Annotated in this window: 50 protein-coding genes and 1 pseudogene (1 of these 51 cut by a window edge); 14 read left to right on the top strand and 37 right to left on the bottom strand. The window is 64.4% G+C overall.

The features are described 5' to 3' along the window. The 5 genes from CHB88_RS21365 to CHB88_RS21345 all read right to left on the bottom strand — a co-directional run. Positions 1-1,165, bottom strand: partial view of an FAD-binding oxidoreductase gene (locus CHB88_RS21365; protein ID WP_245845140.1) — the 5' portion only. The gene continues 284 nt to the left of window position 1, outside the view; the window shows 1,165 of its 1,449 coding nt (coding positions 1-1,165); the start codon lies at positions 1,163-1,165; the stop codon falls past the left edge of the window. Then, positions 1,150-2,136: a tripartite tricarboxylate transporter substrate binding protein gene (locus tag CHB88_RS21360; RefSeq protein WP_425436146.1), complete on the bottom strand. Its 987-nt coding sequence runs from the start codon at positions 2,134-2,136 to the stop codon at positions 1,150-1,152. The genes CHB88_RS21365 and CHB88_RS21360 overlap by 16 nt, the downstream gene beginning before the upstream one ends. A 110-nt stretch (positions 2,137-2,246) precedes the next feature. Continuing rightward, positions 2,247-3,287: a hydroxyacid dehydrogenase gene (locus CHB88_RS21355; protein WP_089401383.1), complete on the bottom strand. Its 1,041-nt coding sequence runs from the start codon at positions 3,285-3,287 to the stop codon at positions 2,247-2,249. A gap of 31 nt (positions 3,288-3,318) precedes the next feature. Beyond that, entirely contained in the window at positions 3,319-4,572 is a 1,254-nt protein-coding gene (locus CHB88_RS21350) for an alpha-hydroxy acid oxidase (RefSeq protein WP_425436144.1), read from the bottom strand. A gap of 9 nt (positions 4,573-4,581) precedes the next feature. Further along, entirely contained in the window at positions 4,582-5,259 is a 678-nt protein-coding gene (locus tag CHB88_RS21345) for an RraA family protein (protein WP_089401372.1), read from the bottom strand. A gap of 111 nt (positions 5,260-5,370) precedes the next feature. On the opposite strand from CHB88_RS21345, the gene CHB88_RS21340 reads away from it, so the two are divergent. Continuing rightward, entirely contained in the window at positions 5,371-6,276 is a 906-nt protein-coding gene (locus tag CHB88_RS21340; RefSeq protein ID WP_089401371.1) for a LysR substrate-binding domain-containing protein, read from the top strand. Positions 6,277-6,278: 2 nt separating this feature from the next. On the opposite strand, the gene CHB88_RS21335 is transcribed toward CHB88_RS21340, so the two are convergent. The 3 genes from CHB88_RS21335 to CHB88_RS25920 form a co-directional block, all read right to left on the bottom strand. Then, positions 6,279-7,592: a CitMHS family transporter gene (locus CHB88_RS21335; protein WP_089401370.1), complete on the bottom strand. Its 1,314-nt coding sequence runs from the start codon at positions 7,590-7,592 to the stop codon at positions 6,279-6,281. A 254-nt stretch (positions 7,593-7,846) separates the two neighbouring features. Beyond that, positions 7,847-9,133, bottom strand: a complete 1,287-nt coding sequence (locus CHB88_RS21330) for an amidohydrolase family protein (protein ID WP_089401369.1) — start codon at positions 9,131-9,133, stop codon at positions 7,847-7,849. 118 nt (positions 9,134-9,251) lie between these two features. Further along, positions 9,252-10,769 (bottom strand): methyl-accepting chemotaxis protein, encoded by a 1,518-nt coding sequence (locus CHB88_RS25920; protein ID WP_281255037.1) that lies wholly within the window; start codon positions 10,767-10,769, stop codon positions 9,252-9,254. Between the two features lie 215 nt (positions 10,770-10,984). On the opposite strand from CHB88_RS25920, the gene CHB88_RS21320 reads away from it, so the two are divergent. Continuing rightward, on the top strand, positions 10,985-11,809 hold the full coding sequence (locus tag CHB88_RS21320) for a helix-turn-helix transcriptional regulator (protein ID WP_176442594.1): 825 nt from the start codon (positions 10,985-10,987) through the stop codon (positions 11,807-11,809). A 30-nt stretch (positions 11,810-11,839) separates the two neighbouring features. Here CHB88_RS21320 and CHB88_RS21315 read toward each other — a convergent pair whose 3' ends face one another. Further along, entirely contained in the window at positions 11,840-14,230 is a 2,391-nt protein-coding gene (locus CHB88_RS21315) for a penicillin-binding protein 1A (protein ID WP_425436143.1), read from the bottom strand. 594 nt (positions 14,231-14,824) lie between these two features. Here CHB88_RS21315 and CHB88_RS24850 point away from each other — a divergent pair. Then, positions 14,825-15,481, top strand: coding sequence for a hypothetical protein (locus CHB88_RS24850; protein ID WP_143131403.1), 657 nt, complete (start codon positions 14,825-14,827; stop codon positions 15,479-15,481). 319 nt (positions 15,482-15,800) lie between these two features. Next, positions 15,801-16,463: a hypothetical protein gene (locus tag CHB88_RS24845; protein WP_176442593.1), complete on the top strand. Its 663-nt coding sequence runs from the start codon at positions 15,801-15,803 to the stop codon at positions 16,461-16,463. 125 nt (positions 16,464-16,588) lie between these two features. On the opposite strand, the gene CHB88_RS21310 is transcribed toward CHB88_RS24845, so the two are convergent. The 7 genes from CHB88_RS21310 to CHB88_RS21280 form a co-directional block, all read right to left on the bottom strand. Continuing rightward, complete coding sequence (locus CHB88_RS21310) at positions 16,589-17,965, bottom strand: hypothetical protein (RefSeq protein WP_143131401.1); 1,377 nt, start codon at positions 17,963-17,965, stop codon at positions 16,589-16,591. 360 nt (positions 17,966-18,325) lie between these two features. Beyond that, positions 18,326-18,508 (bottom strand): diguanylate cyclase domain-containing protein, encoded by a 183-nt coding sequence (locus tag CHB88_RS25720; RefSeq protein ID WP_281255038.1) that lies wholly within the window; start codon positions 18,506-18,508, stop codon positions 18,326-18,328. Between the two features lie 74 nt (positions 18,509-18,582). Continuing rightward, the gene (locus CHB88_RS21300; RefSeq protein ID WP_176442592.1) at positions 18,583-21,075 is read right to left on the bottom strand and encodes a PAS domain S-box protein; all 2,493 of its coding nucleotides are present in this window, start codon (positions 21,073-21,075) and stop codon (positions 18,583-18,585) included. Between the two features lie 145 nt (positions 21,076-21,220). Then, a complete protein-coding gene (locus CHB88_RS21295) occupies positions 21,221-22,237 on the bottom strand; it encodes a GGDEF domain-containing protein (RefSeq protein ID WP_176442591.1) in 1,017 nt (338 codons plus the stop codon). Further along, positions 22,230-22,733: a TetR family transcriptional regulator gene (locus tag CHB88_RS21290; RefSeq protein ID WP_176442590.1), complete on the bottom strand. Its 504-nt coding sequence runs from the start codon at positions 22,731-22,733 to the stop codon at positions 22,230-22,232. Before CHB88_RS21290 ends, CHB88_RS21295 begins: the two co-directional genes overlap by 8 nt. A gap of 211 nt (positions 22,734-22,944) precedes the next feature. Then, the gene (locus tag CHB88_RS21285; RefSeq protein WP_089401363.1) at positions 22,945-23,391 is read right to left on the bottom strand and encodes a SixA phosphatase family protein; all 447 of its coding nucleotides are present in this window, start codon (positions 23,389-23,391) and stop codon (positions 22,945-22,947) included. 66 nt (positions 23,392-23,457) lie between these two features. Then, complete coding sequence (locus CHB88_RS21280; RefSeq protein ID WP_089401362.1) at positions 23,458-24,981, bottom strand: CYTH and CHAD domain-containing protein; 1,524 nt, start codon at positions 24,979-24,981, stop codon at positions 23,458-23,460. A 164-nt stretch (positions 24,982-25,145) separates the two neighbouring features. Here CHB88_RS21280 and ppk1 point away from each other — a divergent pair, with 164 nt between their 5' ends. From ppk1 to CHB88_RS25280, 3 genes are all read left to right on the top strand, one after another. Further along, positions 25,146-27,254: a polyphosphate kinase 1 gene (ppk1, locus tag CHB88_RS21275; protein ID WP_089401361.1), complete on the top strand. Its 2,109-nt coding sequence runs from the start codon at positions 25,146-25,148 to the stop codon at positions 27,252-27,254. 248 nt (positions 27,255-27,502) lie between these two features. Then, positions 27,503-28,957: a Ppx/GppA phosphatase family protein gene (locus CHB88_RS21270; RefSeq protein WP_089401360.1), complete on the top strand. Its 1,455-nt coding sequence runs from the start codon at positions 27,503-27,505 to the stop codon at positions 28,955-28,957. Between the two features lie 63 nt (positions 28,958-29,020). Further along, on the top strand, positions 29,021-29,479 hold the full coding sequence (locus tag CHB88_RS25280) for a hypothetical protein (RefSeq protein WP_176442589.1): 459 nt from the start codon (positions 29,021-29,023) through the stop codon (positions 29,477-29,479). Between the two features lie 81 nt (positions 29,480-29,560). Here CHB88_RS25280 and CHB88_RS21260 read toward each other — a convergent pair whose 3' ends face one another. The 8 genes from CHB88_RS21260 to CHB88_RS21225 all read right to left on the bottom strand — a co-directional run bounded on the left by CHB88_RS21260 (position 29,561) and on the right by CHB88_RS21225 (position 37,101). Continuing rightward, positions 29,561-30,328, bottom strand: coding sequence for a GntR family transcriptional regulator (locus CHB88_RS21260; protein ID WP_089401359.1), 768 nt, complete (start codon positions 30,326-30,328; stop codon positions 29,561-29,563). Further along, positions 30,325-31,026 (bottom strand): GntR family transcriptional regulator, encoded by a 702-nt coding sequence (locus tag CHB88_RS21255; RefSeq protein WP_089401358.1) that lies wholly within the window; start codon positions 31,024-31,026, stop codon positions 30,325-30,327. The genes CHB88_RS21260 and CHB88_RS21255 overlap by 4 nt, the downstream gene beginning before the upstream one ends. A gap of 14 nt (positions 31,027-31,040) precedes the next feature. Beyond that, positions 31,041-31,763, bottom strand: coding sequence for an ABC transporter ATP-binding protein (locus CHB88_RS21250; RefSeq protein WP_089401378.1), 723 nt, complete (start codon positions 31,761-31,763; stop codon positions 31,041-31,043). Then, positions 31,756-32,508 carry an ABC transporter ATP-binding protein gene (locus CHB88_RS21245; RefSeq protein ID WP_089401357.1) on the bottom strand — a complete coding sequence of 251 codons (753 nt, stop codon included), beginning with the start codon at positions 32,506-32,508 and terminating at the stop codon, positions 31,756-31,758. Before CHB88_RS21245 ends, CHB88_RS21250 begins: the two co-directional genes overlap by 8 nt. After that, entirely contained in the window at positions 32,505-33,509 is a 1,005-nt protein-coding gene (locus CHB88_RS21240; protein WP_089401356.1) for a branched-chain amino acid ABC transporter permease, read from the bottom strand. Before CHB88_RS21240 ends, CHB88_RS21245 begins: the two co-directional genes overlap by 4 nt. Then, positions 33,506-34,372 (bottom strand): branched-chain amino acid ABC transporter permease, encoded by an 867-nt coding sequence (locus CHB88_RS21235; RefSeq protein ID WP_217900211.1) that lies wholly within the window; start codon positions 34,370-34,372, stop codon positions 33,506-33,508. The genes CHB88_RS21240 and CHB88_RS21235 overlap by 4 nt, the downstream gene beginning before the upstream one ends. A gap of 169 nt (positions 34,373-34,541) precedes the next feature. Continuing rightward, positions 34,542-35,774: a gallate dioxygenase gene (locus CHB88_RS21230; protein ID WP_089401354.1), complete on the bottom strand. Its 1,233-nt coding sequence runs from the start codon at positions 35,772-35,774 to the stop codon at positions 34,542-34,544. A gap of 145 nt (positions 35,775-35,919) precedes the next feature. Continuing rightward, positions 35,920-37,101 (bottom strand): ABC transporter substrate-binding protein, encoded by a 1,182-nt coding sequence (locus tag CHB88_RS21225; RefSeq protein ID WP_089401353.1) that lies wholly within the window; start codon positions 37,099-37,101, stop codon positions 35,920-35,922. A gap of 414 nt (positions 37,102-37,515) precedes the next feature. Between CHB88_RS21225 and CHB88_RS21220 the strand changes: the two genes are divergently transcribed. Next, positions 37,516-38,736 carry a LysR family transcriptional regulator gene (locus tag CHB88_RS21220; RefSeq protein ID WP_245845136.1) on the top strand — a complete coding sequence of 407 codons (1,221 nt, stop codon included), beginning with the start codon at positions 37,516-37,518 and terminating at the stop codon, positions 38,734-38,736. A 354-nt stretch (positions 38,737-39,090) separates the two neighbouring features. Then, positions 39,091-40,530, top strand: a complete 1,440-nt coding sequence (locus CHB88_RS21215) for a right-handed parallel beta-helix repeat-containing protein (RefSeq protein ID WP_176442588.1) — start codon at positions 39,091-39,093, stop codon at positions 40,528-40,530. 213 nt (positions 40,531-40,743) lie between these two features. Here CHB88_RS21215 and CHB88_RS21210 read toward each other — a convergent pair whose 3' ends face one another. From CHB88_RS21210 to CHB88_RS21190, 5 genes are read right to left on the bottom strand one after another with little or no spacing between them, the layout of a single operon-like run. Further along, on the bottom strand, positions 40,744-41,118 hold the full coding sequence (locus CHB88_RS21210) for a hypothetical protein (protein ID WP_089401350.1): 375 nt from the start codon (positions 41,116-41,118) through the stop codon (positions 40,744-40,746). A gap of 32 nt (positions 41,119-41,150) precedes the next feature. Further along, entirely contained in the window at positions 41,151-41,855 is a 705-nt protein-coding gene (locus tag CHB88_RS21205) for an alpha/beta fold hydrolase (protein WP_089401349.1), read from the bottom strand. A 49-nt stretch (positions 41,856-41,904) separates the two neighbouring features. Continuing rightward, positions 41,905-42,588, bottom strand: coding sequence for a 4-carboxy-4-hydroxy-2-oxoadipate aldolase/oxaloacetate decarboxylase (gene ligK, locus CHB88_RS21200; protein ID WP_089401377.1), 684 nt, complete (start codon positions 42,586-42,588; stop codon positions 41,905-41,907). Positions 42,589-42,605: 17 nt separating this feature from the next. After that, entirely contained in the window at positions 42,606-43,634 is a 1,029-nt protein-coding gene (locus tag CHB88_RS21195) for an amidohydrolase family protein (protein ID WP_089401376.1), read from the bottom strand. 35 nt (positions 43,635-43,669) lie between these two features. After that, positions 43,670-44,800: a 4-oxalomesaconate tautomerase gene (locus CHB88_RS21190; protein WP_425436142.1), complete on the bottom strand. Its 1,131-nt coding sequence runs from the start codon at positions 44,798-44,800 to the stop codon at positions 43,670-43,672. Positions 44,801-45,009: 209 nt separating this feature from the next. On the opposite strand from CHB88_RS21190, the gene CHB88_RS21185 reads away from it, so the two are divergent. Continuing rightward, complete coding sequence (locus tag CHB88_RS21185) at positions 45,010-45,972, top strand: Gfo/Idh/MocA family oxidoreductase (RefSeq protein ID WP_089401348.1); 963 nt, start codon at positions 45,010-45,012, stop codon at positions 45,970-45,972. Between the two features lie 54 nt (positions 45,973-46,026). On the opposite strand, the gene CHB88_RS21180 is transcribed toward CHB88_RS21185, so the two are convergent. After that, a complete protein-coding gene (locus CHB88_RS21180; RefSeq protein WP_089401347.1) occupies positions 46,027-47,004 on the bottom strand; it encodes a Bug family tripartite tricarboxylate transporter substrate binding protein in 978 nt (325 codons plus the stop codon). Positions 47,005-47,258: 254 nt separating this feature from the next. Between CHB88_RS21180 and CHB88_RS25715 the strand changes: the two genes are divergently transcribed. The 4 genes and pseudogenes from CHB88_RS25715 to CHB88_RS21165 all read left to right on the top strand — a co-directional run bounded on the left by CHB88_RS25715 (position 47,259) and on the right by CHB88_RS21165 (position 48,098). Further along, positions 47,259-47,402: a hypothetical protein gene (locus CHB88_RS25715; protein WP_245845133.1), complete on the top strand. Its 144-nt coding sequence runs from the start codon at positions 47,259-47,261 to the stop codon at positions 47,400-47,402. Beyond that, positions 47,366-47,485, top strand: a pseudogene (locus CHB88_RS25960) (2Fe-2S iron-sulfur cluster-binding protein); the annotation flags it as partial. The gene CHB88_RS25715 and the pseudogene CHB88_RS25960, both read left to right, overlap by 37 nt. Continuing rightward, on the top strand, positions 47,475-47,780 hold the full coding sequence (locus tag CHB88_RS21170; RefSeq protein ID WP_245845132.1) for an SRPBCC family protein: 306 nt from the start codon (positions 47,475-47,477) through the stop codon (positions 47,778-47,780). The pseudogene CHB88_RS25960 and the gene CHB88_RS21170, both read left to right, overlap by 11 nt. Before the next feature lie 81 nt (positions 47,781-47,861). Beyond that, positions 47,862-48,098 (top strand): hypothetical protein, encoded by a 237-nt coding sequence (locus CHB88_RS21165; protein ID WP_089401345.1) that lies wholly within the window; start codon positions 47,862-47,864, stop codon positions 48,096-48,098. 211 nt (positions 48,099-48,309) lie between these two features. Here CHB88_RS21165 and CHB88_RS21160 read toward each other — a convergent pair whose 3' ends face one another. The 7 genes from CHB88_RS21160 to CHB88_RS21130 all read right to left on the bottom strand — a co-directional run bounded on the left by CHB88_RS21160 (position 48,310) and on the right by CHB88_RS21130 (position 56,736). Further along, complete coding sequence (locus CHB88_RS21160) at positions 48,310-49,956, bottom strand: carboxylesterase/lipase family protein (RefSeq protein ID WP_089401344.1); 1,647 nt, start codon at positions 49,954-49,956, stop codon at positions 48,310-48,312. 56 nt (positions 49,957-50,012) lie between these two features. Beyond that, on the bottom strand, positions 50,013-51,251 hold the full coding sequence (locus tag CHB88_RS21155) for an MFS transporter (protein ID WP_089401343.1): 1,239 nt from the start codon (positions 51,249-51,251) through the stop codon (positions 50,013-50,015). Between the two features lie 487 nt (positions 51,252-51,738). After that, on the bottom strand, positions 51,739-52,746 hold the full coding sequence (locus CHB88_RS21150; protein ID WP_176442587.1) for a TRAP transporter substrate-binding protein: 1,008 nt from the start codon (positions 52,744-52,746) through the stop codon (positions 51,739-51,741). Between the two features lie 86 nt (positions 52,747-52,832). Then, a complete protein-coding gene (locus CHB88_RS21145) occupies positions 52,833-54,107 on the bottom strand; it encodes a TRAP transporter large permease (RefSeq protein ID WP_089401341.1) in 1,275 nt (424 codons plus the stop codon). Positions 54,108-54,116: 9 nt separating this feature from the next. Then, positions 54,117-54,620 carry a TRAP transporter small permease gene (locus CHB88_RS21140; RefSeq protein ID WP_089401340.1) on the bottom strand — a complete coding sequence of 168 codons (504 nt, stop codon included), beginning with the start codon at positions 54,618-54,620 and terminating at the stop codon, positions 54,117-54,119. Positions 54,621-54,717: 97 nt separating this feature from the next. Continuing rightward, positions 54,718-55,884 carry an acetyl-CoA C-acyltransferase gene (locus CHB88_RS21135; RefSeq protein ID WP_089401374.1) on the bottom strand — a complete coding sequence of 389 codons (1,167 nt, stop codon included), beginning with the start codon at positions 55,882-55,884 and terminating at the stop codon, positions 54,718-54,720. A 9-nt stretch (positions 55,885-55,893) separates the two neighbouring features. After that, complete coding sequence (locus tag CHB88_RS21130; RefSeq protein ID WP_089401339.1) at positions 55,894-56,736, bottom strand: amidohydrolase family protein; 843 nt, start codon at positions 56,734-56,736, stop codon at positions 55,894-55,896. Positions 56,737-57,127 lie beyond the last annotated feature (391 nt).

The following is a 57,127-nucleotide window of genomic DNA, read 5'->3' as shown; positions in this document are numbered from 1 at the left end:
GGCGTATCCCCGGAAACGCTTCCTGCAACAGCGCGTCGGTCTCGCGGATGAATTCGGCGATCCGGGAAATCGGCACCGAGACGTCATGCTTGACATGCTTCCCCTCGATGGCCTGCGCCAGGGTGATGTGCTCGCGCAGGCTCCACAGCGCCTTCGATTGCGCGATGGAGGAGGCAACGATGGCATCGCCGAGCAGCTCGCGCTCCATCGCCTCGGACACCAGCGCCTCCAGCAGCCCGGTGGCATGCGCCTCCGACTCGCTGTCGGATATTTCCAGCAAGACGTACTGGGGAAATTCTTCGGAAAGCCCGATGCGCATCTGCGGAAAATGCCGGGTGACCAGATCCAGGCTGAAACGCGACATCAATTCGAACCCGGTCAGTCCCGCGGCACAGGTTTCCTGCGCAAGGCTGAGCAGTTCCAGGGCAGCCTGCGGCGACTGCAGCCCGACCAGGGCGGTCACCTGCGCCTTGGGGAGGGGATACAGCTTCAGCACGGCGGCGGTAATGATGCCGAGCGTGCCCTCCGCGCCGATGAACAGATCCCGCAGGTCATAGCCGGTATTGTCCTTGCGCAGGCCGCGCAGGCCATCCCAGATGTCGCCCTGCGCGTTGACGACTTCAACGCCGAGGCAGAGGTCGCGCGCATTCCCGTAGCGGAGCACGGCGGTGCCGCCGGCATTGGTTGCCAGGTTGCCGCCGATGGTGCAGCTCCCCTCCGCTGCCAGCGATAGCGGGAACAGGCGGCCGGCATCGCTCGCCGCGTTCTGGATCTCTTCGAGGATACAGCCGGCTTCGACCGTGATCGTGTTGTTCACCAGATCGACGCCGCGAATGCGGTTCAGGCGCTTGAGGGACACCACGACGGCTTGTCCACTCTGGTCAGGCACGCTGTTGGCCACCAGGCCGGTGTTTCCTCCCTGAGGGACGACCGGCACCCTTGCCTGCGCGCACAGCGCAACGAGGGCGGCGGTTTCCTGTGTCGTGGCGGGACGCACCACGGCCACTGCATTGCCGGTATAGCGGCCCCGCCAGTCGGTGAGATAAGGGGCCATGTCATCCTGGCCGGTGATCACATTACCCGGGCCGACGATCCCACGGCACCGCTGGAGGAAATCTTCGCCAGCCATCGGCCCGGCTTCAGACTGCTTCATTTTTCCACCCATGGGGATTCTTTCCAAAGCTGTCGGAACTGGACCTCTGCATCACGAAGTTCGGCCTCGTACTTCGCAGGGGGCAGGTAGCGCAGCGGCGCGAACATCTGGGCAGCCTTGCTCTGGAACTCCGGATTGGCGATCGCGCGTTCCGTTGCCTTGACCAGGCGTTCGCGGATTTCCACGGGGAGACCCTTGGGCGCGGCCATGCCGCGCAGGGAGTTGAGATTGATGTCGTAGCCCTGTTCCTTGAAAGTGGGCAGTTCCGGCGCAAGCTTGGAGCGCGCCTCGCTCATGACCCCCAGGTTGCGCAGATTGGTGCCGCCCTTCTGGAACTGCAAGGCCTCGCCGATGTTCACCGCCGCGACGTCGATCTGTTTGCCGGCCAGCGCGGTGCGCACCTCCGCGGCCCCTTTGTACGGAACATGGTTCAGCTTGATGTTCGCCGCTTTTTCGAGGGACAGCATCGCCAGGTGGTCGTCCGACCCGGTACCCGTGGTGCCGACGCTGACCGCGCCGGGATGGGCCTTGGCATGCTTGACCAGATCCTGCAGCGTTTTGATCGGGTTATCGGCATGGACGGCAAAGTTGTCCGGATCGTCCACGATGTTGCCGAGCAGGTCGAAGCTCTGCCAGGTGAAGCTGGTTTGCCGCTCGATCGGAATCGTCAGCACGTTAGGCGTATTGATGAGGCCGATGGTGTAGCCGTCCGGCGCCGACCGCGCCAGTTCGGTGAAGCCGATGGCCCCGCCCGCGCCGGGCTTGTTCGACACGACGATCTTGGCGTTGGGCCCGAGTTCCTTCTGCATATAGATCGCGAGCAAGCGCACGATCAGGTCGGAGCCGCCGCCCGGCGCGTAGGCGACGATCAGGTTGATCGGCTTGTTCGGATAGTCATTGGCGTCGGCTGCCGCTGCAACGCCATGAGCGGCGGAAGCCGCCAGCGCCGTCCCGACGACAAGGGATTTGAGAATGGTCTGCATCGTGGATCGACGTGCCGGATTGAACATGATCTGTCTCCTGTTTATTGGATGGTGCTTCTCTTCATGCGGGATGCGGCGCAAGCGGGATGCGGCGCCGTACCGAGCGTTAATCAGGCGTTTGCTGCCGATTGCAGTGCGTGCGCGAACCGCTTCGCATAGACCGGCCACACTTCGGGGTTGATCAGCCGCGCCGGCCTTTCGCCGTCGAGGACCTCGAGGATCTGTTCCGCCGCGACCTTGGCGATGTTGTACCGCGCTTCATGGGAAACGCCCGCGGTATGGTGGCTGGCGACCACGTTCGGCAGGCTCAGCAGCGGATGATCGGCGGGCGGGGGCTCGAAATCCCACACGTCCAGGCCGGCGCCCGCGAGATGGCCGGACTTGAGCGCATCGAACAGCGCCGCCTCGTCATGGATGCCGCCCCGCGCGGTGGTGATGAACAGGGCGCCTGGGCGCATGCCGGCAAACGCCTGCGCGTCGAACATCCGGGTCGTTTCCTTCGTCCGGGGGCAATGCAGGGAAACGATGTCCGACCGGGACAGCAATTCTTCAAAGGTCGCGGCGGCGGCGCCGCGTCGCGCGATCTCTTCGGCGTTCAGGTAGGGGTCATATGCCAGCACGGTCATGTTGAAGGCGCGCGCCAGCCTCGCTACCGCTGTGCCGATATGGCCCATGCCCACCAGTCCGATGGTGCGGCCGCCGATGTCGTGTCCCATCACGTCTTCCCGACTGAACTTCCGCCCTTCGCGCAAGCCGCGATCCTGCTCCATCAGGCGCCGGGAAACGCCGATGAGCAGGCCGATGGTTTGCTCGGCAACCGACATCGCATTGCCCCCCGCCTGGTTCACCACCGCCACGCCGGCCGCCGTGCAGGCGTCGACGTCGATCGTGTCATAGCCTGCGCCGGACGAGGACACGAGAAGCAGGTTCGGGCACCGGCGCAGCAAGTCTGCGGTCACGTGCCAGTGGCGCGGCAATTCATCTTTGGCCGCGAACACGTGATACACATGGGCCTGCGCCAGCTTTGCCCACGCCTCCTCATCGGCGCCCGCGATCTTGAACACGTCCAGATCGATGCCGGGCTGCTCGCCGAGCATCTTGTCGAAGATAGGGTTGGTCCAGGTGCCCGAGCGGACCACCTTCTTTTGCACTGCCATGGCTAATCCTTCCTTGTTGTTGGCTTCAGATGATGGGCGGCCGAAAGTCGTCGGCAAGCACCAGCCTGTCGGCGGTCATGTCGGCCAGGCGGCGGATGCCGAGCATCGCCATGTTGCGGGACACTTCTTCGCTCAGGAGCCGGATGCCGTGGCCGACGCCATCCTTGCCGGCAACCGCGGCGGCATAGGCAAACGGCCGGCCGACGAAGACCATGCGTGCGCCCAGGGCCATCGCTTTCAGGACATCGGAGCCGCGCCTGACGCCGCTGTCCAGCATGACCGGGATGTTCCCCGCTGCCTCGACGATGTCCGGCAGCATGCGCAGGGGCGCGACGCTGCCATCGAGCTGGCGGCCGCCGTGATTCGAGACGATGATGCCGTCGACGCCCGCCCGGCAGGCGCTGATGGCGTCGTTCCGGTTGAGCACGCCCTTGATCACCAGCGGTCCCTGCCATTGCGCACGGATGCGCTTCAGGTGTTCCCAGGTGAAGTGGCCGCGGTCCGAGAAGTCCCTCACCACGGTGGGCGACAGGATGGGCGCGCCGCGGATCGCATAATTGTTTTCGAAATGCGGCATGCCATGCTTGAGCAGCGTGCGCAGGAAGGTGCCGAACAGCCAGGAAGGCCGGGTGAGGCCATCCCAGGCCAGGCGCGGCGTCGGGCGCAGGGGCGTGGAAAAGCCGGCGCGCACGTTGTTCTCCCGGTTCGCCGCCGCCGGCGTGTCCACCGTGATGACCAGCGTGGAAAAGCCGGCGCGCCCGACCCGTTCGATCAGCGCCGTGATCTGGTCGGCGTGGCCTGGCAGATACGCCTGGAACCAGGTGCTCCTCGATGCCTGCGCCACTTCTTCCAGGCGGATCAGGGACGATCCGCTCATGATCATCGGGACGCCGGCCTGGTCCGCCGCCTGCGCCATCACGATGTCGCCGCGATAGGCCGACAGCGCGCTCAAGCCCATGGGGGCGATGCCGAAGGGGGAGGCGTAGGTGCGCCCGAACAGTTCCACCGCCTGCGAGCGCGTCGAGACATCGACCATGACGCTCGGCACGAACGCATATCGCTGGAAGCTGTCCTGGTTGAAGCGCAGCGACGCATTGGTCTCCGCCGCGCCGGCGATGTAGCCGAAGATGGGGTGGGGAAGATGCGACCGTGCCAGCACCTCGAAATCGTCCAGGCACAATACCTTGCGCAGTCGTCGGGCCGGCTTGGCCGGCGCCGGGATCGCGGGCGCCTTCCCGGCGCGATCAGTGGCGTCCATGGGTTCGGCATGCGTCGGCATGGCGGCGCCTTATCGAATCCCGCCGCAGCCTTTTTCTTTCAGCGCCGCGTCGACCCACGTCCTGTCCCAGCTGCCGTTCTCGATGTCGATGAGCGTCTGCTGCTCGGCTTGCGACTTGGCCCTGGCCTTTTCGAGCACCGCCTTGGCGTCCTGGGGCTGGATGACGACGATGCCGTCCGCATCGCCCACCACGATATCGCCGGGGTTCACCACGACGCCGCCGCACACCACCGGATGATTGATTTCACCCGGTCCGTCCTTGTAGGGACCGGCGGGCGTGACGCCGGCCGCATAGACGGGAATGCCGACGGAACGCAGGCGGGTGACATCGCGGATCGCGCCATCGATGACAAAGCCGCCGATGCCGAGCTTGATGGCCCACAGCACCATCAGCTCGCCGATGAGCGCGTTCGCGGTTTCGCCCTGCCCGTCGACCACGATGATGTCGCCGGGCTTGGCCATGTCGAGCGCCTTGTGCAGCAGGAGATTGTCGCCGGGCCGCACTTTCACGGTCAGCGCCGGACCGAGCAGGGGATTGTCGTTGAACGGCCGGATGGCGGCGTTCAGGCAGAACGTGCGGTTGATGCTGTCGCCGATGTTCGCGACGGGCAGGCCCCGGAATTGTTCGATCAGGCTTTTCTCGGGACGGACGATGCTTTCATTGATGCGCAGGCCCACGTTTGACATGGCGGTCTCCTTTGATTGTAGGCAGGGTCAGTGGGCCTATCATAGGGTTGCGCAACCTATCCGTCTAATATATCTTTTATCGTAATTCCATATTTTAAAAAGATAGGTCTCATGGAGCTGCGCCACCTGCGATATTTCGTTGCCGTTGCGGAAGAGCTGTCGTTCACGCGGGCCGCGGAGCGGCTGCACATCGGCCAGCCGCCGCTGAGCCAGCAGATCCAGGCGCTGGAAGAAGAAATCGGCGCGATCCTGTTCGATCGCTCCAAGCGATCCATCAGGCTCACTGAGGCGGGAAGGACCTTCCTGCAGGACGCGCAGAAGATTCTCGCCTTGTCGGCGAGCGCCGCCGATGCCGCCCGACGGGTGGAACGGGGCGAAATGGGCGAGCTGAAGATCGGCTTCATAAAATCGGCCGCGTTCACCCCGATTTTTCCCAAGATCATCAACGCCTATCGGCGCAAGTTTCCGAAGGTGAACCTGGTGTTGCGGGAGATACCGACATTGCTGCAGGTCGAGGCGCTTCACGACTACGCGCTCGATATCGGTTTCATACGCCCGCTGGAACTCGATGTTCCGCCCAACCTGGCGCTGATGAAGCTGCAGAACCACCAGCTCGCCGTTTTCCTGCCCGAGAAACATCGCCTGGCAACGGCCGCCCGGATCGACATCGGCGATCTCAGGAACGAGGAGTTCATCATGATTCCGCGCGACGAGGGAACCACCCTGAACCCTTATATCTTTCGCCTGTGCACCGAGGCGGGATTCGAGCCCAAGGTGGTGATGGAAGCGCGCGAAGCGGCCACCATCATCGGGCTGGTCGCGGCAGGATGCGGCATTTCGATACTGCCCGAGGTATTCGGCAGCATCGACATAAAGGGGACCCGGTTACGATTGATCGAGTCCGCTCAGGCCCTCACTCACTTTGCCCTGGTCCGCCGGGCGAACGAGCCGAGCGCACTCACCCGGGCATTCTTCGATATTGCGGAGGAAGTGCGCGGGGCAATGAAGCGAGAATGAAGTCAGCGCATCACGAACGGAATCACGCCGCACAGCATCGCGCCGAGGAACATCACCACCGATGCCGACAGCGACCACATCAGGGTGTAGCGCTGGTGGTCGCCGAACTCGACCTTGGCCATGCCCACCAGCAGGTAGGTTGAGGCCACCAGCGGGCTCAGCAGGTGCACCGGCTGGCCGACGATGGAGGCGCGGCCGATCTCGGCGGCGCTGATGCCGTACACCGCGGCGGCCTTGGCCAGGATGGGCACGACGCCGAAATAGAAGGCATCGTTGGAGATGAAGAAGGTGAACGGTATGCTGAGGATGCCGGTCACGGTCGCCATGTAGGGCCCGAGCGAGGGCGGAATCGCTTCGATCACGCTGTGGGCGATGGCATCCACCATCTTGGTGCCGGACAGGATGCCGACGAACACGCCGGCGGCGAAGATCAGCGCCACCACCGGCAAGGCATTGGCGGCATGGGTGGCGATGCGCTCCTTCTGCTCGTCCAGCTGCGGGTAGTTGATCACGATGGCGATGGCGAAGGCGACCATGAACAGGACCGGCAGCGGGAAGGCGCCCCAGATCAGCAGGCCGAGCAGGGCGACGGTAAGGCCGGCATTCACCCACAGCAGGTGCGGACGCGCGGTCGCGGGGTCGCTCAGCCTCACCAGGCTTGCCGAGGGCTGTTCGCCGGAACCGGCGCCGGGCATGGCGATGGTGCCGAGGCGGGCGCGTTCCTTCTTGCCCAGCATCCAGGCGACGAACAGCACCCAGGCGGCGCTGAAGATCATGGCCGGAATCATCGGCACGAAGATGGCGCCGACATCGACGCCGAGGGCGCTGGCGGCGCGCGCCGTCGGGCCGCCCCAGGGCAGGATGTTGAACACGCCGCCGGCCAGCATGATGACGCAGGCCAGCACCATGCGGTTGATGCCGAGGCGCTGGTAGAGCGGCAGCATGGCCGACACGGTGATCATGTAGGTGGTGGAGCCGTCGCCGTCGAGGGAGACGATCATGGCCAGCACGGCGGTGCCGACCACGATCTTCATCGGGTCGCCATGCACCAGCTTCAGGATCTTGCGCACCACCGGATCGAACAGGCCGGCATCGATCATGATGCCGAAGTAGAGGATGGCGAACATCAGCATGATGCCGGTCGGCGCCAGGTTCTTGATGCCGGACAGCATCATCGGACCCAGGTCCTTGCCGAAGCCGCCCATCAGGGCGAAGGCGATGGGCACGAGGATGAGGGCCGTCAGGGCCGGCAGCCGCTTGGTCATGATGAGGAACATGAAGACCACGACCATCGAATAGGCGAGCAGAGTGAGCATGTGAACGTCTCGTGAGGCAGCATTGTGGCGGGCTCCGCGCCGCGCCGAAAAGGCGGAAAGCCGAAAGCCGGTCGGCCGCAACGAAGCCGCCACAACCGGTCGGGTCGGCGCGCACTATAGCGATTCCAGCCTTTCAAAAGGCTTTCAGCGGAAAAAACGGATTTCAGCGTGGATGCGGGCGGGCGCCGCTTGGACGCGGCGTTTCATGATCGGAGGAAAGTTCCGTGCAGGACGAGGACGATGGGCGAACCGCCTCAGGTCCCGGTCTGGAAGGTGGTGCGCTGCGGCCGCCCCGGCAGGTGCAGCGTCGCTTCCTGCGGCGGATTTTCCGCCACCAGCCTGCCGCGCGAATACACCTGCAGGCAGGGCGCGCGCAGCCGGATCGCCTCGATCGGATCGCGCGCCTGCAGCAGCACGAAGCTGGCCGCCCTGCCCGCTTCCAGGCCGACATGATCCAGGCCGAGGATGCGCGCCGGGTTGACGGTGACCGCGTCGAAGCATTGCCGCATCGCCTGCTGGCCGGTCATCTGCGCCACATGCAAGCCCATGTGAGCCACTTCCAGCATGCTGGCGCTGCCGAGGCCGTACCAGGGATCCATCACGCAGTCATGGCCGAAGGCCACCGTCAGGCCGGCCGCCATCAGCTCCGGCACGCGGGTCATGCCGCGCCGCTTCGGGTAGGTATCGTGCCGGCCCTGCAGGGTGATGTTGATGAGCGGATTGGCAATCGCATTCAGCCCCGCTTCCGCCATCAGCGGGATCAGCTTGCTGACGTAGTAGTTGTCCATGCTGTGCATGGAGGTCAGGTGCGAGCCGGTGACCCGACCCTGCAGGCCGAGCCGCTGGGTTTCATAGGCGAGCGTCTCGACATGGCGCGACAGCGGATCGTCGCTCTCGTCGCAATGCATGTCCACCATCCTGCCCTGCTCCGCCGCCAGCTCGCACAGCAGCTTCACGCTGAGCGCGCCATCGGCCATGGTGCGCTCGAAATGCGGAATCCCGCCGACGACGTCCACGCCCATGGCCAGCGCGCGCTTCAGGTTCTCGAATGCGTTCGGCGCGCGCAGCACGCCATCCTGCGGAAAGGCCACCAGCTGCAGATCGAGATAGGGCGCCACCCGGCGCCTGACTTCCAGCAGCGCCTCCACCGCCAGCAGGCTCGGATCGCAGATGTCGACATGGGTGCGGATGGCGAGCAGGCCGCGCGCCACCGCCCAGTCGCAGTAGGTCATCGCCCGCTCGATCAGCGCTTCCTGCGCCAGCAGCGGCTTGAGTTCGCCCCACAGCGCAATGCCCTCCAGCAGGGTGCCGCTCTGGTTCACGCGCGGCAGGCCGTAGCTGAGCGTGGCGTCCATGTGGAAATGGGCATCGACGAAAGGCGTGCTCAGCAGCTGGCCCCGAGCATCCACAATCCGCCGCGCCGTCGCGTCCGATGGCGACAATCCTTCCCGCACGTCGACGATGCGGCCCTCGCGCACCGCCACGCCCATGCGGGTGCGGCCGTCGGGGAAGGTGGCGTCGTGTATCAGCAGATCGAGCATGGCGGGTCCGGGAGGGGGAATGCGTTGGCGGCAAGCGCCCGCCATCCGGCGGGCGCATCAGGAGGGATAGATTAGCATCCGCGGCGCCTGCGCGGCAGCCGCCGATATTGCCCCGCCTTCAAGCCATGCCGATGCGAACGCGCGGCGCAGCCCTGGCAAGCGCCGCGGGCAACGCAGGAGCCGCGGGCCTGGCCGGCATGCGAACCTGCGCGCCCTCGGCAGCGAGCCGGAACACCTGCACGACCTGCACCAGGCGCTGCGCCTGCTCGCTCAGGCCCTGCGCGGCATGCGACGCCTGTTCCACCAGGGCGGCGTTTTCCTGGGCCACGCCATCCATGTCGCGCAGCGCCGCATTAACCTGCTCGATGCCGCGGCTCTGCGCCTCGCTCGACGCCAGGATATCGCCCATGATGCCGGTGACGCGGCCGATCCCGGCCACGATGTCTTCCATCGTCGTGCCGGCATCGGCCACCAGCCGGGTACCGGTCTGCACCTTGTCGACCGAATCCTCGATCAGGCGCTTGATGTCCTTGGCGGCGGCGGCCGAGCGCTGGGCCAGGCTGCGCACTTCGGCCGCCACCACGGCAAACCCCCTGCCCTGCTCGCCGGCGCGGGCCGCCTCCACCGCCGCGTTCAGCGCCAGAATATTCGTCTGGAAGGCAATTCCGTCGATCACGCCGATGATGTCGGTGATCTTGCGCGCCGAGGCGTCGATCGAATCCATGGTCTGCACCACGCGCGACACCACCTCGCCGCCGCGCAGCGCCACGTCGGATGCCGACTGCGCCAGCGCATTGGCCTGGCGCGCGCTGTTGGCGTTGCCGCGCACCGCCTCCGTCATCTGCTGCATCGAGCCGGCGGTGGCGATCAGCGCCTCCGACTGCCGCTGCGTGCGGGCCGACAAGTCGGCATTGCCCTCGGCGATGTCGCGCGCCGCATCGGAGATGGCGAAGGACCCCTGCTGCACGGCTGCGATGGCGCCGTGCAGCACGCCGACCAGGTCTTCCAGCGCCCGGCCGGCATCGCTGCGGGTGGATTGCGGCGCCGGCCGCAGGTCGATCAAGCCGTCTCCGGCGGCGAGCTGGCCCACGCGCCGGTTCAACTCCGCCGATCGCAGCGCTTCGCGATGAAGCAGCAGCGACACATAGCAAAGCACGCCCGCTTCCACCACCACGTACGCCGCATGCAGGACGACCTCCGCCAGGCCGGGACGGGTGAAGCAGATGACGCCATAGCCCCATTCCTGCAGATAGCTGAACGACAAATGATGGACGGCGATGACCCCCGACGCCACCAGCACCACCCGCCAGTCTCGGTACACGACGAGGAAGGCGAGCAGCACGAACACGCCGAAATGCGCCTCGGTGACGCCGGCGGCCTGGTGAATGTGCAGCGCCTCGAAGGCCATCAGGCTGGCTGCCGCCAGGGCCCGCGTCGGAAAGGCGCCCGGCCGCAGCAGGATCAGGGCGCTCGGCGCCAGCGCCATCGGCAGGCCGAGCAGGAAGGCCCAGCGCCAGGTGTCGTGCAGCGGCGCAAGGCCGAGGCTGATGGCAAATAGTCCCCAGATCGCCCAGAGCATCAGGCGGTCCGCCTGGCGGTAGGCCGCGGCGAGGTGTAGGTGGTCGTGGTTCGTCATGATGATGGTCTCCGATGTCTTCCCGGGACTTGCCTGATCGGCAAGCGCTTGTCGCGATCACTCATGAGGGAATGACGGCCGCTGCGCCCGGGATGGGTCGAAGGTCGCCTGAATGAAGGATGTGCCATTGTGACGAATTGCGGCATAATTGCCATACTGAAACATTGCATTTCGTCTGCGATTCATCCCTTTTCCTCCCATCCCTTCATCAACCCATGGACAGAATCTCTCCACTGCTCGGACGGCAGGCACTGCATGCCAGGGTTTTCTACAACGGCGGATTCTGCGGGGCGAACGAGTTTGTCGAGGACGGCAAAGCCGGCCATCTGCATGTGGTGCGTTCGGGTTGCGTGGTGTTCGAGCATGAGCAGGGGCCGCCGCTGCAGGTCGAACAACCGACGGTGGCGTATTACCCGCGCGGCATGAGCCACCGGCTTGTGGTGCCGGGAAAGGAAGCGCAGCTGCTGTGCGCCGCCATCTCCTTCGATGGCGGCGTCGCCAATCCGCTCATCCGGGCCTTGCCCGACTTCTTTCATGTCCCGCTGGCGCAGGCGCCGCGGCTGGGGCAGACGCTGGATCTGCTGTTCGGCGAAGCCGGCGGTGGCGGCGCCGGCCAGGACATCATCCTCGACCGCTTGTGCGACGTGCTGATCGTGCAGATGCTGCGCCATGAATTGGCCAGCGGCCGGCTGTCGTCCGGCATGCTGGCAGGCCTTGCCGACGGCGGGCTGGCGCGGGCCCTGAGCGCCGTCCATGAGCAGCCCCAGGCGGCATGGCGCCTGGAGACGCTGGCGGCGCTGGCCGGCATGTCGCGCAGCAAGTTCGCCGCGCATTTCCACCGCGTGGTGGGGCAGACGCCGGGGGACTATGTGACCGACCGCCGCCTGCAACTGGCCAAGGAATTGCTCATGCGGGGCAAGCCGGTGAAGTCGGTATCGGTGGAGAGCGGCTACAGCAGCCAGCCGGTGTTCAGCCGCGCCTTCGCCGAACGCACCGGCATGTCGCCGCGCGCCTGGCTGCGGCTGCAGGCGGTCGGCTGACCCGGCCGCCAGTTAAGCGCCGCTGCCGAATCAGCCGCCGTACATGTGCGGGTCGGGCGCCTGTCCAGGCTGACGGCCGCCCGATGGCATCGGCACGATGGGTATCGTCGGCTGGGCCGGGCGGCCGAACAGGCGGTCCCACAGGCTGCGGTTGTCCTCCACGTCGACGGACCGCACGGCATTGCCGGCGGCGTATTCCTGATAGATGAAATCGCCGTCGAGCTGGACGAGGCCGCCCGGCATGCTGCGCTGGGATTGCGGCTTGCCCTTCAGCGCCGCCCGCATGTAATCCACCCAGATCGGCAGCGCCACGGTGCCGCCGAACTCCTTGTCGCCGAGCGATCGGGGCTTGTCGAAGCCCATCCAGGCCACCGCCACGGTATCGCCGCCGTAGCCGGCGAACCAGCCATCCATCGATTCATTGGTGGTGCCGGTCTTGCCGGCGATGTCGCGACGGCCCAGGCGCTGGCTGGCGGCGGCGCCAGTGCCGCTGGTGACCACGTCGCGCATCATGCTGTCCATGAGGTAGGCATTGCGCGCATCCAGCACCCGGTTGGCTTCATCGCCGGCGCGGATATGCGCGAATTCGCTCAGCACCTGGCCCTGATTGTTCAACACCTTGCTGATCAGGAAGGGCGGGACCTGGTAGCCGCCGTTGGCGAATACGGCATAGGCGCTGGCCATCTGCATCGGCGTCACCGAACCGGTGCCGAGCGTCATGGTGAGATTGGCGGGATGCTTGTCCTGCTCGAAGCCGAAGCGGGTCAGGTACTGCTGCGCATAGGCCGGCGTGATCGCTTGCAGGATGCGGATCGACACCAGATTCTTGGAACGCTTCAAGCCGGTGCGCATCGTCACCGGGCCGTCGAAGCGGCCATCGTCGTTCTGGGGATTCCAGGCCTGGCCGCCGGCGTCGCCGGCATTCAGCATCAGCGGCGCGTCGTTGATCACGCTGCCCGGAAAGAAGCCCTTTTCCAGCGCCGCCGAGTAGATGAAGGGCTTGATGGTGGAGCCCGGCTGACGCCAGGCCTGGCCCACATGGTCGAACTGGTTCAGGCCGAAGTCGAAGCCGCCGACCATGGCGCGCACCGAGCCGTCGCGCGCATCCAGGGCCACCAGCGCCGCGGCGACTTCGGGCAACTGCGTGATCGCCCATTTCTTCTTCGCGTCGCGCACCACCCGGATCACCACGCCGGGCCGGATGCGGTTGCTGCCCTTGCCGGTCAGCGCGGAAGCAGCCAGGCGCAGCCCTTCGCCGCTCACCTCCACCTCCTCGCCGGAGGCCAGCGCCGCCCGCACCATGCGCGGGGTGGCGGACAACACCACCGCCGCCTGCAGGTCATCGCTGTCGGGATGCTTTTGCAGCACTTCGGCGATGGCCTGCTCGCGGTCGTCGGCATCCTGCGGCAGGTCGATGATGTCCTCCGGTCCGCGGTAGCCATGGCGCCGGTCGTAGTCGAGCACGCCGCGCCGCACCGCCTCATAGGCCGCCTGCTGCTCGGTGCTGGAGAGCGTGGTGTAGACGCTGTAGCCGTGGGTATAGACGTCGTCCTTGTACTGCGCCGCCATGTACTGGCGCGCGATCTCGGCCACGTATTCCGCATGTACGCCGAAGCGGCGCCGCTCGCCGCGCACCACCAGGTTTTCCTGCTTCGCCTGCTGGTACTGGGCATCGCTGATATACCCGAGGTCACGCATGCGCTTGAGCACCGCCTGCTGGCGCTGCTTGGCCCGGGCGGGATTCACCACCGGGTTGATGCTGGCCGGCGCCTTCGGCAGGCCGGCCAGCATGGCCGCTTCGGCCAGGCTGACGCGCTGCACCGGCTTGCCGAAATAGGCCCGCGCCGCGCTGCCGAAGCCGTAGGCGCGCTCGCCGAGATAGATCTGGTTCATGTACAGCTCCAGGATCTGATCCTTGGAGAGCCGGCTTTCGATCTGGTAGGCCAGCGCGATCTCGTGCAGCTTGCGGCCGTAGGTCTTCTGGCGCGACAGGAAGAAGGTGCGCGCCACCTGCATGGTGATGGTGGAGGCGCCTTGCGAGCGGCTGGAGCGAAGGTTGGCGAGGCCGGCGCGCAGGATGCCGGTGTAGTCCACCCCGCCATGCTGGTAAAAGCGGTCATCCTCGATCGCCAGCAGCGCCTGCTTCATCACCTGCGGCATCTCGGCGATGGGCACGAAGTCGCGCCGCTCCTCGCCGAATTCGCCGATCAGCACGTTGTCGGCGGTGTACACCCGCAGCGGCATCTTGGGGCGATAGTCCACCAGCGTATCCAGCGCCGGCAGGCTGGGCATGACGATCAGCGAGAGGTATCCGACCAGCAGCAGGGCGGCAAGGGCGACCAAGGCCACGCTGCCCAGCGCGACGCTGGCCAGCCAGCCGCGGCGCTTGCCGGACTTGGGGGACGATGACTTCTTTGACAACGAAAGACTCCAGCAGATTGATGCCTGCACTCTAGCAGGCGCAGCGCGAGCCGATGTAACGCCATGTAACGGTGGGCCGAGACCGTCCTCATGGTTAGCAGCCTCGGCGAAACGCGTCGATTGAGCGTACCCCTGAACAACGCCCGCTCGGTCGGTCAAGACGCTGCGCCTGTCCTCTCGACAACAGCATGCTTGCAGGAAAAGGTTAGCGCCGTTTTCGGTAAAGCATATTGTTGTACATCCAAACCCTTCAGAGCGGCACAAGCGTTACCGCAATCGGAGAATCGATCCAAACAGGGGCCATGCAGCAGCATGAAGCCGGCGACGCTGAGTATTCTCAAATCTCGCAGCAGTCATGCACGGATTCGGCCGAGGCGGCGCGCGGGCAACCAGGAGCGGCCTGCCATTGCCGCACTCATGCGGTTTTTGGCCAACCGCTGGCTCAATCATTCAATAGGATTTGGATCAATTTTTGCTTCCTAGACAATCTGTGCTGCTGATTGCTGAGGCAATCATTTTGAAAAGCGGCACAAAGGAAAAGTCAAAGCACCAAATCCAATCGATACCTTTTATGTCTTAACTTCAGGGGAAACAATGAGCTCTCTCACAATTCAAAGTCTGGCATCGCAGCAACCGCTTTCACAGCGTGGACTGCCTTCGCTTGGAAATAATTCCAATTTAAGAGACAACCCGGCTGATCGATCTTTGATCGCTCAATCAACTGTGCAAAGAAATAGGACCCGCCCAACAAATTACGGAAAAGCGAAAACCGCGCTGGACACCATGGGCGCTGCTTTGAAGCTTCCCTCGAACATGTGGGGACGCGATGGGGTCAACATCAATCTTTCGCTTAATGAGTCTCTTGAAATTGAAAAACATCCAGCTTCAGTGGCGGTTTATTACACCGATCCCTATCATAAGTCTAGCAGCCCAGTCAGGGCGATTAGCATCAGTTTCCAAGGACCACCTTCATCCGATACTTCGCCGGAAGTGTTCATCCAAAAAAGCAGCGGTGATCGGTATGTAATAACCGTGAGTAATGGGGCTATAGTTACAAATACACCGCTACGCACTTTTGTATGGACCCTCCCAAAAGAATACGTACCGTACTTCAATCGTGGAGAGAAGGGGAGCCTCACGCTCATGTTCAAAAACATGAAAACAAACCAAGCGATTCCTGCCAAAGATCTGTTCGAAAAAGAAGCGCCAAACCTATTTGATACGCTCAATAACCCGGCCCTGAAGCGGTAAATTCACTGCAAATCATAGCGGTTGACAAGTTACTGCAATGGATGCCCCGGGTGCCGGAGCCAGCCACGATTCGGCTAATCGCCGATTTTGTAGATGGGTTTTCCGATGGCTTCGTCCAGTGCCTGGGGGTACGGCTACTCAGCCCTCGTTGCACTTCCTTCAGCTTCGCCAAGCATGCTTCAACCGGCGTCAGGTCGGGTGGATATGGCGGCACAAAGACCAGCCTGGCAACGCTGGCCCGGCCCACTTGCTTGATGCCGCCGATCTTATGACGACATGGATGCTTGACGAGACAGCCGTTAAACGTCAATAACAGGAAATGAAATACGCGATCTCGCAATTCAACATGGAACCTTACCCATACCACTTGATCGATCAGAGTCACCATCGATCAAGCGCTCCAGGGTTCAACGGTGAACCAATCCATTCTTCTTCGTTCACCGGATTGGCGACAAAGAAAAATGAAAGAACCCAATTCAAGGTAAGTCCACACAAACTTGATCTCGACTCAATACTTCGGCGTTTGGAGAACAGCGTTCAAGAGACAAGCGAGAAAAAATTTGACATCAATCTCTCGCCGAATGGGACCAATGGCATCGACGCCAATCCAGTTTCCGTAGCGTTCTACAATGAAACGGCCAATAGCTCCAATGCGAAGCCAGTCAGAGAAATATATCTTACGTTTGAAGGAAAAACTGGAAATCGCTCGGTCCTGTGCATCAAACATCTCGGGTCAGATCAGTATGTTTTGGAGGCCAAGCTCGGTGAGACTTCAGGGCAGCGTTCCAACTGGACGGCGTGGCGGGTACCGAAAGGGTTCAAGCCAACCTTTCGACCTGAAGCGAATAACTCGCTTACGCTTATGTTTTACGACGAGAAGCAAAATCGACTCATTTCAGCGGCGGATTTCTTGAAAAGGGCTCCAGAATTGAGGCGAATCGTATTCATGGAAGCCCCCAAAAGTTTGATCAACCAACGATAAGATCAATCGCATCATTTGGAGCCCCTTGTCCCTGCATCTTCATCAATGAGTCCCACTTCGGCTGCTAACGCACGTCGAGTTGATGGTTGGCTGACTGGATTCGCCTTTCCGAGTTCAGGCTCATCTCAATAGCGCCGCGCTTCCACCACCACGCCGTTGATTCGAGCGCCGCCAATACTGAGATTCGCTGCCGCCCAGCGCAGGCTTGGCGCATCCACATGCAATGCTGCTGCGAGCCGGGCCATGGCTTCGTTGAAACCCATGGCGTCTGGCGCAATGCCGACAAACAGCCGACCATCGCGAGTCTGCCGCACTTTATAGGGCGCCATGGCCAGCACCAGACTCCGCCAAGGCAGCTCTACTTTCTCCTTTCCCACGCTTGTCGATTTGCCCTCGCGCCTGACCGGACCGGCCTTTCCGGCGGCCAGCGCGATGTCCGGCACGCCGAAGTTGATGCCATAAGCATTGCGCAGCAATAGCGGATCGATCCGGCCGGCGCGGATCTGCTCCGCCAGCCGCGCCTGCAGCCAGCGCTGCGCGTCCACGCGTGCCTTGGCGTAGGCGACGCCATTGCCGCCTGCCGCCGTGCGCTGAATCGCTTCCAGCCCTCGCATGTCAACGCCGGATTGGCGCAATGCATTCAGCGCGACGGTGAGCACGTCGAGCGCGGCCACGCCATGGTTGCGATAGAGGCCACCCGGTCCGGGGCGGATGCGCAGCAGCACATCGAGCAGCGCCGGCCCCAGCGCACCACCGCCGGCCTTGGCGGCGCGGGCGAGATGCAGGGTGGCCCAGCGGCCGGCGTCGGCCTGGCTGCCGAGGTTGAGCTTCGCCTGCCGGTCGGCATCGGTGTTGAGTTCGCAGGGCGAGGGCTTGAGCTTGAAAACGGTCACATGGCCGTCCGGGCTCGTGATTCTGAACTCGACTTCCTTCAACCCAAAAGGCGTCATCCCGAGCGCGAGGTCCAACTTGCCGAAATTTTCGCCATGAATGGTCAAGGGCAGGCTGCCCAGGCTCAGCTTCGCCTGCTTGCGGTTCACCACCATCGGCAGCTTGTGCGTTCTTCCGCCCGGCTCGCGCAATATGAGCTGGTAGCTGATGCCGTCCTTGCTGCTGCCCTGAAGAAGTTCGATGCCATAGCCGTTCGGCGCGGTCCATCGATAGCGCCGCGGCGGCACGGCCTTGAGCGCCGCGTCCAGCTGGTTCTGCCCGAGGCTGGTCAGGTAGCCGCCGGCCAGTTCGGCGGGATTGCAGCCGCCATCCTCGGTAATCTCGAAAAAGGACGGCCGGTCGGTCATCCATTTGTACCAATCGGGCAGGTTGTAGCCGATGTAGGCGCCCAGGACGACGCGCATGGCAGCGGTCAGCCATCCCGGCCCTGGACCCGTCGGCCCGGCGGGTGACTGCTTGATGACGCCGGGCGCCGATGGGGATTGCGGCTCGAAAGCGCCAGGCGGGAGGAAGGCCAGGGTCGAAAGCGAAGTGGTGGCGGGTGATGGCATGGTCGAATCGCAGGCCTGACCGAGCCGCGAAGGCTCGGTTGCTCTGCTCAACAAGTTGGGCTTTTACACCTGCCGTGCAGCGATGCACGGCATGGGCGACTTGTCGAAAGATTAATTACGGCGGATGACAGGATGATGACAACCACGGCAAGCTGTGGCGGCGGGGATGAAACGCGACACCTGTCTTGTCGCGCCTTCGGCAAGTGGCGGCGTCCGCACCCGGCTTGCCTGGCCTGATACAGCGCCTCGCCGGCGCGGCGGGAAAGCCGGGGAACGCCACTGTCCCGCCCGATGGCGATGCCATGCTGGCGGAGACGCCATGCACATGGCCATCGACGATGAAGCGCTGCTTGAAGGCATCTAGAATTTGAACGCGACCTTCCCGGCTTCCTCGGCGCCGCCAACGCTTTCCAGGATCTTGATGAATTCATCGCCGGTGACAAGGCCGGAAGTGTCGTTGACCTGCTTGAATCGGTCGACATCAATGCGGGCCAGGCCGACTTGGCTGCCGCAACGGCGCGCCCGCCAGAGGGCTTCGTCCAGCCGCGCTTCATGAGCCGCTGATTGGGCAGCCCGGTCGGGAAGTCGATGCGCGTCGGCTCGCGCAGCCGGCGTTCCTATTGCCTGGCGCTGGTGATGTCGGTGGACAGGATGTAGATGCCGACGACCTCGCCGTTCTCCAGATGGGGAATGTAGGCGCTCTGCAGGATGCGCGTTTCGCCGTTCAGCCTCGTCTCCACCTCGAACCTGATTTCTTCACCCGCCAGGCATTGGAGAAAGTAAGGCTTGCGCTTCTCGAAGGCATCGGCGCCGATCACGTCGGCCACCGTTTTTCCGACCATGTCGCGCGGGCTCATTCCCACCCAGCTGACGTAGCTGGCGTTGGCGAAACGGTACACGAGGCTGCGGTCGACATAGGAAATGCACACCGGCAGGTTGTCGGCGATCGTGCGCAGCCGCGCCTCGTTCTGCGCCTGCCGCAGTTCGCTGTTCTTGCGCTCGGTGATGTCCATGCCGAGCGCAAAAAAGCCGTTGGGGTTGCCGTCCGCATCCAGATCCGGCAGATAGGTGGCATGGTAGTGGACATTGCGCTGCCCGATCTGCCTCTCGCCTTCGAAGCTGACCCGCTCGCCCGCCAGCACCCGCTTGACGTAGGGACGGATCATGTCGTATTCCTGCTGCCGTTCGAGATGCGCGCGGCTGACATGCCTGCCGATGAGCTTCGCGCTGGTGGTGCCGTAATAGCGCGCCGCCAGTTCGTTGATGTAGAGGAAATGGCCGCGGCGGTCGACATGCGCGATCATTACCGGGAGGTTCTCCGTGATGGCGCGCAAGCGCTGAGCCGTGAGCCTGGCATGCTGTTCCGACTGCATGATCGCACCCGTGTCTTTCAGCGCGATCACTGCGCCGAGCCTTCCTTCCCGGGCATCGGTCATCAAGCGGCCGCTGGCCAGCAGATGGCGCGGCGGCCCGCCCGGCGGCGCGATCACCAGTTCCTGGTCCTGAACGATATCGCCCCTGAGCGCGCGCGCCAGGGGAAAATCGGCGGCATCGAGCGGGGTTCGGCCATCGGCGCCGTAGACCACGCATTGCCGGGCTGCTTCGCCCGGGTTTTCGGCAGTCGCATCGAAACCATGGAAGCGGCGCGCGGCGCGATTGAAAAGCGTCACCTCGCCGTCGGAATCGCAGGCCACCACGCCGATGTCGATGGCATCCAGCACGGCGTCGAGAAGGCGCTGCTTTTCTTCTGCCTTGCGCGCCGCCAGCTTGCGCTGGGTGCCGTCATGCAGGAAGGCGCCGAACAGCTTCGCGCCCTCGATCTGATAGACGGTGACCGTCGTCTCGACCGACACGTCGGCGCCGGATTTGGCGCGCACCGGCAGCTCGATGCGCCGGTTGAGGAAGGCGCTGCGGCCGCTCTTCACGGCTTTGGCGAAGCTGCGCCTGAATCTATCCCGGAAGCCCGGGGAGATGATCGCATCGGCAAGGGGCTGGCCGACGGCCTCGTTCCGGCGCCAGCCGAAAATGCGCTCGGACGCGCGGTTCCAGTCGGTGATGATTCCCTCGGCATTGACGGCGACGAAGGCGTCACCGGCGCTTTCGACGAGGGTGCGGAAGCGTTCCTCGCTGGCCTTGAGGCGAATGTCGGTGCGCACGCGGTGCTCCATCTCCGCCCGCAGCGCGTGATTGCTGTCCTGCAGCTCGCGGGTGCGCTGCCGGACGCGCTGTTCCAGTTCCGCGTTGAGCCGCTGCAGCGCGAGTTCGGCTTCCTTCTTCTCGTGGATGTTTTCGACCACGGAAATGAAATGGCGCACCCGGCCCGCGTCGTCCCGCAGCGCCGACACCGTCAGGTTGGCCCAGACGACCTTGCCGACCTTGGTGATGTAGCGCTTCTCCAGGGTGTAGGTCTGCCGCTCGCCCGCCAGGATTTCATCTACCAGCGCCACATCCCTTTCCAGGTCGAGGGGAAAGGTGATGTGCTGGAAGGTCAAGGCTTTCAGCTCGTCCGCGCTGTAGCCCACCAGGTCGCACAGGGCCTGGTTCACCCGCAGGAACGTACCGTCCGGCGCCACATGCGCCATGCCGACGACGGCCCGCTCGAAGGTGGCGCGGAATTCTTCGCCGGAAGCCGGCGGCGCTTCGGCGAGCGCTTCCTCGGCAATCCCGGCAAGGTCGTCCAGGGCCGCCAGTTCCTGTTCGCTCAATTGGCGCGAACGGGTGTCGAACAGGGACAGCGTGCCGAGAACCTCGCCCTGGCCGCCACGCAAAATCCGGCCGGCAAAAAAGCGGATGCCGACGCTGCCCGTCGCCAGGGGATGGTTGGCGAAGCGGGGATCGCACTGCGGTTCCAGGATGACGATGCCTTGGCTCCGGCCAAGCGCCTCCTCGCAGAATCCGATGGCATGCAAGGCGTCACCGGCGGCGAGCCCCGAGCTGGATGCCATCCGGTGCCCTCCATCGTCCGCCGCGCCGACGAGCGCGATCGGCATGTCGAACAGGAGCTGCGCCATCCGGATGACGCGGTCCAGGCGTTTCTTGCGTTGCTGATCGGCGGTGTCCGGATCGGGCCGGACGATGCGCCGGATTGCTTCGGCAGCGATGGCAGACATGGAATTCAAGGTCGATGAAAATGCTGAGGGCTTGCAGCACATTGTGGAGCGGTGATTTCAAAACTTCTGTCCTGCATCTCTCCTCCTTTTTGTAGTGGAACCATGACAGCCGCGGCGCCGGCCGGCGCGCCGCAGGACGGGCTTGTCAAAAAAGCTCCACGCTGCCGCTCACTTTCTGCGGTCGCAGGCTGCCGACTTTCACCAGTTCCTCATACCGGCATACCCGATTGCGCCCGTTCTGCTTGGCGTAATACAGCGCCCGGTCGGCATCGCCCAGGATGACGACGGGGGATGCCGTGCTGATCTCGGCGTAGCCGACGCTCACCGTGACCTTGCCCACCTGCGGGAAATCCTGGGCGGCGACGGCAAGGCGGAAGCGCTCGAACGCGATCCTGGCATGCCGCGGCACGGTCGACCGCAGCAGGATGACGAACTCTTCGCCGCCGAAGCGGAAGATGCGGTCCTTCGCCCGGAAAGACCGTTTCAGGATGTTCGCGAGAAGAATCAGGACCTCGTCACCATACAGGTGGCCGTAGGTATCGTTGATGCGCTTGAAATGATCGATGTCGACCACCGCGAGCCAGTTGGATTGTACCGGGCCGGCTTCCCGTCGTTCGCTGCCTTCCGGCGCGCCCGACGCATCCTGCGGCAGGCATTCGGAAACCAGCTGGTCGAAGCGGGAATCGAAGGTTTTCCGGTTGAGCAGTCCGGTCAGGGAATCCGTCTCGCCATACTCGATCTGCGCGAGGTGATTGCGGAAGATTTGCAGCACGCCGCCGACGAGTTCGAGGTCGTCGGCTGAAAAGGGACGCGCGCGGTTGAGGCGCACGACCGTCCCGCCACCCTGCTCCGCGCGCAGGCATTGCCACAGCTGGTGCACGCCTGCCGGTCCGACGGCAAGAAGAGGCGCCGGCTCGTTCGACGCAATCAGCACGCTGATCCGGTTCGCCGGCAGCACATCGGCATCGGCGCGGCGGGCCGTACCGAGATTTGCGGATTCATGGCGTTGCAGGTGCAGGCGGTCTCCCGTTCCGATCACGTCGAACAGATCGGCTTGCTCGGCGTCGGTCAAGTCGCGGAGTGCGTCCAGCAATGCGGCAACGAGCAGGCCCCGCTCTCGGCGGCGCGTCATCCGGTCGAGATGATGCAACAGGCTATTCATCGGCGGTCTCCATCGGCGGCTCGCCGGCGTACGTCGTTGCATCCCTCAGCCTGAAGCAGAAGGCGGCCGGGCCGTCCATGCCGAGGGTCATTTCCGCGTCCATGCCGAGCCGCCTACTCTTTCGCCGCCCTGCTCGACTGCGGTGCGGACTGCGCCGGGATCGGGCGGCCGCGTCCGAGGCGGTCCCGATGGAGACGGGACGGGAGCGCTGAAAAAAGGCATTGAAGGTTCCGGCACCGCCGCGCTCGGTTTCCGTCCAGGTTGCACGCATGGCTGGGTTCTCCTGCCAGGCCCGGCTGCAGTCTGCGGCAGCGAGATTGCCCTTGCAGGGAAAATGCCGGCGGAAGACGCCATGGGTCGGGCCGGCGGCCTGCATGACGTCGGCTACCGTCACCGCGGCGATGCCTTTCGCCCGAAAGGCGGCGATGGCGGCGATAGCGGCGGCTTCGATGTCGTCGCGATGGCGTTCGGCGGTTGCGCGGTCGGACCGTGTCATGGTTGCGTCCAGGAAAATGCTTTGGATGATACAGATCATCCGAGGAATTACAAGACGCGCTTCCCTGCGAATTGGAATAACCCGGGTCGTCTATATGACAGGGGTGATGAGCAACACGAAGCGCTGCTTTTTAACGGAAGAACGACTCGCAGATTTGCGCAGTCGGCCGGCAATCCCCGCCTGTTCCAGCAACGCCGCGGCTGCCGAACCTTCAGAGCAGGCCCGGCGACATGGCGGCGACCAGCACTGCCTGCTGCGTTTCCTCGTCATGGGTGAACCACCAGATGCCGCCCTTCTTCATCGGCCACTCTTCCTCGGTGTTAGCCAGCAGCAGCGCGGCGATCTGCCCGAGCGCCGGGTTATGGCCCACCACCATGACGGTGCCGGCGCCGGCCGGCCAGTTCACCGACGTCAGGATGGACTGCGGGCTGCGTCCCTGGGCCAGGCTGTCCACCGTCTCGAAGGCCATGCCGAGCGCCTGCACCGTTTCCTGGGCCCGGCGGAACGGACTGGCGAGGATGCGCACCTCCTTCGGCAGCAGGGGCTTGATCCATGCCGCCATCTTTTCCGCCTGCTGGCGGCCCTTCTTGGTCAAGGGCCGCTCGCTGTCGGGCATGCCCGGCGCGGCATGGGCATGCCGCCACAAGATGAGATCCATTTTCGCCTCCCTGATCGCCCTGTCTGCATGCACTGCCGCGCCGGGTGCGCGGCTTCCCGTTTCCACCTAACTCCGCTCGAAGAACGGCTTCGCCTGCTTCGCCTTGCGCCACCGTTTCGCCACCCGGCGGGCATCGGCGTCGACCAGCGCGGCGAGGAAGCCGCGCACGAAGCCGGCATCGGCTGCGAGGGCGGGATCTGCGGCCTGCAACTTCGGCAGCAGGCCGGCGGCCACTGCCGCATCGTTCAACCGGCCCAACTCGTCCTGCAGGGCGGACAGGCGCCTGAGATGCGCCCGCACCCGCCGTTCCGGATACAGCGAGGCGAAGAATTCCGACGCATAGCGCAGGCGCTTGGCGGCGATGCGGAAGGCATGCCGCGCTTGCGGCGACGCTTCCTCCAGCCGCTTGCCGCGCCTGCCCATCCGCTTCCAGCTGCGCGCCAGGAGGCGGTCGGCCAGCTTGCGCAGCGGCGCGGTGGCGTCTTCCGAGGCGGCGTTATCGAGTTCCAGCAGCCAGGCGGCGAGGCTTAGCATGAGGCGCGCATAGCGCGGCGACTTGAGCGCTTCCTGCATGTCCTTCAGACAAGTGTCGCGCTGCGCAAGCGCCGCGCGCTGCAGGCGGGCGCAATCGAAGGCGTCGCCCTGGCTTGCGCCTGCCGCAGGCAGCGTCTCGTGGGCGAAGACTTCCCAGTCGCGGGCGGCGCCCAGCTGGCCCGCGATCCAGCGCAATTCCTGGTCGAGCCCGGCGGGAACCTCAACCGCATCCCGGAACAGCTTCAGGCCGGACCGCAGGCGGCGCATGCCGACGCGGGCCTGGTGCACCGCTTCCGGATGCCGGGTCTGCAGCACGAGTTCGACATTGCTCTCGATCTGGCGCAGGCAGCTGGCGGCGATGGCCTTCAGCGCCTGGCGCGCATCCTGGCGGCGCTCCAGCGCGAATTTGGCGGCCTTCACCGGCTGCGCATGCCAGCCGCCGCTCAGGGCGTAGCCGCGGTGCGCCTTGCTCAGATTTTCTATCTGCAGCGGCACGGCGTCGAGCAGCTGCAGCGCCAGGCGGAACAGCGATGCGGGATTGCCTGACTTCAGCTCCATCTCGATCTCGCAGACCGCCAGCGCGCCCTTCTCATGCTCGATCGCGCCCTGGTCCAGCGCCAGCTCGACTTCGGCGCCGTCCTCCAGGCGCAGCTGCCAGGCGGTGCGGTCGATACGGGTGGTGAACAGCGGCTTCAGCGAGGCGGCCAGTTCGGGATCGCCCAGCATGCGGCCCCAGCCGCTCTGGCGGCCGACCCTGTCGCGCAGCGCCTCCAGATCGAAGCGGTTGCCAGCCACCGGCATTTCCCATTCATGGCGCTGATGCAGTCCGGCTTCGACCTGGCCGCCGGCCTTGAAGGTCTGCAGCCAGCCGTCGCCGGTCCGGCGCAGGCGCAATGCCGCCAGGGTCCGCCACAGGTCCAGGTCGGGGGTGTCGTAATAGGTGGTTTCGAGCGCTTCGCGCACGGGCTCATGCGGCGCGTATTGGCGAAGCAACGCCAGTTCGCGGAATTTCTCGACATCGGCTGGATTGATCAATAGCTTTAATTCTATTTCCATCAATATATGGGAGCCGAAAGGAATGGATAAATAGTATAAACGATATAGTCATTTATGCCTGTTCGCGCTAAAGGCTTCGCCCCGCCGGATCGCCCGCGAGCCCGTAACATTCCTGTCACAATCAGGCAGTACCATCCGGCTTCGATCCAGAAAAGCAACAAGACATGAACGCCAAACACTTCCAGGACGCCCTCAAAACGATTCCGACCGACGCCGCCGACATGCTGAACCGGGAATTGTCGCAGCTGGCGTTCAACCGGCGCGTGCTGGCGCAGGCGGAAGATCCGGACATGCCGCTGCTGGAGCGATTGCGCTTCCTCTGCATCGTCAGCAGCAACCTCGATGAATTCTTCGAAGTGCGGGTGGCCAGCCTGATGGCGCCGAACCGGCTGGAAACGCCGAACCGCCTGCCGGCCGCGCTGGATGCGGCACTGGAGCAGGCCAGCGTCGAGTGCCACCGGCTGGTGGCGCGCCAGTATGCGGTGCTCAACGACGAAATCCTGCCGCAGCTCGGCAAGCGCAGGATCCGCCTGCTCAACGGCAAGGAGCGCAACGAGGCGCAGCGCGCCTGGGTCAAGCATTATTTCGAGACGGAGGTGCGGCCGCTGCTCACGCCGATCGGCCTCGATCCGGCCCACCCGCTGCCGCAGGTGATGAACAAGAGCCTGAACTTCATCGTCGAGCTTTCCGGCCGCGATGCCTTCGGCCGCGACAACGCGATTGCCATCGTCAAGGCGCCGCGCGTGCTGCCCCGCGTCATCCGCCTGCCCGACGAGCTGGCCGACGGCGGCATCGCGTTCTGCCTGCTCTCCTCCGTCATCCACAGCCATATCGCCGATCTGTTCAACGAGCGCGAGGTGGTGGCCTATTCCCAGTTCCGCGTTACCCGCAACAGCGACCTGTGGGTGGACGAGGAAGAGGTGAAGAACCTGCGCCAGGCGCTGGTGACGGAATTGATGAGCCGCCCCTTCGGCTTCGCGGTGCGGCTGGAAGTGTCGAAGAACTGCCCGCCGCACCTGGTGGAATTCCTGCTCAACCAGTATTCGGTGGAGCGGCGCCACCTGTTCGCCGTCGACGGGCCGGTGAACATGGTGCGGCTGCTGGAGGTGGTCAACAACGTCAAGGATCCGGAGCTGCACTTCCCCGCCTTCCTGCCGGGCCTGCCGCGCCGCTTCACCGACGGCGACATCTTCGCCCTGCTGCGCAAGAACGACCTGCTGCTGCACCATCCCTTCGAATCCTTCCAGCCGGTGGTGGAGTTCATCCGCGGGGCGGCGCGCGACCCGAACGTGCTGGCCATCAAGCAGACCATCTACCGCACCGGCATGAACTCCGACCTGATGGATGCGCTGGTGATGGCGGCCCAGCAGGGCAAGGAAGTGACGGTGGTGGTGGAGCTGATGGCGCGCTTCGACGAAGAAGCCAACATCAACTGGGCCGAGCGGCTGGAGCGCGCCGGCGCACAGGTGGTGTACGGCGTGGTCGGCCTGAAGACCCACGCCAAGCTGGCGCTGGTTCTGCGGCGCGAGAACGGCGAGCTGCGCTACTACGCCCATCTCGGCACCGGCAACTACCATCCCACCACCACCAAGTTCTACACCGACTTCGGCATGCTCACCGCCCATCCGGGCCTCACCGCCGAAGTGCATGAAGTGTTCAACCACCTCACCAGCCTGAACAAGCCGCGCAAGATGGATTACCTGTGGCTGGCGCCGTTCAGCCTGCACAAGAACCTGATCGGCGCGATTCATCATGAAGCGGCCATGGCCAAGGCCGGCAAGCGCGGCCGCATCATCGCCAAGATGAACGCGCTGCTGGATGAATCGGTGATCCGGGCGCTGTATGAAGCCTCCGGCGCCGGCGTGAAAATCGATCTGATCGTGCGCGGCGCCTGCGCGCTGCGCCCCGGCGTGCCGGGCCTGTCGGAAAACATCCGGGTGCGCTCCATCGTCGGCCGCTTCCTGGAACATACCCGCATCTTCTACTTCCGCAACGGCGAGCAGCACGACGTCTACCTCGCCAGCGCCGACTGGATGAACCGCAACCTGTTCCGCCGCATCGAAGTGGCCTTTCCGGTGCTGGACCGGGTGCTGAAGAAGCGGGTCATCGTCGAGGGACTGAACATTTACCTGAAGGACAATACCGACGCCTGGGAGCTAGGCGCCGACGGCAGCTACCGGCGCCGCAAGCCGCGCGACAAGCAGCTGCAGGTGCGGGCGCAGCGCATCCTGGCGGAAAAGCTCGGCTCGCTCAATCTCGACAAGCCGGCGTGAGCGCCGCCCGGCCGATGCGGCGACGCCGCGGGCAAGGCCTGCCCGGCTCGGCCATCGGCGCCTATCCTTTTTCCGACGAGACTACAATTTCCAGCGGGAAGCCGCCCCGAACAAGCCTGCGCTTGAACAGTCTGACAATGGCCCGTAGCCGGAGCAGGTCCGGCTGCGGTTGAAATAACTCCCCAACAGCCATGGCGCAGCCGACCCGTTCTTTCCGGGCCGGCGCTGCGCCCCTCAAAGGATGAACGATGTTTGCTGCAGTCGACCTCGGTTCCAACAGCTTCCGCCTCCACATCGGCGAGCGCGACGGCGATGCCATCCGCATCGTGAAGACGGCGCGCGATCCGATCCGCCTCGCCGCCGGCCTGGATGACAAGGGATATCTCACCGACAGCGCCATGCAGACCGCGCTGCAATCGCTGCGCGACTTCCGCAAGCTGCTCGACGGCTATCCGCTGGACGCGGTGCGGGTGGTCGCCACCAACACCCTGCGCGTGGCCGCCAATGCGCGCGAATTCCTGCCGAAGGCGGAGCAGGCCATCGGCTATCCGATCGAGGTGATTTCCGGCGAAGAGGAAGGCCGCCTGATCTACATGGGCGTGGCCGGCGCGCTGGCCCAGGCAGACGAGAAGCGGCTGGTGATCGACATCGGCGGCGGCTCCACCGAACTCATTCTCGGCGAGGGCAGCGACATCCGCCATGTCGAATCCTTCAGCATCGGCACCTTCCGCCAGGGCGCGATGTTCTTCCCGCGCGGCGCCATCGACGCCCGGTCCTTCGATGCGGCGGTGCTCTCCGCCCGCTCCACCTTCGAGGATGCGGCGCCGATGTACCATCCCCAGCTCTGGCGCAATGCCTACGGCTCCTCCGGAACGATACGGGCGATCAGCGACGTCATCCAGAAGAACGGGCTCGGCGACGGCACCATGTCGCTGCCCAGCCTGCTGGCGCTGCGCGACAAGCTGATCGAGGCCGGGCACGTGGATGCCTTCACCCTGCCCGGCATCAAGCCGGAGCGGGTCATCGTCATGGTTGGCGGCCTGTCGGTGCTGATCGGCATCATGCAGCAGATCGGCGTCACCGGCATGAAGGCCGTCAATGCCGGGCTGCGCATGGGCGTGCTGTGGGACCTGCAGCTGCGCGGCACCAAGCGCGACCGGCGCGAGCGGTCGGTGCGCGAATTCATGCACTGCTTCCATGTCGACGAAGGCCGCGCCGCCCGCGTCGCCGGCATCGCCGCCATGCTCTACAACCAGCTCAAGCCCGACAGCGGCACCTACGTGCGCTACCTGTACTGGGGCGGACTGCTGCACGAGGCCGGCATGGTGATTTCCCATACCGGCTTTCACAAGCATTCGGCCTACATCGTCGAGCACGCCGACCTGCCCGGCTTCACCAACCGCGAGCAGGAAACCATGGCCCAGCTCATCCTCGGGCAGAAGGGCAACCTGCGCAAGGTGCGGGGGTTGCTGGCCGAACCGGATTTGGCCAAGGCATTGCTGGCGCTGCGGCTGGCGACCATGTTCCTGCATTCGAACATCGAGTCGGACGCCGGCGACATGAAGGTGAGGATGAAGAGCCGGATCGAGATCGATATCGAGCGGCAATGGCTGGACCGCCATCCGACGCTGTCGTTCTGGCTGCAGAAGGAAAGGGATGCCTGGGACGAGGTCGGCGTTTCCCTGACGGTTAGGCTGACTTGAGGCTGAGCAGTGTTGCCATCCCAATAATCATTTATACTATTTATATTGATTAAAGGGAAAACCATGTCCAAGACTTCCTCCAAGACCGACAAAGTGAAAGCGGCCAAGAAGAAACCCGTTGCCGAGCTGACCGCCGTGGCGCTGGCTGCGGAAATGCCGGAACCGGTGGCCGCGCCGGTGGTGGTGCCCGCCGAACCAGCCGAACCAGACGCGCCAGCCGCACCCGCTGCCGAGGCGCAGGAGCAGCAAGCCGATGCAACCCAAGAGCACGAGCAAGTGGCAGAAAAATCCAAGCCGCCCAAGGTCAAGCTGGTGCGCGACAGCTTCACCATGCCGGAAGACGAATACCGGGTGCTCGGCGACGTCAAGAAGGCTTGCCTCGCCGCCGGCTACGAGGTGAAGAAGAGCGAACTGCTGCGCGTCGGCGTGGCGCTGATCCGCCAGATGGACATCGACAAGCTCAAGGAAATCCACGCCACGCTGCCGGCGCTGAAGGCGGGCCGGCCGAAGAAGCACAAGTAAGCCATTCCGATTGCGTGGCGCCGGTTCGGCGGTACGCGAAAGACACGCTGGCCGCCCCGCCATCGGTCCGCTGCGCCGCGCTTAGGCGGCCACGCCGCCATCGAGCGCTTCCCTCAGGCTGCCGCCCCGCCCATTGGCGTTTGCAAGCGGTTCAAGCATCGCCGCCTCGCCGGACCCCATCACCAGCCTGACGTTTTCCACCGCCAGATAGGCATGCTCGCGCATCAGCGCTTCCGCCCGCGCCGCCTGTCCGGCGACCAGCGCCTGGTACAGGTTGAGATGCTGCGACTGGGCCTGGCTGAGCAGGTCGAATTGCCGCTGCCTGGTATCGGCGCCGTCGATGTCGATGGCGATGGCGCCGGCCGAGGCGAAGGGCAAATGGTCATTGATGGCGAGCGCATTGCTGACCGCCTTGATCCCGGCCGCGCCGACGAGCGCATCGTGAAAGCCGGTATTCAGCTCGGCAAACGCCTGCCGGTCGCTTTGCGTGAGGTAGCCCTTGGCCAGCAATGCCCGCCCCGCTTCCAGCGACGCTTCCAGGCATTGCCGGGTGGCGGCATCCATGCCCCGGGCAGCCACCGTGCGCGCCGCCAGTCCCTCCAGCGCGCCGCGCACCTCGATGGCATGCAGCATGTCGCGGTAGGAGAATTCGCGCACCGCGTAGCCGCGCGCGCCGTGGCTGATCGCCAGGCCCTCGTTTTCCAGGATCTGGATCGCCCGCCGCACCGGCGTGCGCGACACGCCCAGCGCCTGCGCCAGGCTGGTCTCGATCAGGCGCTGCCCCGGCCCGAGCGTGCCGTTGAGGATCAGCTCGCGCAGCCGGTGGACGATGGCTTCCTGCTGGCTCACGGGGACCCCTCCGGCTGCAGGGCGTCGGCGCCGCTCAACTCCAGGCTGTCGCGCGACACGTTGGCATGCTCGCGCATCAGGGCTTCCGCCCGTCCCGCCTCGCCGTCGAGGATGGCGCCGACGATCGCATGGTGCTGCATGTGGGCGTAGTTGAGGATGCGGTACTGGTGGCCGAGATCGGCGCGCCGGAAGGCGAAGGAACCGGCGTGGGCGAAGGGGATGCTGCCGTTGATGGCGAGGATGTGGCCGAGCGGATGATTGCGGGAAGCTTCGACGATCAGCCGGTGGAAGCCGGCATTCATCGCCGCATAGCGTTCCAGGTCGCCCTCCTCCAGCCAGCCCTTGGCGAAGATGGCGTCGCCTTCTTCGAGGCAGCTGCGCAGGTCCTGGCGCAGCGCATCGCCGGCGCCCTGTTCCGCCAGCATGCGCGCCGCCAGGCCTTCCAGCACGCCGCGCACTTCGATCGCGCCGCGCACGTCGTCGGCGCTGAAGCGGCTGACCACGTAGCCGCGCTTGTTGTCCAGCCGGGTGAGCAAGCCTTCCTGCTCCAGCACCGTGAGCGCATAGCGCACCGGCGTGCGCGACAGCTGCAGCTGGTCGGCGACGGCGGTCTCGGTGACGCGGCAGCCGGCCGGCAATCCGCCGTTGAGTATCATTTCGCGCAGCCGGATGACGGACTGTTCCTGTTGCGTCGCCATGATGTCGGAGGAACCTAGGCGGTGGCCGAGAGGTCGCTCTGCGCCAGGCCGAGCAGCGAACTCATGCGCGCCTCGTCCGCCAGGAAAGCCTCGCTGCTGCCCTGGTGCACGATGCGGCCGCGGTCCAGCACCACCACGTTGTCGGTGACCTCCAGCGCCAGGTGCGCATGCTGCTCCACCAGGATCAGGGTGAGGCCGGAGGCCTTGAGCGCCTTGATGGAATCCAGCAGCACATCCATGATGATAGGCGACAGGCCTTCCAGCGGCTCGTCCAGCAGCAGCAGGCTGGGATTGCCGACCAGCGCCCGGCCCATGGCCAGCATCTGCTGCTCGCCGCCGGAGAGCTGGTTGCCGAAATTGCCGCGCCGTTCCTGCAGGCGCGGGAAAAGATTGAAGACTTCCTGCACGTTCCACGGTCCCGGGCGCTGCGCCACGCGCAAGTTCTGCTCCACCGTCAGCGACGGAAAGATCTCGCGCTCCTGCGGCACGAAGCCGAGGCCGGCCTGGTTGCGCTGGTAAGCGCTCAAGGGCCGCAGGTCGGTGCCGCCGAGGCGGATCGATCCTTCGAAGACATTGGTCAGGCCCATGAGGGTGGCGAGCAGCGTGGTCTTGCCCACGCCGTTGCGGCCCAGCAGGGCCATGCATTCGCCCCTGTCGATGGCGAGCGACAGGCCGTCGATCACCACCGCATCCTTGTAGCCGGCGCGCAGGCCGTCGATGGTCAGCAATTTATCCATGATGGCGTCGTCCCAGATAGACATCCCTTACCCGCTGGTCGCCGCGGATCTCCGCCGGCGTGCCTTCGGTGAGCACCGCTCCTTCCACCAGCACCGTGATCTTCTTCGCGAAGCGGAACACCAGGTTCATGTCATGCTCGATGAAGACGATGGAGATGTCCTGCGGCAGCCGTTCCAGCAGATCGAGGATCATGCCGCTCTCGCCGTTCGGGATGCCGGCCGCCGGCTCATCCAGCAGCAGCACCTGCGGCTTCAGCGCCAGGGCGATGGCAATCTCCACCAGGCGGCGCTGGCCGTAGGCGAGATCGGAAATCTTCTTGTCCGCCAGCGGCAGCAGATGCAGCTCATCGAGCAGCTTCGCCACCTCCGTCACCACCTCGGCGCTGTGGCTGGTCTTGCCCCAGGGCAGCCAGCTCTTGCCGAGGCGCTGCGCCGTCGGAATGGCGAGGTTCTCCGCCACCGTGAGGGCATTGAACAGCGTATTGATCTGGAACGTGCGCACCAGTCCGTTGCCGACCCGGCGCTGGGGCGACACGCCGGTGATTTCCTTGCCGTTGAGCAGAATCGCGCCTTCGCTCGGCTTGAGCATGCCGGTGCACAGGTTGACGAAAGTGGTCTTGCCGGCGCCGTTGGGACCGATCAGCGCATGGCGCGCGCCCTGCTCCACCTTCAGGTCCACGTTCCTGGTGACCTGGATGGCGCCGAAGCGCTTGCACAGGCCGCGGGTTTCGAGAGCGTAGGTCATTGGCCGGCTCCTTCGCGCTTGCCGAACACCCGCATCCAGGGCTTGTCGCCGAGCGACATCAGGCCGCCGGGCGCGAAGCGCACCAGCAGGATCAGCGCCAGGCCGACGAAGAACATCCAGTGGAAGGGATTGATCGCCGCCGCCCTGTCCAGCATCAGCATGTAGAGAGGGATGCCGATGAAGGCGCCGTACAGCCGGCCGACGCCGCCGATGATCAGCATGATCAGGATGTCGCCGGAAAGCTGGAAGGTGAGGCGGTCCAGGCTCACCGTCTTGGTGATCTGGGCGCTCAGGCCGCCCGCGATGCCGGCCAGCGCGGCCGACAGGGTATAGGCGGCCACCAGCCGCAGGTGCACCGAAGCGCCCACCAGGTGCATGCGCTTGGCGTTCTCGCGGATGCCGCGGATCGACAGGCCGAAGGGCGAGTTGGCCACCACCCGCACGATGAGGAAGGTGAGGAACACCATGCCCAGCGCGTAGAGATAAGCTGTCTTGCCGAACAGGTCGAACTGGAACACGCCGAACAGCGGCGCCGGGCTCATGCCGGACAGGCCGTCGGCGCCGCCGGTAACGCTGGTCCAGGCATTGGCGACTTCATGCAGCAGCACGGTGACCACCATGGTCAGCATCAGCAGCGCCAGGCCATGCGTGCGCAGCAGCAGCCAGCCGGACAGCAGGCCGACCACCGCCGCAGCCGCCGACGCCACCACCAGGCCGGTGAAGGGCTCCGGCGACACGTTGAGCGCATACCAGCCGGCGGCATAGGCGCCGACGCCGAAGAAGGCGGCATGGCCGAGGGTATTGATGCCGGCGAAGCCCAGCGCCAGGTCGAGCGAGAGGCCGAAGATCACCATGATCAGGATCTGGGCGCCGAGGGAAAGATAGGTGTCGAAGGTGAAGAACACCGCCATCGCCACCACCCAGGGCAGCACGTCCATGATGCCGAGCCGGTAGTGCGGCAGCGAGCCTGCGGGCAGGACGTTTTTGATATCGAGTTTCATGCCGGCCTCCCGAAGAGTCCATGCGGACGGATGAGCAAGAGCATAAGCGTGGCGAGATAGATGACGATGCCGCCGCCGGACGGCAGGTAGTAGCGGCCGAGGGTGTCGACCATGCCGAGCAGCAGCGAGGCGAGCAGGGTGCCCTTGATGCTGCCGAGGCCGCCCACCGACACCACGATCAGCACCAGCACCAGGTAGTGCAGCGCATAGAACGGCTCCAGCGGGAAGATGTCGGAGCCGAGCGCGCCGCCGAGGCCGGCGAAACCGCAGCCGATGGCGAAGGTAACGGCGAACATGGCCTTGACGTTGATGCCAATGCAGCCGGCCATCCTGGCGTTGTCCACCGCGGCGCGCAGCTTGGCGCCGGCTTCGGTCTTCTCCAGCGCCAGCCAGATCGCCACGCCGCAGGCGGCGCTGACGACGATCAGGAACAGCCGGTACACCGGCAGGCCGAAGGAACCGATCTGCGTGGTGCCGCGCAGCGCACCGGGAACAGGAATGTTCTGGATGGAGGAGCCGAAGAAGGCGTTGGCGCTGGCGATCATCACGAAGGTCAGGCCGATGGTCATCAGCACCTGGCCCAGCTCGCTCTGGGCATACACCCAGGAGTACACGGTGCGCTCCAGCACCGCGCCGATGGCCATGGTGCCGAGCACCGCCAGCGGCACGGCGGCGGCGAAGGGCAGTCCGGCGACGGCGATCAGCGCATAGGTGAGATAGCCGCCGATCATCGCGAAGCCGCAATGCGCGAGGTTGACTACCCGCATCACGCCCATGGTGATGGACAGGCCGACCGAGATCAGGAACAGGATCATGCCGAAGGCGACGCCGTCGAACAGCACCGTCAGCAGGGAGGCGAACATGCTAGCGATCATGGCGGGCTCGCTTCGCGGAAGGCAGGGTGGGAAGTGCGCGGCGCGAGAGGCGGCCGGACCGCGCGCGGGTCGATGGCATGGATGTCTCCTGATCGTTATGCGTTTGTTGCTCGGTGCAATGTTCCCGGCGCACCGCGCCGGGAAGCGGAGGCAAGACTCAGGCCGATTCCGGCACTCTGCGGGTCTTGAGGAATTCCTCCAGGGTCTCGCCGCGCATCCTGGCGTACACCTCCAGGTTGGACATGCGCTGCACCCGGGCAAACTTCTCCAGCACGAAAAAGCTGACGCCGTATTTCACCAGGCCGAGCCAGTCCTTATTGCGCACCAGCTGCCGTTCTTCCTCGGTGAGCTTCAGCTCATCGAAGGCGGCTTCGAGGTCGCGCATGACCAGTTCGCGGAAGGCCGGCTCCCGGTGGCGCCAGAAGAAACGGTTCAGGTTGAGCGCCTTGACGCTGTGCGGCACGTCGAAGGCATAGGTGCCTTCGATCTCCTCCACGCCGGCCAGCTCGCTGTTGGAAATCGTTTTCACCGGCGCCGGCGGCGGACCGCTTGCCTCGTCCTGCTCATAGATCGCCACCGCCATGTTGGTGGTGGTGGCAAGGTAATGGTTCTGGTGCACGCAATTGATCTTGTTGGTGAGCGCGCCGCGCATCGCCATCCACATGATGACCTCGGCGCTCTCGGCGCCGCCGCGCCTGATCAGCTCGGCATGCGTCATGTTCATCAGGGCTTCCGGCTTTTCGACGAACAGGCGCAGGAATTCCTCATCCCAGTCGGTGTCGTTGAAGCCGGTGCGCTCGCCATGGATCTGGTGCGACAGGCCGCCGGTGCCGACGATCACCACCGTCAAATCTTCCGGATAGGATTCGACCGCGCGCCGCACCGCCTGGCCGAGCTTGAAGCAGCGCCGGGCCGTGGGCAGCGGATGCTGCAGCACGTTGATGGCGATCGGCAGGATGGCGCCGGGCCAGGTGGGTTCGTGCGGCCACATCAGCCCGAGCGGTGAATTGCAGCCGTGGTCGAGGTCGCGGTCCTGGAACACCGCCATGTCGAATTCGTCGTTGACGAGGCAATCGGTGACGTGGGCCGCGAGTTTCGCATGGCCCTTGACGCCCGGCAGCGGACGGCGGCCGGCGCCTTCGTCGGCCATCTCGAACTCGGGCGACACGCCGATGGAGAATGTCGGATAGCAATCGAAGAAGAAGCTGTTGGCATGGTCGTTGTAGAAGAACAGCAGCACGTCCGGCTTCTTCTCTTCCAGCCACTTCGCCACCGGCTTGTAGCCTTCGAACAGCGGCGCCCACGCGGGATCGTTCTGCCGCTTCTTGTCGTAGGCCAGGCCGATGGTCGGCACGTGGGAGGTGCCGATGCCCCCGATGATTCTTGCCATGTCTTCCTCTTCGATAATGCGTGGCGCCGGGCCGGTGTTCGGGCGGCGGCGGCCGGTTGCTGTTCGCGTGACCCGATGTGCCCCGGCCACGCGTCAGGCGGCGTCCATGCCGGCGCTTGCATCCGGCATGGGCACGCGCCCGGTGTTACTCCACCTTGGTGCCCGGGTCCTTGATCGCGTTGTAGGTCTTGAACGGCTTGTTGACGTAGGCGCCGTTCACCTTCTCCACCTTGCGGATGTAGATGTTCTGGATCAGGTCGCGGGTCTGCGGATCGACGGTGACCGGGCCGCGCGGGCTTTCCCAGGAGAAGCCCTTGATCGCTGCCATCGCCTTGTCGCCATCCTGCTTGCCGTCGGTCGCCTTGATCATCTGGAAGATCATGCTCATGCCATCCCAGGCGGAAATCGAGGCCACGTTGGGGATGCGGTCCTGGCCGTACTTCTGCTTCAGCGCGTTGACGAACTGCTGGTTGGCGGGCGTGGTGCTGGCCGGCGAGTAATGCAGCGCGGTGATGATGCCGGCGGCGGCGTCGCCATAGCCGGGCAGTTCGCTTTCCTCGGTCTCGGCGGTGGCTTGCAGCTTGATGCCTGCCTTGTCCAGGCCGCGCTCGACGTAGGCCTTGATGAAGGCGACCGAAGATGGGCCGACCGGCATGAACATGTACAGATACTCCGGGTTGGCTTCCTTGATCTTCTGCATGTAGGTGGAGAAGTCGGTGGTGTTGAGCGGAATCTTCAGCTCGCCGACGATGGTGCCGCCCGCATCGGTAAAGGACTTCTTGTAGGAGGCGATGGCGTCGTGGCCGGGCGCGTAGTCCGCCGCCGCCAGGAACACCTTCTTGCCGCCCTGCTCCGCCGTCCACTTCGCCAGCGGCGTGGCCACCATCCACTGGGTATAGCCGGAACGCAGCAGGTAGGGCGACTTGGCCAGGATGCCGGAAGTGCCGGCGTTATTGATCACGATGGGCACCTTGGCCTGCGTCGCGACGTCGGCCACGGCGAGCGACGTCGGCGTGAATTCGAGGCCGGCGATGTATTGCACCTTGTCACGTACCACCAGCTCTTCAGCCAGCTGGCGCGCGCGTGCCGGGTTGTTGCCGCCGACGTCCTTGTAAATGACCTTCACGGTGTGGTTGCCGACCTTGCCGTTCTGCTGGGCGACATAGGCATCGGTGGCTTCCTGGATATGCTTGCCCCAGGTGCTGTACGGGCCGCTGAACGAGGCGATCACGCCTACGCGGATCTCGTCTGCCTGGGCGGCACCCATTGCCGCCGCAAACATCATTCCGGCCACGGGCACGGCCGCCTTCATGAACTTGAACGCCATTGTCTCTCTCCTCTGTCTTTATCGAACGGATGCGGTCGGCACCCCCGCAATTCATCTCCGGCGCTTGTCGCGGACGATGGAATTGCAGTCATTATGCGCCGGGCGATTTGGGTTTTGTATCCAATCGTGGCCATTAAGGCATCAAAAAAGCTTATCGGTCCATCTGCTCGGGACCAACGTCGAACGGAACATGCATCATTCTCAAGATCGGTTCGAAAAAGCGTTTCTTCTTTGGTTTCAGGCACTTGCCCCGGCTGTTTTTGGACCCGCCGGGGGAATTCGATCGCCTTCACTGCTCTCATGCACGCATGCAGCCATCCACTCTGCATACGCTTTCTGGACTTTGCATTCTCGTCTGTGTACATTGGCTGCCTCTTTTTGCAATTCGTTAAGGCCTGTTCGTTCATGCAACCGGTGTCTCCCCTTATCAGCCTTCGGCACCTGCGCGCTTTCATCGCCGTCGCCGAGCTGGGCAGCGCGACGCGGGCTGCCGAACACCTCTACCGGGCGCAGTCGGCGGTGACCCGGTCCATCCATGAACTGGAAACCGGGCTGAACGTGGAGCTGTTCGAACGCCGGGCGACCGGCATGCTGTGCACCGCTTTCGGCAACGCCCTGCTCTATCGGGCCCGCCGGGCGATGCAGGAATTCGAGCTGGGGGCGCAGGAAGTCAATGGCAAGTCCGTCGAGACTCAGGGCGGCGTGAAGACCCGGGTCCCGAGCGGCTTGCTGAACGAGCGCCGGCTGGTGGCCTTCATCAAGCTGGCCGAGTCCGGCCACATGCCGACGGTGGCGAAGGCCCTCGGCGTGTCGCAGCCCGCGGTGAGCAGCGCCATCAACGACCTGGAAGAAAGCGTGGGCGTGGCGCTGTTCAAGCGCACATCAAAGGGGATGCTGCCGACCGATGCCGGCGAACAGCTGACCTTCCGGGTCAAGCGGGCCTTGACCGAGCTGCGCCATGTCGATGCCGACCTTGCCAACCTGAAGGGAACGGTGGAGGGCAAGGTGGTCATTGGCGCCCTGCCGCTGGGCCGCACCTTCATCCTGCCGAAGGCGATCAGCAACGTGCTGGCGCGCCATCCCCGCTTGCGTTTCTCCACGATTGAAGGACCGTTCGACACGCTGGCCGCCAGCCTGCGCGCCGGCGACATCGATTTCATCTTCGGCGCGCTGCGCCCGGCGGATTATGCGCGCGACCTCGTCGGCACGCCGCTGCTGGACGAGAGCATGGCCGTGATCGTTCGCGGCGGGCATCCGCTCGCCGGCAAGCCGGGCCTGACGCTGGCGGAATTGGCGAATGCGCAATGGGTGCTCTCCAGCATCGGCACGCCGGCAAGGGGGCTGCTGAATCAGGCTTTCGCCTCCCAGGAACTGAAGCCGCCGTCGCCAGCGGTGGAGACCAGCGACCTCGCCCTGCTGCGCGGCCTGCTGCTGCACAGCGACATGGTCACCGCCATATCCGCCAGACAGCTGGAATACGAAATCGGCGCAGGCGTGCTCAAGGCGCTGGACGTGGTGCTGCCCAATACCAGCCGGGTGATCGGCATCACGCAGCGTGCGGAGAGCCATCCTTCGCCGGGGGCGGTGGCGCTGATGGAGGAAATCCGGCAGGTCGTACTCCAATACGGCGCATAGCGGAGCCTTCGCTGCATCGTTGCGGCATTTACCACACAAGTGACCGTTATTGTCAGCACGCCGAATGGCGGACCAATTCCATCAGGCCGGTGCGCAGTGCGGCACGGTCGAAGCACTTGATGACGGCCGGGCGTCGCAATCATGGCACCCGCATTCCCCAATCGTGGCTTCAACTGCGCACAAGATCCCCCAATTCACCCCATCGAGAACCGGATTTCGCGTTTTCCATGCCCAAAAAAGAATGGACAGAATATTGCTTATGGAATCTCAGATGGCGTTTTCTTATACCTAGAAACGCCGCCCACCCCGAAAAATCTATTCGCTTTGCTTGAATTCTGCAGAAGGAGCAATCGCATGCGGATGCACTGGACACTGGCCTCCCTGGCTCTGGCGACGACTGTTGTCATCACAGCCTGCGGCGGATCGACAAGCCCCGCTCCACTTGCAGCAGACAGCGATGATGCCTCGCCTAGGGAAGTCACCGTCCCTACGCCTGCACCTGCTCCCATACCCGCAACTGCTTCGGACACCGCCATGGTTCCCGTCGCCCTGCGCACCCTTTATGTTTCGCCCACCGGCAGCGACGGCAACAGCGGCTTGTCGGAGACTGAGGCCTTCAAGACGATCCAGCGTGCCCATGACCTGAGCCAGCCGGGCGACCAAGTGCTCGTCATGAATGGCACTTACAATTTCGCCAACGTGACCACCATCAAGCGCTCCGGCAATGCCAGCGCTTGGATCTCTTACAAAGCCTATCCAGGCCACACGCCGGTCATGAATGTCGGCACCAATTCATGGGGCGGCTTCACCGTGGCGGGCGCATCCTACATCCTGATCGAAGGCTTCACGCTTGTCGGAAGCAAGGACAGCATCACCTACGCCTACGCCTATTCCGAGCGAAACAATCTGAACAATCCGGCGACCTCCGCCAACGGCATTCTGATCAATGCCCAGTACAGCACGCCGAGTCCGCACCATATCGTCGTGCGCAAGAACACCGTGCGCAAGTTTGGCGGCGGCTGCATCGGCACCCTGTATGCCGACTACATCACCATTGAAGATAACGATGTCTCCGAATGCGGCTGGTGGTCACCCTATGGCAATAGCGGCATCTCGATGTACGAGAACGTCGATGCGGACGGCGACACCGGACAAAAAATGATCGTCCGGCGCAATCGCGTCTACAGCAACTGGAATTACATACCCTTTTACGCCGTCGACGCTGTCACTGACGGCAACGGCATCATCGTCGATGACGGTCGCCATACCCAAATGCCGGATCCACGGTTCACCGTCGCTTACAAGGGCAGGACCCTGATCGAAAACAACATCGTCTTCAACAATGGCGGGCGCGGCATCCACATTTACGAGAGCGACAATGTCACCGTGCGGAACAATGTGAGCTACAGGAACAGCAACCATCCCGGCATCACGAATGGCGAGATCACGCCACTGTCGGTCTCGAATGTTCAGGCGTATGGCAACGTGATGGTGCCCAGATCGGATCGCCCGGCCAATGGCAGTTCCAACACGAGCGACGTCGTGTTCAGCTACAACATCGTCTCTGGAGGAACCGGCTTCAACACTTTTGGCGGCACAGGCAACCTCATCAATGTCGATCCGAAGTTTATCGACGCGGCCAACTACGACTTCAGGCTTGCCGCCGACAGTCCTGCGGTCGACATCGTGCCATTTGGCGTCAGCGCGGCGTATGACTTCGTTGGGAAGCCGCGCAATGCGAATGCGGACGCTGGGGCGGCGGCGGATGCGGGGGCTTATGAAGTGGTGAAGTAGGAACGGGTATCACCCTGCAGGCAGATTCCCGAGACAGGCGGGAATCTGCCAACTATGACAACAGCATAGCGAGGATTACACAGTAATTACTGCGGATCGAGATCAGAGGATTCACGCATGAATGATGGATACCCCCATACTTGTCCTGCATAGGGCTGGCAGTTTATCGGCATCGGATCTCAAAGTACGATACACAAGAAGCTTCCGGACATATTACTGATTGAGCAGTTCAATGGTCCTGCGAATGGATTGGAGCGTCTCCTTCAGGTTGCCAATGACTGGTGGTAGTGTTTCGAAATTTTCAGCCGGCGCCGTCTCCGGGCATCTTTGACTACTCTGGTCGTTTCCTAATCTTCTGGCTTCTTGTTCCAGTCGTTCCAACGCGTCGAATAATTTATCAGCACGGTCTTTGGTTAACGCTTTAACAGAGACGCATTCGTTAATGTGCCGCTTGATTGCCGCAATAGTGGCGTTCAAGTTTTTTATCTTTGCCTTTGTCACTTCTGGCCTTGCTTTTCCAACACAGGCAAACTTGATGTCCCGCATCAGATACCCTGCCGAGTCGGCGAGGGCAGCAATCGTTTCCAAACAACTGCTCTGTCAGTTCGGCGACTGCTGTTTCAGCTCCGGACCGGCATCTCCAGCCACTCCTCCATCACCTTCAGAATCGCCTCCGGCTGCTCCATCATCGCCATGTGGCCGCAGTCGTCTATCAGGCGCAATTCGCAGTGCGGCACATGCTTGGCCATCTGCTCGTGCCGCGCCGGCGGGCTCCAGCCGTCTTCCATGCCGCAGACGATCATGGTCGGGCAGGTGATGCTTTCCAGGACGCTGGTGGCGTCCGGGCGGGTCAGCAGCGCATTGGTCTGCCTGGCGTAGATCTCGGGCGACATGCGGCCGACCATGTCGAACACCGCCTTCACCAGCGCCTTGTCCTCGCGATGGGCCGGCGACAGCATCGGCAGGCCCCAGGGGCCGGCGATGGCGTCAATGCCTTCACGCTTTGCCAGGTCAACCATCACGCCGCGCTTTTCCGCCTCGCCCGCCGCCACGCCTTCGTAGCCGGTGTCGAGCAGCATCAGGCGCTCGAAGCGTTCGGGCGCACGGCGATAGACTTCCATTGCCACGCGGCCGCCCATGGAGTGGCCGGCGAGAGCGAAGCGTTGCGGTGCATCGGCCAGCACCTTTTCCGCCATGGCGGCGAAGGAATCGAGTCCTTCGAAGCTGACCACGCGCACGTCGTAGCGGGAGCGCAGCGCCCTGGCCTGGGCTTCCCAGACCACCGAGTCGCATAGCAGGCCGCACAGGAGATAGAGTGTCTTCATCGTCGTTCTTCAGTTTGGTGCGACATCGGCCAAGGCCGTGTCCGCAAATTTAGTCGATGTATTTCAGCCCGGCCTGTTCCAGCGGCCCGCGCATGTTGTACATGTCCAGGCCCAGCACGCCGGCTGCCAGCTTGGCCCGCTTCTCGCCCTCCAGGTCTTCCCGCTTCTGCGCCGCCTGCGCCACCCGCGCCGCATCCTCGCGCGGCACGATCACCACGCCGTCGTCGTCGGCGATCACCGCGTCGCCCGGGTTTACCAGCGTGCCGGCGCACAGCACCGGAATGTTCACCGAGCCCAAGGTGGCCTTGATCGTGCCCTTGGCGCTAACGGCCTTGCTCCACACCGGGAAGCCCATTTCCTTGAGCACCCGTACATCGCGCACGCCGGCATCGATGATCAGGGCCTTCGCCCCGCGCGCCATGAAGCTGGTCGCCAGCAGGTCGCCGAAGTAGCCGTCGGTGCACTCGGCGGTGATGGCCGCCACCACGATGTCGCCCGGCTGGATCTGCTCGGCCACCACATGCATCATCCAGTTGTCGCCCGGATGCAGCAGGACGGTGACCGCCGTGCCGGCCGCCTGCGCATCCGGATAGATCGGCCGCATGTACGGCTTCATCAGGCCGACGCGGCCCATCGCCTCGTGCACCGTGGCGCTGCCGAACTTGCCCAGGTGCTCGACCACGCTCTTCTCGGTGCGGTCGATGTTGCGCTTGACGATGCCGAGCTGGTTCATCAGAGGGATGCTCATGCTCATTGTCCTTTCTGTTGCAGCGCCTTATCCAGACGCGGGAACACCTTGCGGGCGTTGCCTTCATAGATCTTGAACCGGTCCTGCTCGCTCAGCCGGCCGGCGGCTTCGATGTAGCGCTTGGTGTCGTCGTAGTAGTGGCCGGTTTCCGGGTCGATGCCGCGCACCGCGCCGATCATCTCGGAAGCGAACAGGATGTTGTCCACCGGGATGACGTGGGTCAGGAGGTCGATGCCGGGCTGATGGTAGACGCAGGTGTCGAAATAGATGTTGTTCAACAGATGCTCGGTCAGCAGCGGTTTCTTCATCTCCTGAGCCAGGCCGCGGAAGCGGCCCCAGTGGTAAGGCACCGCGCCGCCGCCGTGCGGGATCAAGAACTTCAGGGTCGGGAAGTCCTTGAACAGGTCGGAAGTCAGGCACTGCATGAAGGCGGTGGTGTCGGCGTTCAGGTAATGCGCGCCGGTGGTGTGGAAGCAGGCGTTGCAGCTGGTGCTGACGTGGATCATCGCCGGAATCTCGTGCTCCACCATCTTCTCGTAGATGGGATACCAGTAGCGGTCGGACAGCGGCGGCGACGTCCAGTGTCCGCCGGACGGATCGGGGTTGAGGTTGATGCCGACGAAGCCGTATTCCTTGACGCACTTCTCCAGCTCCGGGATGCAGGTGGCCACATCGACGCCAGGCGACTGCGGCAGCATGGCCGCGCCGATGAAGTGGTCGGGAAACAGCTGCGACACGCGATGGCATAGCTCGTTGCAGATGCCGGCCCAGGTGGCGCTGGTGTTGAAGTCGCCGATGTGGTGCGCCATGAAGCTGGCGCGCGGCGAGAAGATGGTGAGGTCGGAGCCGCGCTGCTTCATCAGGCGCAGCTGATTGGCTTCGATCGATTCGCGCAGCTCGTCGTCGCTGATTTTCAGCTCCGAGACTTTGGGGCCGAGCTCGGGTGTCTTCAGGTTGGCGATCTGCTTGTTCCTCCACTCTTCCAGCGCCTTGGGCGCGGTGGTGTAGTGGCCGTGCACGTCGATGATCAGGGGTTGCTTCATGGGGTGTTCCTTGCGGTGGTTCGTTATTCGGTTGCGGCCTCGGCCGGAATCATCACCTCGCCGCGCATGAGCAGGCGCGCGGTGCGCAGCAGGGCGGCGCGGATGACGTTCTGCGAGTCGTTCGCATCGAGTTCCAGCTCGACGCTGAACTCGCCGGTGGGGTGCTCCACCGAAATGGTCTTGACCAGCCCGTCGCCGGCTACCGCCAGTCCCTCGGCCACCGAACCGGTCAGCACGCAGGCGGTGCCGACGGTGACGGCGGCCAGCACGCCGATGGCGTCATGGCACACATGCGGGATGAAGCAGCGGGTGGCGATGCTGCCCCCATGCTGCGGCGCGGCCAGCAGGCACATCTTCGGATAGCTCTTGTCGCGCACGTCGCCCAGGCCCATGAGCTGACCGGCGGCGAGCCGAAGCGCTTCGAGCTTCGCCTTCAGCTCGGTGTCGGCATTCATCTCGGCCACGCTCTCGTAGCCGGTGCGGCCCATGTCGGCGGCGCGCATGAGCACCATCGGCATGCCGTTGTCGATGCAGGTGACGTCGATGGAAAACGGCGCCACGCCTTCGCCTTCGACGTCGATGCGGTCCAGCACCTTGCCGGTGGGCAGCAGGCCCTCGCACACCGAGCCGGCGGTGTCGAGGAAGTTGATGACGATCGGCGCCGAGGTGCCGGGCACGCCGTCGATGCGCGCGCCGCCGCCGTACTGCAGGCGCCGGTTCGGCGTCTGCACAGTGATGTCGCACTGCATGTTGGTGTTCAGGGTGAGCACGCGGGCGGTGGTGGTACCGTCCTGCGCCTCGATGAGGCCGCGCTCGATCGCGAACGGCACCACGGCAGCGAGCATGTTGCCGCAGTTGGGGGTGGTATCGACGATGTCTCGGTCGGGCTGCAGCTGGGCGAAGAGGAAGTCGAGGTCGACGCCCGGGGTGCTGCTCCTGCGCACGATGCCTACCTTGCTGGTCAAGGGATGGGCGCCGCCCAGGCCGTCGATCTGGCGCTTGTCGGGCGATCCCATCGCGGCCAGCAGCACGCGGTCGCGCGCGGCACGGTCGGCCGGCAGGTCGCTTTCCAGAAAGAAGGGGCCGCGCGAGGTGCCGCCCCGCATCAGCAGGCAGGGAATGGCGCGCTGATCTGTCTCCATCATGTTTTCCATGGCGATGCTGGTTGCTGTCTATGTCGGCAGTATGGACAACTTCGCACGGCCCTGGGTTGCTTTGTAACGGGGGACGCGATCGAATTTCCTTATCGGCCGGCACGGCAGCCGGTTTTCTGCGATCCTTGCGCACTCGGCGAATCGGCCGGTGCGGACGCGGTCTTGCTTCGCATCAATCCGGAACGGAACAGTCATCTCGGGAGACGATCATGGATGGAAAAATGAAAATCGCCATTGCCGGGCCGGGCGCCTTCGGCGTCAAGCATCTGGAAGGCATTGCCCACATCGAAGCGGTGGAAGTCGTTGCGCTGGTCGGACGGGAACTGCCCAAGACCCGGGCCATTGCCGATCGGTTCGGCGTGCCGCATGCCACGACCGACCTGAACGAATGCCTGGCCCGGCCGGACATCGACGCAGTGATCCTGTGCACGCCGACCCAGGTCCACGCCGCCCAGGCCATTGCCTGTCTCAAGGCGGGCAAGCATGTGCAGATCGAAACGCCGATGGCCGACAGCGTGGCCGATGCGCGCGAGATCGCGCGGCTGCAACGCGAGACCGGCCTGGTCGCCATGGCCGGCCACACCCGGCGCTTCAATCCCAGCCACCAGTGGATACGCCGGAAGATCCAGGCCGGCGAACTGAAGATCCAGCAGCTGGAAGTGCAAACCTATTTCTTCCGCCGCACCAACACCAACGCCCGCGGCGAGCCGCGCAGCTGGACCGACCACCTGCTCTGGCACCATGCCTGCCACACGGTCGACCTGTTCCAGTACCAGACCGGTGAGATCGCCTCGCAGGTGCACGCGATGCAGGGCCCGATGCACCCGGACCTCGGCATTGCCATGGACATGTCGGTGCAGATGAAGGCGCCGTCCGGCGCCCTTTGCGCATTGTCGCTGTCTTTCAACAACGATGGCCCCATCGGCACCACCTTCCGCTACATCTGCGACAACGGCACCTACATCGCCCGCTATGATGACCTGTTCGACGGCAAGGAAAACCGGATCGACGTGTCCGGCGTGGCGGCCTCCCTCAACGGCGTCGAACTGCAGGACAGGGAATTCTTTGCGGCCATCCGCGAAGGACGGGAGCCGAACGCCAGCGCCATCAACGCCCTGCCCGCCTACGAAACCCTGGACCGGCTGGAGAAAACGCTGCAGCAGAGCGCCTGAGCGGCGCGAAGCGAAGCGGCCGTCCTTCGAGGACGGCCGCTGACATCGACAGACTCAGTCGACGTGGATGTTGGCCGACTTGGCGATCTCGGTGAATCGCGTAAGGTCCGACTTCACCGTCGCGGCGAATTTCTCGCTCGGACCGCCGCTGATGTCCATGTAGTTCTTGGTCAGGGTTTCCTTCACCTCGGGCATTTGCAGCACCTGGTTCACCGCGGTGTTCAGCTTGGCCACCACATCCTTCGGCGTGCCGGCCGGCGCGAACAAGCCGTACCAGCCGGGCAGGTCGTAGTTGGCGATGCCCGATTCCTGCACCGTCGGCACCTGCGGCGCCTGCGGCGAGCGCTTGGCCTCGGTGATGGCGAACGGCACCACCTTGCCGCTCTGCATATAGGTCACCACGTTGTTGATGCTGACGATGGCCAGGTCCACCTGGCCGCCGAGCACGTTGGTGGTGGCATCGGCGCAGCCCTTGTACGGCACATGCAGGATGTCCACCTTGGCGCTCTTCTTCAGCAGCTCGCCGGCGATATGGTGCACGCCGCCGTTGCCGCAGGAAGCATAGGACAGCTTGCCGGGATTGGCGCGGGCGTAGTTGAGCATTTCCGGCAAGGTCTTGAAAGGCAGCCCGGTGCGGCCGACGATGACGACCGGCGAGCTGCCGATCATGATCACCGGCGCATAGCTTTCCACCGCATGGAACTGCACCTTGGAATCGATGGCGTGGTTGATCACCATCGCGTTGGAGGTCACCAGCAGGGTCAGGCCGTCGGGCGGCGCCTTGGCGACAAAGGTGTTGGCGATATTGCCGGAGGCCCCCGGCTTGTTCTCGACGATGTAGGTGCCTTTCAGCTTGGCGGGCAGATGCTGCGCCAGCACCCGCGCCATCAGGTCGACGCCGCCGCCGGCGCTGAACGGCACCACCAGTTTCACCATGCCACTGGGATAGGGGTCGGCGGCGTAGGATGGCGCAGCGGCCACGACGGTGGCGGCCAAGCCAAGCGCGGCCGCAATCTTGCTTGCGAGTTTCACTTCGATGTCTCCTTGTCTCTCCGATTGCTTCGGACTAATTGGGTGCGTCAGGAACTATTCAGTACGCTTAAGGTGAGTATAACCGACGTCCAGCGCCAGGCGAAGCGTGAGAAACGCGGCCGCCCTTGTGCCATTTTCTGGCCGGGTTCGCCGCAGTCTGCCGCCTCGCCAAGCGTTTGCAGCTTTTCTAACGCATGGTAGAGCAAACGCCTTTCTTCAGGCGACAGTTCCAGAATCTTCCTGCCCTGGCTGCCTTGGCGACCGGCATCACCTTGCTGTGGATCACCTTGATGTCGACGGCGATATCCGTCAACCGCGAGGTGCGGCAAGCGGAAGTGCCGGCACGGCGCATGCTGTCGGACCCGATCCTTCGGCGCAGGAAGTACGCGAAGGCTTGAACGGCAACCTGTGCCGCTGCACCGGTTACACACAGATCGTCGCGTCCATCCTCGGCGCCGCGGAGAAGATGCGTGGAAATTGAAAAGACCCTGTTGCTAAACGCCCCGCCCGCGCGGGTGTGGGACCTTCTGCTCGACCCGAACGCCATGGGCGCCTGCGTGCCGGGTATGCAGTCGATCGACGTGCTGAGCAGCGTCGAGTACGTCGCCCACATCCATGTGACGATTTTCTTCATGAGCGCCAAGTTCAAGCTCAAGACCCGAATCGCCGACATGCGGGCGCTGCACTACCTGCGCGCCGAAGGCACCGGCGAGGACACTTCGGTGGCGAGTTCGCCGAGTAGGACAGCGGGAAGACCGAGCTGCGCAAGAAGGTGAAGGTGAATGTGTTCGGCCGCCTTGGCACCTTGGGCTTGGGGTGATGAAGACCAAGACCGATAACGCAGGTTCGCCGGGGTAGTGGAACCGGCACCGACCAAGCCGCTGCTGTCGGTAAATGGCGCACCGGCCTCGGTGGAGCAGACCACCGATCCGGGATGGTGGTCGCGGCTGATGCGCACCCTTTCGCTGGCGCCTGTCACGGGCAGCCGCAACATCCGCATCGAGATGCGCCACGCCGATACCGTGTTGACGGTTGATTGGCCAATGGAGAAGGCAGATGAGTGCGCGGCTTGGTTGCGGGAGGCGTTGAAGTAAAGGCCGGTTGCCGTTGCAGGACTATCTGTCCTCCGTTCCAGGCGAGCGGATACGCTTTTAATCAATGTCTCAAGTATAGAGAGCAAGGTGAGCGGATAACAGTCGAACAGCGATTCATCCGCTTTCACCGCCGCACCGAAACGACAGTTTTCAATGGGCTGTTCGCTGGGCCAGCCGCGCCCGGGGATTGCGGCTGGCCCTTTTAAAGCGATTAAAACGGCAACCCCCGCCCCAGCGTAGTCGCATAAAAGCTGTCATAAAAATCCAGCGCCGCGCGGAACGGCACGGCGCCCGGCGCTATCGTGTCGCCGATCACCATGGTCTGGCTGGCGGCGCTGGTGAAGGCCGGCCACTGCGGCAGCGTAGACCCTGCATCGGTACTGTTCGGATCACCCCGCCTGGCGAAGTTCACCAGGTAAGTGGAGGCCGCATCAGCGATGGCGCGGTCGACATCGGTATAGGGCCGGGCGGGCGCGCTGCGGTCGAGGTTGTTGTAGAAGTAGACCTGCTCCAGGCTGTGGTAGGCGCCGTAGCTGCTCGGCGGGTCCTGCTCGGCGAACTTCTGGTCCGCATAGTAAGTCGGCTTGCGATTGAAGAAGTAGAGGAAGGTCTTGGTCTTGGCCTTGGCGGCGTGGGAGCGGGCCATGGTCCAGGGCTGCCAGGCGAACAGGCTGTCGCGCATCGGCTGGTAGGCCATGGCAACGACGTCGGCATCGGTCGCCACCGGATACACCTGCCTGAACTGGCTGGCGAAGCTGCCGAAGCGCGCGTTCACCGCCGTATCGTAGGCGGCCAGGGTCTTGGCGAAGGCGGGATAGGGCGTGCCCTCGTCCGAGTTCCAGCCGGCCATCATCGGCACATCGTTGAAGTTTCCATTGGCGAGCATCAGGTCGAGCTGGTCCGGCAGCACATAGCCGTCGACGATGACGTTGCTGATGGCGCCGGCGGCGGCCATCACCTCCTGCGGCAGCCTGGCGCGCATGGCGGCGAGGTTGGCCGCGCCGAGGCTGGCCTGCACCGCGCTGCCGCCGGCTTCCGCCTGCGCCAGCGTGGTGTTCGGCGTGCCGGCCGGCAGGTTGGCCAGGCTTTCGAGCACGATGCGATGGAAAAGCCCCTTGGCCAGCGGCGACGCCATCAGCACCGAGGCATGCTGGGAGCCGGCCGACTCGCTGTAGAGCGTGACGTTGGCCGGGTCGCCGCCGAACTGGGCGATGTTGTCGCGCACCCACTTCAGGGCGGCGATCTCGTCCAGCAGCGCGTAGTTGCCGGAGGCATTGTTGCCGCTCTCGGCGGTGAGTTCCGGATGCGCCATGAAGCCGAGCGCGCCGAGGCGGTAGTTGAGGGTGACGACCACCGCGCCCTTGCTGGCCAGGCCGGTGCCGTTGTAGTTGGGCTGGGCGCCGGAGCCGAGCAGATTGCCGCCGCCATGCAGCAGCACCATCACCGGCCGCTTTTCCGTGGCCGAAGCGGCGCCGGTCCAGACGTTCAGGTACAGGCAGTCCTCGCTCTGCGGCTCGGAATCCTGGTAGAGGATGGAGTTGGGCGCCGAGAACGGTCGGTTGCCCATCAGGCAGGCCGGCGCGAAGTTGTCCGAGCGGCGCACGCCGCTCCAGGCGGCCACCGGCTGCGGCGCCTTCCAGCGCAGGTTGCCTACTGGCGGCGCGGCGAAGGGGATCGCCTTGAACACCCGGATGGCGGCGCTGGAATCGGCGCTGGCGGCGATGCTGCCGCCGGCCACCGTGACGATGTCGCGGGCGGTGGCATATGCGGCCGCGGCCGTGTTGTTCGAGTCGCCACCGCAACCGGCGAGGGCGAGGCTGCCCGCGCAAGCGGCGGCAGCCCATGAGGACAGCTTCATGGAAGATCCTTTTCTTGTTGGAGGAAATGGGAACGGCGGCGAAGGCCGCCGTGGGGTCAGGCGGTCTGCGTGGCGGGCGTCGCCTTTTCGCTTGGCCGAGCGACCGGATAGACGTAGGCGCCGAGCCGCAGCAGCAGATAGCTGGCGACGACGAGGCAGGCGGCGAGACCGAACAGCGCCGGCGAATAGCTGCCCGCCTTGTCGAAGGACAGACCCATCAGGTAGGGCCCGGCGCCGGAGCCGAGCACGAAGATGGCGAACAGATAGCCGTAGATCAGGCCGAAAGCGCGCATGCCGAGGTAGCGCGAGAGCAGGTAGGCGATCAGGTCCACTTCCGCGCCGAGGCCCATGCCGATCAGCACGATGGCGAAGGCGACATACTGGGTGCCGGCGCCGCTCAACAGGATCACGATGCCGGTCAGCGGCATGAGGAAGAAGATGACGCCGACGAAGGGCGCGAACAGGCGGTCGAGCAGATAGCCGGCGAACAGCCGGCCGCCGGTCAGCGCGAGGCCGGCGAAGGCCATGGCGGAGGCGGCGACGCCCGGCGAGATGCCGCGGTCCACCAGCAGCGGCACCACATGGGCGATTGCGCCGTTGGTGGCGAGCGCCACCGCAAAGAAGGCGAAGGCCAGTTTCCAGAACACGCCGCTGCGTAGCGCTTCGGCGCCGCTCAGGCCGGCTAGTGCGATCGGTTTGGAACCGGCTTGTGGCTTCGACGCGTCTGCTTCCTTCACTGCCAGGCCCACCGCGCTGAAGCCGATGATGAACACTGCCACCGCCAGGCCGAGGTAGGCCTGGCGCCAGCCGAAATGCGCGAGTAGGTATTGCGCATACTGCGGCACCAGCGCCGCGCCGAGGCCGACGCCCGACATGGCGATGCCGAGCGCGAGGCCGCGCTTGCTGTCGAACCAGGAAGCGATCGCCTTGGCATAGGGCAGCGGCGTCTGGCCGGCGGCGGCCACGCCCATCAGCGCATACAGCACCACGAAGCGGGTCGGCGTGGTGGCGAACTGGGAGACGGCGGCCAGGCACAGCGCGAACAAGGTGATCGCCGCTAACGTGACGCGGCGAATGCCGAAGCGGTCCACCAGGCGGCCGGCGAGCGGCACGCAGAGGGCGGTCATGGTCAGGCCGACGACCAGCGCGGAGGACATCGCCGCCCTGCTCCAGCCGAATTCCTGGGTGATCGGCAGCAGGAAGATGCCGAAGGTGAACTGCATGATGGGGCCGTTGCCGACCAGCAGGCCGAAGGCGGAGCCGACCACGACCCACCAGCGATCAAACGCTTTCATTGTTGTCTCCTGATTTTTCTATGTCTCATGCTGTAATTTGTTATATCCAAAGATGGAATCGAAATCTCGTAAGTAGCGAAGTTCCTTTAGATGTGGCGATTGAATCACAGGCGACGATTTCTTAAGCATGCGTCGTGACTGTAGGCGCATTGATAGGGGCAAGTTCACACATAAAGAAGTCCCCTCCCTTTCAAGGGGAGGGTTGGGGTGGGGATGGGTTTCTCTTGAGATTAAAGGACACTCTTTAGTTGCAGCAGAAACCCACCCTCACCCCAACCCTCTCCCTGAAGGAGAGGGAGCTTCCTTTGCAGTTTGACCTCACCCACGGTCAGACTTGCAAGCCTAACCGGCTTCGTAGGCGCAACGCATGCGTTGCGAAATCCCTGCTCTGCCCACGGCTACTCCTTCTCTCCCTGAAAGAGAACGAGCTCTCCTAATAACCCAACCGCCTGCGCCTATCCAAGCCGACCGCCGGCATCCCAACAGCCTACTTCGCCCGCTTCGACGCTTCCACGAATGCCGCCGCATCCTCTTTCAGCGCGGGAGTATTCAACAACCCGCCAGCCACCTCGGACACCGTGTCGAGATAGCGCTTGGCGTCGTCGGCACCGAACTCATGCACCTGGCCGCCGTTCTTCTCCCAGGTCTTGCGGCCGACATCGACTTCCTCCTGGCTCACCGCGGCGAAGGAGTTCTGCGCCTTGAGCGCTTCCTCGCGCACGATCTTTTCCAGGTCGGGGCCGATGGTGCGCAGAAACTTCTTGCTGGTGACGCCGCAGGCCATTAGGTAAGTCTTGGGCAGCACCGTCACGTTCTTGGTGACATCGAAGTACTTGAAGCCGATGAACACGGTATAGGCGGCGGCAACCGCGTCGATGGTCTTGTTCTGCATCGCCGGCAGCGCTTCGCCGATCGGCAGCGCCACCGGCGAGGCGCCGAGCTTCTTCAGCGGGTTGACCTGCAGCGGCGTGGTGCCGGGGGTGCGGATCTTCATGCCGTTGAAGTCTTCCACCTTCTTCAGCGGCCGGTTCGACGCCACCGCCATCGGGCCGTTGGCCACGCACAGCAGCGGCTCGATGCCCTTGTCCTTGCCATAGTTGGCGATGCGGCCGCGCACTTCCGGATCGAGATAAACCTTGTTGGCCTGGGCCAGGTTGTCGAACAGGCCTGGCATTTCCAGCACCTCGAAGCGAGGATCGTAGGGCGCGAAATAGCCGGCCGAGACGAAGGTCAGTTCGATGGTGCCGAGCGCCACGCCTTCCACCGTGCGCGGGATGGCGCCGAGCTGGTTGGCCGGATAGATCTCCACCTTCATGCGGCCGTTAGCGCGCGATTCGACGCCGGCCTTGAACTGCTTCATCCACTCGTGCGTGGCGTCGTTGATGGTGGGCGTCGACATCTTCATGGTGAAGGTCTGCTGCGCCGACGCGGGAAGCGAAGTAACGCCGGCAGCCAGGGCGGCTGCGAGCCAGAATGCAGTGCGTATCGATTTCATTTTTGTCTCCTCGTAGTGATACAGGTGATACGGTGCCAACATAACGGCGGGTGTGCGGTTAATACGAAAGCCGCGCCTTCGGTGCCTTACATCATCATCCGCATGCTGGCCAAAGTGATCGCCGGCAGATAAGTGATCAGGGCCAGCGCGATCAGGTAGATCACGATGAACGGCACGATGCCCTTGTAAATGGTTTCCAGCTTCAGCCCGAGCATGGTCTGGGCGACGAAGATGTTGATGCCGAACGGCGGATGGAACAGGCCGATCGCCAGGTTGACGGTGACGACGATGCCGAAGTGCACGGTATCGATGCCGGCCGCCTTCACGATCGGGATCAGCAGCGGGCTCAGCAGCAGGATGGCGGAAATCGGATCGATGAAGCAGCCCACCACCAGGAACAGGATGTTCAGCGCCAGCAGCAGCATGGTCGGCGAGACTTGGGCTTCGGTGAGCCACTGCACCATCGTGGTCGGCACCTGGTTGACCGTCAGCAGCCAGCCGAACACGCCGGCACAGGCGACGATCAGCAGCACCTGCCCCGAAAACATGACGGTGGCGACGGACGCCTCCAGGATGTCCTTCCAGCCCAGTTCGCGGAACACGAAGCGGGTCACCAGCGCCGCATAGATGGCGGCGATGACGGCCGACTCGGTCGGGGAGAACACGCCGCCGTAGATGCCGCCGAGGATGATCACCGGCGCGCCGAGCGCCCACACGCCCCGCCCCAGGGCGCGGGCGAAGGTCCTGAGCTGGAAGCGCTCGCCGGGCGGCACGCCTTCCTTCTTGGAGACCCAGACCACGTAGATGCCGATCATGGCGGCGATCATCAGCCCGGGCAGCAGGCCGGCCGCGTACAGCTTGGGCACCGATTCCTGCGCCGCCATGCCGTACACCAGCAGCGGCACGCTCGGCGGGATGATGACGTCGATGGCGCCCACCGCCGTGATCAGGCCGGCGGAGAACTTGTCGCTGTAGCCGGCGCGGCGCATGGCGGGCACCATGACCTTGCCGATGGTGGCCACCGCCGCCGAACTCACGCCGGAGATGGCGCCGAAGATGGTGGCGGTGCCGACCGTCGTCAGGCCGAGGCTGCCGCGCACCGAGCCGATGCCGGACTGCACGATGTCGACCAGCCGCTGGGCCACGCTGCCGCGCCCCATCAGTTCGCCGGCATAGACGAAGAACGGCACCGCCAGCAGCGCATAGGAATCGATGGTGCCGAACAGGTTCTGCTGCAGCGCCGCCAGCGGCACGTCCATGAAGAACACCAGGGCGGTGCAAACCGAAGTCAGCAGCACCAGGAAGATGGGGAAGCCGAGCAGCAGCAGAGCCACCGGAAGAAAGCCGAGAGCGAAGTTCATGCCGATCTCCTAGTGAACCACGCGCTGCGCCGGCACGAAGGCCCGGCCGGTGATGCGCTGCACCGCATGCACCACCGTCACCACGCAGATGAGGACCAGCCCGAGCGCGATGGCGCCGTGCGGTATCCACATCGGCACGCCGGCGCCATCGCTGCGGATGCCGAGTTCATACATCTGCAGCGCATACTGGCCGGACTGCAGGGCGGTAAAGCCGCAGCAGACCACCATCAGGATGGATTCGATCCAGCTGCGCACCGATTGCATGGACTCGGGCATGTAGCGGACCAGCACATCCATGCGCAGCGATACCCGGCGCCAGGCCACCAGCGCCGCCCCGAGGAAGGTGATGAACACCATGATGTAGGTCTGCAGCTCTTCCGCGCCGATCAATGAGTGATTGAACAGGTAGCGGCCCGCCACGTTGGCGGCATTGAGCAGCACCGCGATGATGAAGGCCACGCCCAGCACTTTCTCGAGCAGGGATGCGACCCGGTTTCCGACTCTCTCCAGCATGTTCGTCTCCTCGTTTTCGCCTCGGTCGCCAATGGATTGTCCAGTCGGCTGGCGCCGGGCTTTCAGGGGCGCCGGCCGCTGCCGGCCGCCGCTTTTGCTACAAGACCTCGAACAGCGCGGCCGCGCCCATGCCGCCGCCGATGCACATGGTGACCACCGCCAGCTTCGCGCCGCGGCGCCTGCCTTCGATCAGCGCATGGCCGGTCATGCGGGCGCCGGACATGCCGTAGGGGTGGCCGATGGAAATCGCGCCGCCGTTGACGTTGAGGCGCTCCGGGTCGATGTCCAGCTTGTCCCGGCAGTACAGCGTCTGCACCGCGAAGGCTTCGTTCAGCTCCCACAGGTCGATGTCGGAAACCTTCAGTCCATGCTGCTGCAACAGCCGCGGCACCGCGAACACCGGGCCGATGCCCATCTCGTCCGGGCTGCAGCCGGCGACCGCGATGCCGCGGAACAGGCCGAGCGGCTGCAGGCCGCGCTTCTCGGCGAGCGAGCGCTCCATCAGCACGCAGGCGGAAGCGCCGTCGGACAGCTGGCTCGCATTGCCGGCGGTGATGCTGCCGCCTTCCTGCACCGGCTTCAGGCCGGACAGCTTTTCCAGCGTGGTGTCGGCGCGGTTGCCTTCATCCTTCCGCAGGGTGACGGTATCGGTCGCGCCGTCGGCGCCGGGGCGCTGCGCCGCCAGCGGAACGATCTCCTGGTCGAAGCGTCCGGCGGCCTGGGCGGCGGCGGTGCGCTGCTGGCTTTGCAGCGCATACGCATCCTGGCGCTCGCGGCTGATGCCGTAGCGCCGCGCCACGATTTCCGCCGTCTGCAGCATCGGCATGTAGATGGTCGGCGCCACCTCCTTCAATGCGGCGGATTGGGCCTGGTAGGTGTTGGTGTGCTCGTTCTGCACCAGCGAGATGTTTTCCAGTCCGCCGGCCACCAGCACGTCGGCCTCGCCGCACATGATGCGCTGCGCCGCCACCGCGATGGCCTGCAGGCCGGAAGAGCACATGCGGCTTACCGTCAGTCCGGAGGTGGCATCCGGCAGCCCGGCCATCAGCGCCGCCTGCCGGGCGATGTTGGCGCCGGTGGCGCCCTCCGGCCGGCCGCAGCCCATCACCACCTCATACACTTCCTCGGGCGCGATGCCGGCGCGCTGCACCGCATGCCGGACCACATGGCCGCCGAGCACGGCGCCGTGGGTGTCGGAAAAAGCGCCCTTATAGGCGCGGCCGATCGGCGTTCGCGCCGTCGACACGATCACTGCTTCGCGCATCATGCCTCCTTACAGGCCGAGCACGCGCTCGGCATTCCCGTGGAAGAACTTGGCCAGGAACTCGTCGGTGAAGCCGATCTCGCGCCATTCCTTCAGCAGGCGCGGATAGGGAATGCTCGGATAATCGCTGCCGAACATCATCTTGTCCTGCAGGCGGCCGCGCATGTCGCGGATGATCTGCTGCGGCAGGTACTTCGGGCCCCAGCCCGACATTTCCCAGTAGACGTTGCCCTTGTGCAGGGCGACCACCGTGGTTTCGTCGATCCACGGGTAGCCGGGATGGGCCATGATGATGGTGAGGCTGGGGAAGTCGGCGGCGAGCGCATCGATCGCCTGCGGATGCGCATGGCGGGTCTTGGCGCCCATGCCGCCCGGCATGCCGGCGCCCATGCCGGTCATGCCGACGTCGATCATCACCGGCACCTTGAGGCCGGCGATTTCTTCCCACATGGGATAGTAGCGCTCGTCGTCCACGCTGAAATGCTGCATGATCGGATGGAAGTGGAAGCCGATCATCTTCAGGTCCTGCACCGCATGGCGAACCTCGTCGATGGCCGCCTTGCCCAGCGCCGGCTCCACCGCGCCCCAGGCGGCGATGATGCAATCCTTGTTACGATCGCGCATGCCAGCGACATAGTCGTTCGAGCACGGCGGCGTGTTGATGGTGGTGCGCAGGTCCAGCGCCACCAGGCACGCCTCGATTTCGTTCTCGCGGAACTCCTGCGCCACTTGCTCCTCGGTCTTGGCGCTCCAGTCCCGCTTCCAGTACTTGGCCAGCGCATCCACATAAGGGCCCTGGCAATCGATCCAGGACTGGGTGTTGGGATAGCAATGCAAGTCGATGATGCGCATGATGTTCTCTCTCCTGTTTTCTGCTTGATCGGATACGCGGTTAAGAGCCTGATCAGTATTTATTTGACATGTGCGCAGCCACGCGAACCGGTCGAATGCTAGGCGCGGCGACGCGACGTAGCGGGGCTACGGCAAGGAGCCGCAACGACGCAGGCGGCCGGTTCCCGTGGCTGCCCGAAGGGTTCAAGCAGGAAGGGCGCATTGCGGCGTTGCGGCGCTTGCGCAGGGGTTCGCCACGCATGCGTGGCCCCTGAGCGGCGCGCCGCCCTTGCAGGGCGCGTACCGGCTGATAAGCCGGTACCGCTCCGCAGGCGAGCGGCATGCCGCTCGAAACCCCTGCTTCGCCCTTGCACTGCATCCCTTCCTGCTTGAACGCACATGCCACAAAGAT

This window comes from Noviherbaspirillum humi, from assembly GCF_900188095.1.
Lineage (GTDB): Bacteria > Pseudomonadota > Gammaproteobacteria > Burkholderiales > Burkholderiaceae_D > Noviherbaspirillum > Noviherbaspirillum humi.
This window is presented reverse-complemented; position numbering and strand designations above follow the sequence as displayed.

Coding starts and splice junctions, on each gene's coding strand:
- CHB88_RS21245 (WP_089401357.1), bottom strand. CDS start 32,508: ATGACCTACGCTCTCGAAACCCGCGGCCTGTGCAAGCGCTTCGGCGCC.
- CHB88_RS21290 (WP_176442590.1), bottom strand. CDS start 22,733: ATGACACGGTCCGACCGCGCAACCGCCGAACGCCATCGCGACGACATC.
- ppk1 (WP_089401361.1), top strand. CDS start 25,146: ATGAACGCCAAACACTTCCAGGACGCCCTCAAAACGATTCCGACCGAC.
- CHB88_RS21295 (WP_176442591.1), bottom strand. CDS start 22,237: ATGAATAGCCTGTTGCATCATCTCGACCGGATGACGCGCCGCCGAGAG.
- CHB88_RS21140 (WP_089401340.1), bottom strand. CDS start 54,620: ATGCTGGAGAGAGTCGGAAACCGGGTCGCATCCCTGCTCGAGAAAGTG.
- CHB88_RS21225 (WP_089401353.1), bottom strand. CDS start 37,101: ATGGCGTTCAAGTTCATGAAGGCGGCCGTGCCCGTGGCCGGAATGATG.
- CHB88_RS21205 (WP_089401349.1), bottom strand. CDS start 41,855: ATGAAGACACTCTATCTCCTGTGCGGCCTGCTATGCGACTCGGTGGTC.
- CHB88_RS21250 (WP_089401378.1), bottom strand. CDS start 31,763: ATGGATAAATTGCTGACCATCGACGGCCTGCGCGCCGGCTACAAGGAT.
- CHB88_RS21350 (WP_425436144.1), bottom strand. CDS start 4,572: ATGCCGACGCATGCCGAACCCATGGACGCCACTGATCGCGCCGGGAAG.
- ligK (WP_089401377.1), bottom strand. CDS start 42,588: ATGAACCAGCTCGGCATCGTCAAGCGCAACATCGACCGCACCGAGAAG.
- CHB88_RS21345 (WP_089401372.1), bottom strand. CDS start 5,259: ATGTCAAACGTGGGCCTGCGCATCAATGAAAGCATCGTCCGTCCCGAG.
- CHB88_RS21270 (WP_089401360.1), top strand. CDS start 27,503: ATGTTTGCTGCAGTCGACCTCGGTTCCAACAGCTTCCGCCTCCACATC.
- CHB88_RS21215 (WP_176442588.1), top strand. CDS start 39,091: ATGCGGATGCACTGGACACTGGCCTCCCTGGCTCTGGCGACGACTGTT.
- CHB88_RS21285 (WP_089401363.1), bottom strand. CDS start 23,391: ATGGATCTCATCTTGTGGCGGCATGCCCATGCCGCGCCGGGCATGCCC.
- CHB88_RS21230 (WP_089401354.1), bottom strand. CDS start 35,774: ATGGCAAGAATCATCGGGGGCATCGGCACCTCCCACGTGCCGACCATC.
- CHB88_RS21300 (WP_176442592.1), bottom strand. CDS start 21,075: ATGTCTGCCATCGCTGCCGAAGCAATCCGGCGCATCGTCCGGCCCGAT.
- CHB88_RS21340 (WP_089401371.1), top strand. CDS start 5,371: ATGGAGCTGCGCCACCTGCGATATTTCGTTGCCGTTGCGGAAGAGCTG.
- CHB88_RS21235 (WP_217900211.1), bottom strand. CDS start 34,372: ATGTTCGCCTCCCTGCTGACGGTGCTGTTCGACGGCGTCGCCTTCGGC.
- CHB88_RS21330 (WP_089401369.1), bottom strand. CDS start 9,133: ATGCTCGATCTGCTGATACACGACGCCACCTTCCCCGACGGCCGCACC.
- CHB88_RS24850 (WP_143131403.1), top strand. CDS start 14,825: ATGAGCTCTCTCACAATTCAAAGTCTGGCATCGCAGCAACCGCTTTCA.
- CHB88_RS21155 (WP_089401343.1), bottom strand. CDS start 51,251: ATGAAAGCGTTTGATCGCTGGTGGGTCGTGGTCGGCTCCGCCTTCGGC.
- CHB88_RS21130 (WP_089401339.1), bottom strand. CDS start 56,736: ATGCGCATCATCGACTTGCATTGCTATCCCAACACCCAGTCCTGGATC.
- CHB88_RS24845 (WP_176442593.1), top strand. CDS start 15,801: ATGAAATACGCGATCTCGCAATTCAACATGGAACCTTACCCATACCAC.
- CHB88_RS21145 (WP_089401341.1), bottom strand. CDS start 54,107: ATGAACTTCGCTCTCGGCTTTCTTCCGGTGGCTCTGCTGCTGCTCGGC.
- CHB88_RS21310 (WP_143131401.1), bottom strand. CDS start 17,965: ATGCCATCACCCGCCACCACTTCGCTTTCGACCCTGGCCTTCCTCCCG.
- CHB88_RS21160 (WP_089401344.1), bottom strand. CDS start 49,956: ATGAAGCTGTCCTCATGGGCTGCCGCCGCTTGCGCGGGCAGCCTCGCC.
- CHB88_RS21185 (WP_089401348.1), top strand. CDS start 45,010: ATGGATGGAAAAATGAAAATCGCCATTGCCGGGCCGGGCGCCTTCGGC.
- CHB88_RS21190 (WP_425436142.1), bottom strand. CDS start 44,800: ATGGAAAACATGATGGAGACAGATCAGCGCGCCATTCCCTGCCTGCTG.
- CHB88_RS21240 (WP_089401356.1), bottom strand. CDS start 33,509: ATGAAACTCGATATCAAAAACGTCCTGCCCGCAGGCTCGCTGCCGCAC.
- CHB88_RS21320 (WP_176442594.1), top strand. CDS start 10,985: ATGGACAGAATCTCTCCACTGCTCGGACGGCAGGCACTGCATGCCAGG.
- CHB88_RS25920 (WP_281255037.1), bottom strand. CDS start 10,769: ATGACGAACCACGACCACCTACACCTCGCCGCGGCCTACCGCCAGGCG.
- CHB88_RS21135 (WP_089401374.1), bottom strand. CDS start 55,884: ATGCGCGAAGCAGTGATCGTGTCGACGGCGCGAACGCCGATCGGCCGC.
- CHB88_RS21335 (WP_089401370.1), bottom strand. CDS start 7,592: ATGCTCACTCTGCTCGCCTATTCGATGGTCGTGGTCTTCATGTTCCTC.
- CHB88_RS21280 (WP_089401362.1), bottom strand. CDS start 24,981: ATGGAAATAGAATTAAAGCTATTGATCAATCCAGCCGATGTCGAGAAA.
- CHB88_RS21150 (WP_176442587.1), bottom strand. CDS start 52,746: ATGAAATCGATACGCACTGCATTCTGGCTCGCAGCCGCCCTGGCTGCC.
- CHB88_RS25280 (WP_176442589.1), top strand. CDS start 29,021: ATGTCCAAGACTTCCTCCAAGACCGACAAAGTGAAAGCGGCCAAGAAG.
- CHB88_RS21360 (WP_425436146.1), bottom strand. CDS start 2,136: ATGCAGACCATTCTCAAATCCCTTGTCGTCGGGACGGCGCTGGCGGCT.
- CHB88_RS21255 (WP_089401358.1), bottom strand. CDS start 31,026: ATGGCGACGCAACAGGAACAGTCCGTCATCCGGCTGCGCGAAATGATA.